The sequence below is a fragment of the Luteibacter sp. SVR4-7G genome (assembly GCF_056755555.1).
Genome location: NZ_JBPGXO010000027.1, coordinates 1 through 57,200, shown reverse-complemented (window position 1 = coordinate 57,200; position 57,200 = coordinate 1). Strand labels below are relative to the sequence as shown.

Annotated in this window: 48 protein-coding genes and 1 riboswitch (1 of these 49 running past the window's edge); of the genes, 24 read left to right on the top strand and 24 right to left on the bottom strand. The window is 64.8% G+C overall.

The features are described from left to right. Nucleotides 1-1,179 carry the 5' portion of a MocR-like pyridoxine biosynthesis transcription factor PdxR gene (gene pdxR / locus ACR9ZH_RS11855; RefSeq protein WP_481290952.1) on the bottom strand. Its footprint begins 246 nt before the window's first position, so 1,179 of the gene's 1,425 nt are visible here — the first part of the coding sequence; it begins with the start codon at nt 1,177-1,179; its stop codon lies off the left edge, out of view. Nucleotides 1,180-1,226: 47 nt separating this feature from the next. Between pdxR and ACR9ZH_RS11850 the strand changes: the two genes are divergently transcribed. Together ACR9ZH_RS11850 and ACR9ZH_RS11845 are read left to right on the top strand one after the other, a co-directional pair. Continuing rightward, a complete protein-coding gene (locus ACR9ZH_RS11850) occupies nt 1,227-1,880 on the top strand; it encodes a pyridoxamine 5'-phosphate oxidase family protein (RefSeq protein WP_481290951.1) in 654 nt (217 codons plus the stop codon). After that, nucleotides 1,877-2,422 carry a hypothetical protein gene (locus ACR9ZH_RS11845; protein WP_481290950.1) on the top strand — a complete coding sequence of 182 codons (546 nt, stop codon included), beginning with the start codon at nt 1,877-1,879 and terminating at the stop codon, nt 2,420-2,422. The genes ACR9ZH_RS11850 and ACR9ZH_RS11845 overlap by 4 nt, the downstream gene beginning before the upstream one ends. Before the next feature lies 1 nt (nt 2,423). On the opposite strand, the gene ACR9ZH_RS11840 is transcribed toward ACR9ZH_RS11845, so the two are convergent. Further along, a complete protein-coding gene (locus tag ACR9ZH_RS11840; RefSeq protein ID WP_481290949.1) occupies nt 2,424-2,858 on the bottom strand; it encodes a DUF6491 family protein in 435 nt (144 codons plus the stop codon). 181 nt (nt 2,859-3,039) lie between these two features. Between ACR9ZH_RS11840 and egtB the strand changes: the two genes are divergently transcribed. Together egtB and egtD are read left to right on the top strand one after the other, a co-directional pair. After that, nucleotides 3,040-4,308 (top strand): ergothioneine biosynthesis protein EgtB, encoded by a 1,269-nt coding sequence (gene egtB / locus ACR9ZH_RS11835; protein WP_481290948.1) that lies wholly within the window; start codon nt 3,040-3,042, stop codon nt 4,306-4,308. Then, the gene (egtD, locus tag ACR9ZH_RS11830; protein WP_481290947.1) at nt 4,305-5,288 is read left to right on the top strand and encodes an L-histidine N(alpha)-methyltransferase; all 984 of its coding nucleotides are present in this window, start codon (nt 4,305-4,307) and stop codon (nt 5,286-5,288) included. Before egtB ends, egtD begins: the two co-directional genes overlap by 4 nt. 9 nt (nt 5,289-5,297) lie before the next feature. Here egtD and mfd read toward each other — a convergent pair whose 3' ends face one another. From mfd to ACR9ZH_RS11805, 5 genes are read right to left on the bottom strand one after another with little or no spacing between them, the layout of a single operon-like run. Next, nucleotides 5,298-8,747, bottom strand: coding sequence for a transcription-repair coupling factor (mfd, locus tag ACR9ZH_RS11825; protein ID WP_481290946.1), 3,450 nt, complete (start codon nt 8,745-8,747; stop codon nt 5,298-5,300). Between the two features lie 49 nt (nt 8,748-8,796). Continuing rightward, nucleotides 8,797-9,705 carry a cation diffusion facilitator family transporter gene (locus ACR9ZH_RS11820; protein WP_481290945.1) on the bottom strand — a complete coding sequence of 303 codons (909 nt, stop codon included), beginning with the start codon at nt 9,703-9,705 and terminating at the stop codon, nt 8,797-8,799. Nucleotides 9,706-9,741: 36 nt separating this feature from the next. Further along, the gene (locus ACR9ZH_RS11815) at nt 9,742-10,248 is read right to left on the bottom strand and encodes a Slp family lipoprotein (protein WP_481290944.1); all 507 of its coding nucleotides are present in this window, start codon (nt 10,246-10,248) and stop codon (nt 9,742-9,744) included. A 28-nt stretch (nt 10,249-10,276) separates the two neighbouring features. Beyond that, nucleotides 10,277-11,179, bottom strand: coding sequence for a 23S rRNA (adenine(2030)-N(6))-methyltransferase RlmJ (locus ACR9ZH_RS11810; protein WP_481290943.1), 903 nt, complete (start codon nt 11,177-11,179; stop codon nt 10,277-10,279). Nucleotides 11,180-11,209: 30 nt separating this feature from the next. Further along, entirely contained in the window at nt 11,210-11,740 is a 531-nt protein-coding gene (locus tag ACR9ZH_RS11805; protein WP_481290942.1) for a DUF6630 family protein, read from the bottom strand. Nucleotides 11,741-11,907: 167 nt separating this feature from the next. Between ACR9ZH_RS11805 and ACR9ZH_RS11800 the strand changes: the two genes are divergently transcribed. The 6 genes from ACR9ZH_RS11800 (at nt 11,908) to ACR9ZH_RS11775 (ending at nt 17,929) form a co-directional block, all read left to right on the top strand. Further along, nucleotides 11,908-12,324, top strand: coding sequence for a hypothetical protein (locus ACR9ZH_RS11800; RefSeq protein ID WP_481290941.1), 417 nt, complete (start codon nt 11,908-11,910; stop codon nt 12,322-12,324). Nucleotides 12,325-12,389: 65 nt separating this feature from the next. Further along, on the top strand, nt 12,390-13,667 hold the full coding sequence (gene tviB, locus ACR9ZH_RS11795; protein WP_481290940.1) for a Vi polysaccharide biosynthesis UDP-N-acetylglucosamine C-6 dehydrogenase TviB: 1,278 nt from the start codon (nt 12,390-12,392) through the stop codon (nt 13,665-13,667). A gap of 10 nt (nt 13,668-13,677) precedes the next feature. Then, nucleotides 13,678-14,688, top strand: coding sequence for an NAD-dependent epimerase (locus tag ACR9ZH_RS11790; RefSeq protein WP_481290939.1), 1,011 nt, complete (start codon nt 13,678-13,680; stop codon nt 14,686-14,688). 236 nt (nt 14,689-14,924) lie between these two features. Next, on the top strand, nt 14,925-15,770 hold the full coding sequence (locus ACR9ZH_RS11785; protein ID WP_481290938.1) for an SAM-dependent methyltransferase: 846 nt from the start codon (nt 14,925-14,927) through the stop codon (nt 15,768-15,770). A gap of 37 nt (nt 15,771-15,807) precedes the next feature. Beyond that, the gene (locus ACR9ZH_RS11780; RefSeq protein WP_481290937.1) at nt 15,808-16,107 is read left to right on the top strand and encodes a hypothetical protein; all 300 of its coding nucleotides are present in this window, start codon (nt 15,808-15,810) and stop codon (nt 16,105-16,107) included. A gap of 34 nt (nt 16,108-16,141) precedes the next feature. Beyond that, entirely contained in the window at nt 16,142-17,929 is a 1,788-nt protein-coding gene (locus ACR9ZH_RS11775) for a tetratricopeptide repeat-containing diguanylate cyclase (protein WP_481290936.1), read from the top strand. Here ACR9ZH_RS11775 and ACR9ZH_RS11770 read toward each other — a convergent pair. From ACR9ZH_RS11770 to ACR9ZH_RS11760, 3 genes are all read right to left on the bottom strand, one after another. After that, nucleotides 17,895-19,733, bottom strand: coding sequence for a glycoside hydrolase family 2 protein (locus ACR9ZH_RS11770; protein WP_481290935.1), 1,839 nt, complete (start codon nt 19,731-19,733; stop codon nt 17,895-17,897). The genes ACR9ZH_RS11775 and ACR9ZH_RS11770 overlap by 35 nt on opposite strands. Nucleotides 19,734-19,736: 3 nt before the next feature. Further along, the gene (locus ACR9ZH_RS11765; protein WP_481290934.1) at nt 19,737-22,103 is read right to left on the bottom strand and encodes a GH92 family glycosyl hydrolase; all 2,367 of its coding nucleotides are present in this window, start codon (nt 22,101-22,103) and stop codon (nt 19,737-19,739) included. Nucleotides 22,104-22,165: 62 nt separating this feature from the next. Further along, complete coding sequence (locus ACR9ZH_RS11760) at nt 22,166-25,345, bottom strand: TonB-dependent receptor (RefSeq protein WP_481290933.1); 3,180 nt, start codon at nt 25,343-25,345, stop codon at nt 22,166-22,168. Between the two features lie 801 nt (nt 25,346-26,146). Between ACR9ZH_RS11760 and ACR9ZH_RS11755 the strand changes: the two genes are divergently transcribed. The 3 genes from ACR9ZH_RS11755 (at nt 26,147) to ACR9ZH_RS11745 (ending at nt 29,176) form a co-directional block, all read left to right on the top strand. After that, nucleotides 26,147-26,818, top strand: coding sequence for a hypothetical protein (locus ACR9ZH_RS11755; protein WP_481290932.1), 672 nt, complete (start codon nt 26,147-26,149; stop codon nt 26,816-26,818). Nucleotides 26,819-27,583: 765 nt separating this feature from the next. After that, on the top strand, nt 27,584-28,156 hold the full coding sequence (locus ACR9ZH_RS11750) for a TetR/AcrR family transcriptional regulator (RefSeq protein WP_481290931.1): 573 nt from the start codon (nt 27,584-27,586) through the stop codon (nt 28,154-28,156). 51 nt (nt 28,157-28,207) lie between these two features. Next, nucleotides 28,208-29,176, top strand: a complete 969-nt coding sequence (locus ACR9ZH_RS11745; RefSeq protein ID WP_481290930.1) for a quinone oxidoreductase family protein — start codon at nt 28,208-28,210, stop codon at nt 29,174-29,176. On the opposite strand, the gene ACR9ZH_RS11740 is transcribed toward ACR9ZH_RS11745, so the two are convergent. Further along, nucleotides 29,162-29,527, bottom strand: coding sequence for a winged helix-turn-helix transcriptional regulator (locus ACR9ZH_RS11740; RefSeq protein ID WP_481290929.1), 366 nt, complete (start codon nt 29,525-29,527; stop codon nt 29,162-29,164). The two genes, ACR9ZH_RS11745 and ACR9ZH_RS11740, sit on opposite strands and share 15 nt — an antisense overlap. Nucleotides 29,528-29,635: 108 nt before the next feature. Between ACR9ZH_RS11740 and ACR9ZH_RS11735 the strand changes: the two genes are divergently transcribed. Both ACR9ZH_RS11735 and ACR9ZH_RS11730 read left to right on the top strand, forming a co-directional pair. Further along, entirely contained in the window at nt 29,636-30,136 is a 501-nt protein-coding gene (locus ACR9ZH_RS11735; RefSeq protein ID WP_481290928.1) for a nuclear transport factor 2 family protein, read from the top strand. 57 nt (nt 30,137-30,193) lie between these two features. Continuing rightward, nucleotides 30,194-30,745, top strand: a complete 552-nt coding sequence (locus ACR9ZH_RS11730; RefSeq protein ID WP_481290927.1) for a cysteine hydrolase family protein — start codon at nt 30,194-30,196, stop codon at nt 30,743-30,745. Nucleotides 30,746-30,855: 110 nt separating this feature from the next. Here ACR9ZH_RS11730 and ACR9ZH_RS11725 read toward each other — a convergent pair whose 3' ends face one another. The 6 genes from ACR9ZH_RS11725 to ACR9ZH_RS11700 are packed head-to-tail and all read right to left on the bottom strand — an operon-like array spanning nt 30,856 to nt 36,758. Beyond that, nucleotides 30,856-31,299, bottom strand: coding sequence for a CoA transferase (locus ACR9ZH_RS11725; protein ID WP_481290926.1), 444 nt, complete (start codon nt 31,297-31,299; stop codon nt 30,856-30,858). Then, complete coding sequence (locus tag ACR9ZH_RS11720; RefSeq protein ID WP_481290925.1) at nt 31,256-32,305, bottom strand: CoA transferase; 1,050 nt, start codon at nt 32,303-32,305, stop codon at nt 31,256-31,258. The genes ACR9ZH_RS11725 and ACR9ZH_RS11720 overlap by 44 nt, the downstream gene beginning before the upstream one ends. Nucleotides 32,306-32,322: 17 nt before the next feature. Then, a complete protein-coding gene (gene poxB, locus ACR9ZH_RS11715; protein WP_481290924.1) occupies nt 32,323-34,044 on the bottom strand; it encodes a ubiquinone-dependent pyruvate dehydrogenase in 1,722 nt (573 codons plus the stop codon). Between the two features lie 11 nt (nt 34,045-34,055). Further along, nucleotides 34,056-35,375: an acetyl-CoA hydrolase/transferase family protein gene (locus ACR9ZH_RS11710; protein WP_481290923.1), complete on the bottom strand. Its 1,320-nt coding sequence runs from the start codon at nt 35,373-35,375 to the stop codon at nt 34,056-34,058. Between the two features lie 10 nt (nt 35,376-35,385). Beyond that, the gene (gene ripB / locus ACR9ZH_RS11705; RefSeq protein WP_481290922.1) at nt 35,386-35,913 is read right to left on the bottom strand and encodes a (R)-specific enoyl-CoA hydratase RipB/Ich; all 528 of its coding nucleotides are present in this window, start codon (nt 35,911-35,913) and stop codon (nt 35,386-35,388) included. A 14-nt stretch (nt 35,914-35,927) separates the two neighbouring features. Next, entirely contained in the window at nt 35,928-36,758 is an 831-nt protein-coding gene (locus tag ACR9ZH_RS11700; RefSeq protein ID WP_481290921.1) for an aldolase/citrate lyase family protein, read from the bottom strand. Between the two features lie 107 nt (nt 36,759-36,865). On the opposite strand from ACR9ZH_RS11700, the gene ACR9ZH_RS11695 reads away from it, so the two are divergent. Further along, nucleotides 36,866-37,747 (top strand): LysR family transcriptional regulator, encoded by an 882-nt coding sequence (locus ACR9ZH_RS11695; RefSeq protein WP_481290920.1) that lies wholly within the window; start codon nt 36,866-36,868, stop codon nt 37,745-37,747. A gap of 4 nt (nt 37,748-37,751) precedes the next feature. On the opposite strand, the gene ACR9ZH_RS11690 is transcribed toward ACR9ZH_RS11695, so the two are convergent. From ACR9ZH_RS11690 to ACR9ZH_RS11680, 3 genes are read right to left on the bottom strand one after another with little or no spacing between them, the layout of a single operon-like run. Next, nucleotides 37,752-38,591, bottom strand: coding sequence for an SDR family NAD(P)-dependent oxidoreductase (locus ACR9ZH_RS11690; RefSeq protein ID WP_481290919.1), 840 nt, complete (start codon nt 38,589-38,591; stop codon nt 37,752-37,754). Nucleotides 38,592-38,646: 55 nt separating this feature from the next. Continuing rightward, nucleotides 38,647-39,210: a helix-turn-helix domain-containing protein gene (locus ACR9ZH_RS11685; RefSeq protein WP_481290918.1), complete on the bottom strand. Its 564-nt coding sequence runs from the start codon at nt 39,208-39,210 to the stop codon at nt 38,647-38,649. A 40-nt stretch (nt 39,211-39,250) separates the two neighbouring features. After that, nucleotides 39,251-40,189: an AraC family transcriptional regulator gene (locus ACR9ZH_RS11680; protein WP_481290917.1), complete on the bottom strand. Its 939-nt coding sequence runs from the start codon at nt 40,187-40,189 to the stop codon at nt 39,251-39,253. Between the two features lie 114 nt (nt 40,190-40,303). Here ACR9ZH_RS11680 and ACR9ZH_RS11675 point away from each other — a divergent pair, with 114 nt between their 5' ends. The 7 genes from ACR9ZH_RS11675 (at nt 40,304) to ACR9ZH_RS11645 (ending at nt 47,579) form a co-directional block, all read left to right on the top strand. Then, complete coding sequence (locus tag ACR9ZH_RS11675) at nt 40,304-41,431, top strand: MDR family NADP-dependent oxidoreductase (RefSeq protein ID WP_481290916.1); 1,128 nt, start codon at nt 40,304-40,306, stop codon at nt 41,429-41,431. Between the two features lie 13 nt (nt 41,432-41,444). Then, on the top strand, nt 41,445-42,524 hold the full coding sequence (locus tag ACR9ZH_RS11670) for a quinone oxidoreductase family protein (RefSeq protein WP_481290915.1): 1,080 nt from the start codon (nt 41,445-41,447) through the stop codon (nt 42,522-42,524). Between the two features lie 3 nt (nt 42,525-42,527). After that, on the top strand, nt 42,528-42,893 hold the full coding sequence (locus ACR9ZH_RS11665) for a VOC family protein (RefSeq protein WP_481290914.1): 366 nt from the start codon (nt 42,528-42,530) through the stop codon (nt 42,891-42,893). A 4-nt stretch (nt 42,894-42,897) separates the two neighbouring features. Then, entirely contained in the window at nt 42,898-43,977 is a 1,080-nt protein-coding gene (locus ACR9ZH_RS11660) for an aldo/keto reductase (protein WP_481290913.1), read from the top strand. Between the two features lie 186 nt (nt 43,978-44,163). Further along, nucleotides 44,164-44,580 carry a heavy metal-responsive transcriptional regulator gene (locus ACR9ZH_RS11655; protein ID WP_481290912.1) on the top strand — a complete coding sequence of 139 codons (417 nt, stop codon included), beginning with the start codon at nt 44,164-44,166 and terminating at the stop codon, nt 44,578-44,580. Then, on the top strand, nt 44,577-46,745 hold the full coding sequence (locus ACR9ZH_RS11650; RefSeq protein WP_481290911.1) for a copper-transporting P-type ATPase: 2,169 nt from the start codon (nt 44,577-44,579) through the stop codon (nt 46,743-46,745). Before ACR9ZH_RS11655 ends, ACR9ZH_RS11650 begins: the two co-directional genes overlap by 4 nt. Nucleotides 46,746-46,811: 66 nt before the next feature. After that, a complete protein-coding gene (locus ACR9ZH_RS11645; protein WP_481290910.1) occupies nt 46,812-47,579 on the top strand; it encodes an FkbM family methyltransferase in 768 nt (255 codons plus the stop codon). 20 nt (nt 47,580-47,599) lie between these two features. Here ACR9ZH_RS11645 and ACR9ZH_RS11640 read toward each other — a convergent pair whose 3' ends face one another. From ACR9ZH_RS11640 to gcvP, 4 genes are all read right to left on the bottom strand, one after another. After that, on the bottom strand, nt 47,600-50,005 hold the full coding sequence (locus ACR9ZH_RS11640) for a GH92 family glycosyl hydrolase (RefSeq protein ID WP_481290909.1): 2,406 nt from the start codon (nt 50,003-50,005) through the stop codon (nt 47,600-47,602). An 85-nt stretch (nt 50,006-50,090) separates the two neighbouring features. Further along, a complete protein-coding gene (locus ACR9ZH_RS11635) occupies nt 50,091-50,966 on the bottom strand; it encodes a bestrophin family protein (protein WP_481290908.1) in 876 nt (291 codons plus the stop codon). Next, complete coding sequence (locus tag ACR9ZH_RS11630) at nt 50,963-51,628, bottom strand: carbonic anhydrase (protein WP_481290907.1); 666 nt, start codon at nt 51,626-51,628, stop codon at nt 50,963-50,965. The genes ACR9ZH_RS11635 and ACR9ZH_RS11630 overlap by 4 nt, the downstream gene beginning before the upstream one ends. A gap of 253 nt (nt 51,629-51,881) precedes the next feature. Further along, entirely contained in the window at nt 51,882-54,746 is a 2,865-nt protein-coding gene (gene gcvP, locus ACR9ZH_RS11625) for an aminomethyl-transferring glycine dehydrogenase (RefSeq protein ID WP_481290906.1), read from the bottom strand. A gap of 43 nt (nt 54,747-54,789) precedes the next feature. Further along, a riboswitch (glycine riboswitch) is annotated at nt 54,790-54,883 on the bottom strand. 382 nt (nt 54,884-55,265) lie between these two features. Here gcvP and ACR9ZH_RS11620 point away from each other — a divergent pair. Then, nucleotides 55,266-57,200, top strand: a 1,935-nt coding sequence (locus ACR9ZH_RS11620; protein WP_481290905.1) for a ricin-type beta-trefoil lectin domain protein, incomplete at its 3' end; no start/stop codon positions are given.

Below are 57,200 nucleotides of genomic sequence, written 5' to 3'. Positions count from 1 at the left end.
TTCAACCGCTTCGACGAGCGTGTTGCGCCGCGCGGCCAGGCTTCGCCGCACGCGGCGGAGGTAGCGCTCGTAGGCACCCGTGCCGATGAACTCGGCGAGCACGCGTTGCTCGAGTCCCGCCGTGTGCCGGTCGGCAAGCCATTTGGCGGTCGCGAAAACATCGACGAGTGATCTGGGCACGATGAGATAGCCCACGCGCAGCGCGGCGAAGATCGTGCGCGAAAACGTCCCCACATAGATCACGCGCCCCGCGTTATCCAGGCCCTGGAGTGACTGCAGGGGTTGGCCGTCGTAGCGGAACTCGCCATCGTAGTCGTCTTCCACGACGACCGCATTGCATCCCTTGGCCCATTCGAGGATCGCCAGCCTTCGTGCGACGGTCAGGATGGATCCGGTCGGGAACTGGTGGGACGGCGTGAGGAAGAGCGCACGGGCAGATGCCGGGAGCCTGCCCGGGTCGAGCCCCGCGTCGTCGACAGGTACAGGATGAAGCCGCGTGCCTGCCATCGCCAGGACCGCGCGCGTCCCCTGGTAATGCGGGTCTTCGATGGCGACCGTGTCGCCTGGATCGACGAGCACGCGGACGATGAGGTCGATCGCCTGTTGGGACCCGTTGACCACGATGATCTGTGAAGGATCGCAAACGACGCCCCTGGACCGCCCGACGTGACTGCAGATGGCTTCGCGCAGCGCGAGGTGCCCGGCGGGACCACCGTAATCCAGGTCGCGAACCGAGGTCTTGCGCGCATGCTTCGCCAGGAGCCGGCGCCAGTGCGCGAAGGGGAAATCGGCGATGTCGCCACGGCCGTACGCGAAGTCATAGCGCCGGGCCGGCGTGGCAGCGGACGGCACGATGGCCTCGCGGGTGGTTTCGGCGATCCGTGCGCCATAGCCGGAAAGGGCCACCGGCTGCTCGCGCCGCTCGCTGGTCCGCGCGTCGATGCCCGCGAGAACGTAGGTCCCGGAACCGTGACGGCTGCCCACATAGCCTTCGGCCAGCAGCTGTTCGAACGCGCCCACGACGACGGTCCGGGAGACGCCGCACTGTTCGGCAAGGTCGCGGGTCGAGGGCAAGCGCTCCCCCGGCCGCAGCCGGCCTGAAAGGATCGCGTCGCGGACGCCCTCGAAGATCTGGCGCCCGAGCGGCCTGCCGACATCAAGTGGTATAGTCAGTTTCATGAAAACTGGATCTTCTGGGAAACCACTATAGCCGCGAGCATGGCGGCATGGAACAGACACGCCGATCCGAGTTGAAACAGATAGCTGGCCGGGGAACGCATGACTGGGAGGCGATCGCCGCCATCCTGGACGCGGGGCTCATGGCGAGCGTGGGGTTCGCCGTCGAGGGGCAGCCCTTTGTCCTGCCCATGCTTTACGGGCGCGCCGAACGATCGCTATACCTGCATGGCGCCATGAGCTCGCGCATCATGACCGTGCTGGGCGGTGCGGTGCCTGTCTGCGTTTCGGTCACCCTCGTGGACGGCGTGGTGCTGGCCCGGTCGGCGTTCAATCATTCGATGAACTACCGGTCGGTGGTCGCCTTCGGCACGGCGAGGCTACTCGACGATCCAAGGAGCAAGCTGCGCGCGCTCCGGACCCTCTCGGATCACCTGGTGGCGGGACGATGGGAGGACGTACGCGGCCCCAACCGTGGCGAGCTCGCCCAGACGGCCGTGTTGGAAGTGCAGATCGAGGAAGCGTCCGCCAAGGTCAGGAAAGGACCGCCGATCGACGACGACGCCGACCTTGCGCGTTCGACCTGGGCGGGCGTGCTGCCTCTCACGACCGTGGTGGCGACGCCTGTCGCCGATCCGCAACTGAGGCAGGGCATCACGCTTCCCCCGTATCTCCAGAAGCCCGGGGAGCTTGCGACGTCATGAACACGTTCCACGCGATCATCGGCATCACGGCCATCGCCGTTTTCACCATGTCGCCCGCGCACGCACGCGACGGCCAGCATGACTTCGACTGGGAACTGGGAAGCTGGACCACCAAGGTCCGCGTATTGCGGAATCCGCTCTCCGGCGAACCACCTCGCTGGGCAGAGTACGAAGGCAAGAGCGTGGTCAAGCCTCTGCTCGAGGGCAGGGCGAACTTCGTCGAATTGTCCGTGGCTGGCGATGCGGGGAAGATCGAAGGCGGCGCGCTGCGTCTTTACAATCCCGCGTCGCGGCAGTGGAGCCTGAACTTCGCGAATCTCCGGAACGGCATGCTGACGGCGCCGGTCTTCGGCGGATTCGACGGACGCGGCACAGGTACGTTCGTGGGATCCGACATGCTCGACGGCAAGGCGATCCTGGTGCGCTTCGTCATAACGAAGGTATCGCCCTCGTCCGCCCGCTTCGAGCAGGCCTATTCGGCGGATGGCGGGGCAACCTGGGAAACGAACTGGATCGCCACCGACACCGCCGGACGACCCTGAGTCAGCGCACCATGCCGCTGGGTCCGGCACCGGAGCCCTTGTGTCGGGCGCCCTTCTCGAGCTGCTGGTACGTCTTCTTGTCGATCGTCTCCACCGAGTTGATCTGGCACGGCGGATCGTCGCGGCGCACGATCTGTTCGTTAATGCTGCCGCAGATGCGCATGGGCGCCACTGCCTTGATGTTCTCGGCGCCACGGAAGCGGACGCCGCCGCCCAGGTCCATGCGTGGACAGTTCACGTCGGTGGTGATCTTGAAGTAGTTGGGGCCGTTCGCCACGACGAGCGTGCGGTCGTCCACCACGGCATAGTTGCTGATGCGGTCGGTGCGCATGCAGTCGGCCACAGGGAGTTCCTTGCGCGCCAAGGGGCGGGCGTCCTGTGCCTGGACGGCGCAGGTGAGGAGCAGCGAAGCAGCGAGCAGGTAGCGGACGTTCATGGCACATCCTCCATGGGTGGTATCCAACGTTAAGCCCGAATGGGCCGGGAGGCGAGAGTGCGCGGGGCCCGGGTGCACTGGTCGTTAAGCTGGTGGCAGGCTCCGCTCACGTTTGTTGAACGTTTCCTAGGGCATCGTCGCGGGTGACCGCCGCCCCCACCGGCCGTACCGGAAGACCCGCATGACCGTCCGCCCGCTCGGCATTCCATCGACCACGCCTGCCAGCGCGGACCTCGCACGACGCTTCCTCCGCATACGCGCCCGTACCGGGGCGTTGGCCGCGCCATTGCGGCCGGAAGACACCGTGGTTCAGTCGATGCCGGACGCCAGTCCCACGAAATGGCACCTGGCCCATACGACGTGGTTCTTCGAGCAGTTCGTGCTGGGGCGCGACCCCGGCTACACGCCGGTTAACCCTGAATGGAATTATCTGTTCAATTCGTACTATCAGTCGGTCGGTCCCATGCACGCGCGGCCGCGCCGTGGCCTGCTCACGCGGCCGACGCTCGACGAAGTGCGCGACTACCGGGCGCGCGTGGATGATGCCGTCGCCGAATGCCTGGCCCGCGGTGACGACGAAGCGGTACCCGCTTTGATCGAGCTTGGCCTGCAACACGAGCAGCAGCATCAAGAGTTGTTGCTGACCGATATCAAGCACGCATTAGCGCAAAATCCGCTGCGGCCGGCGTACCGGGACGACGGTCCGCGCGCACATTCCGTGGCTGCCCTACCGCTCCGCTATGTGCCCTTCGACGAGGGTGTGGTGGAGATCGGGCACGATGGCCGAGGCTTCGCCTTCGATAACGAAGGGCCGCGTCATCGCGCGTACCGCCAGGCGGGATCGATCGCGAATCGTCCCGTGACGAATGCGGAGTACATGGCCTTCGTCAACGACGGCGGCTATCGCGAACCCATGCTGTGGTTTTCGGATGGATGGGCCACGGTGCAGGCGGAAGGATGGGACCGTCCGCTGTACTGGGACGACGCCCTCGAAACCGAATTCACCTTGCAGGGCCCCCGTTCGATCGATCCGCACGCGCCGGTTTGCCATATCAGCTATTACGAAGCCGATGCCTTCGCGCGCTGGGCCGGCGCGCGCCTGCCTACGGAAGTGGAGTGGGAAACGATGGCGGCGGATCTTCCCGTACACGGGAACCTTCAGGACGAGGGCATGCTCCAACCCAGGGCCGCATCGTTCGAGACGGCCCTCGGGCAGATGTACGGCGATGTTTGGGAATGGACGATGAGCCCCTATATCAGTTATCCGGGCTTTCGGCCGCTGGCCGGAGCACTTGGCGAATACAACGGCAAGTTCATGAACGGACAGTGGATCCTCCGCGGTGGATCCTGCGCCACGCCCGCCGACCATATTCGTGCGACCTATCGCAACTTCTTTCCTCCCCATGCCCGTTGGCAGTTTTCGGGGATACGACTGGGAACCGATCGATGAGCGCTCAACCGAAAGACATCCGCGTAGACGACCGTCATCCGGATGTCGAGGACACCCTTGAAATCGTGCGGCGCGGCCTCGCGGCCAGGAACAAGAAGCTTCCCTCACGGCTGTTCTACGACGAACGCGGCTCCGCACTGTTCGAAGCCATCTGCGAGCAGCCCGAGTACTACCTCACGCGCAGCGAGATCGCGATCATGCGCGATCATGCGGCCGACATCGCCGCCTCGCTCGGTCCAGACGTGCGCCTTGTCGAATACGGCAGCGGCAGCGGCATCAAGACGCGCATGCTTCTGGAACACCTCGAGACGCCGGCGGCTTATGTGCCGGTGGAAATATCCCGTGCCGCGCTGATGGAAAGCGTCGCGGAACTGGCAACGCGTTTTCCCGATGTCCCGATGCAGCCGGTATGCGCCGACTTCACCCAGCCGCTGCGCCTGCCGGTCGCCATGCGCCCCCCGCGGCGAACGATCATCTATTTCCCGGGGTCGACGATCGGCAATTTCGAGGCCAAGGAAGCCGGTCGCATCCTGCGCCAGATGCGCGCGGAAATGAGCGATGGCGGCGGCATCCTCATCGGTGTGGACCTGAAGAAGGATCCCGCGGAAATCGAAGCCGCTTACAACGATGCCGCAGGCGTCACGAGTGAGTTCACCCTCAATATGCTCGTGCGCCTGAACAGGGAGCTGGGCGCGGACTTCGACGTCGCGTCCTTTCGTCATCGTGCGCGCTACAACGTGCTGGCGGGTCGCGTCGAGACGGACCTGGTCAGCGCCCGGCGCCAGGATGTCCATGTGGGTGGCGACACCTTCACCTTCCGTGAGGGCGAGGCGATGCACGTGGAATACAGCTGCAAGTACTCGCTGGATGAGTTCGCGCAGATGGCGGGGAAGGCTGGCCTCACAGTCGCCCAAGTCTGGATGGACGACGAACGGCGCTTCAGCGTGCAATACCTGGTACGCGCCACGCCGGCCGGCTGAGGTACACCATCAGGCCGGCCTGGGCGCTCCCAGCGACACGAGAAGATCCTGCGCGGTACGGATGCGCTCGACAGAGCCGGGCAGTTCCAGGATGACGCGTAGCTTGTCCTGCCCGTCCAGCTTGAATACCCGCGGTTGCTGCTGGATGAGCCTGATCAGGGTCGCCGGGTCGATGTCCGGCTTTTCCCGGAAGGTGACGCGCCCACCGTTGGGACCGAAGTCCAGCTTCCGTATGCCCAGCGGCGTGGCCATCAGCTTCAGCTGGGCCACGGCGAACAGGCATTTGGTCTGGTCGGGCAGCAGGCCGAATCGGTCGATCATTTCCACCTGGAGCTCGCGCAGGGCGTCGTCGTTGCGGGCGCTGGCGATACGCTTGTACAGCGTCAGTCGCGTATGCACGTCGGGCAGGTAGTCTTCGGGAATGAGCGCCGGGAGGTGCAGTTCCACCTCCGTCTCGTGTTCCGAGGTCAGATCGAAATCGGGTACCTTGCCGGACTTGAGCGCGCGGACGGCGCGATCCAGCAGCTCGGTATACAGGCCGAAGCCGATTTCCTGGATCTGTCCCGACTGTTCCTCACCCAGCATCTCGCCGGCACCGCGAATTTCGAGGTCGTGCGTGGCCAGCGTGAATCCGGCGCCGAGTTCTTCCAGGGAAGCCAGCGCTTCGAGGCGCTTTTCCGCGTCGGCGGTCATGGCCTTGCGATCGGGCACGATCAGGTAGGCATACGCGCGATGGTGTGAACGTCCCACGCGGCCACGCAGCTGGTGCAACTGGGCGAGGCCGAAGCGGTCGGCACGGTTGACGACGATGGTGTTGGCGGTGGGGATGTCGATGCCGGATTCGATGATCGTGGTCGACACCAGCACGTTGAAGCGCTGGCGGTGGAAGTCCGCCATCACGTCTTCCAGCTCGCGTTCGGGCATCTGCCCGTGCGCGACGCGGATGCGCGCGTCAGGCACCAGCTCGCCCAGTTCGCGCGCCGTGCGCTCGATCGACTGCACTTCGTTGTGCAGGAAGTACACCTGGCCGCCGCGGGCCAGTTCGCGCTGGATGGCCTCGCGGATCAGCGCAGGCTGGTAAGTGGAGATCATCGTGCGCACGGCCGTCCGGTGGGCCGGCGGCGTGGCGATGATGGACAGGTCGCGCAGGCCGCTCATCGCCATGTTCAGCGTGCGCGGGATCGGCGTCGCGGTGAGCGTCAGGAGGTCCACCTCCGCGCGCAGCTTCTTCAGCTGTTCCTTCTGGCGCACGCCGAAACGCTGCTCCTCGTCGACGATGACGAGGCCCAGGTTCTTGAAACGGATATCCGACTGCAGCAGCTTGTGCGTGCCGACCATGACGTCGATCTGGCCCTCGGCCAGACGCTCCAGCGCCGCATCCACCTCTTTCTTCGACTTGAAGCGCGAGAGCACGTCGACGCGCACGGGCCAGTCGGCGAAGCGGTCGGCGAAGTTGCGGTAGTGCTGCTGGGCGAGCAGGGTGGTGGGCACCAGCACGGCCACCTGCTTGCCCGCCGTGGCGGCGGCAAACGCCGCGCGCAGCGCGACTTCGGTCTTGCCGAAGCCCACGTCGCCACAGACGACGCGGTCCATCGCGCGCGGCGCGGCCAGATCGGCGATCACCGCATCGATCGCTGCCTGCTGGTCGGCGGTTTCCTCGAACGGGAAGGTGGCCGCGAATTCCTCGATCATCTGCCGGTCCACGGGCAGCGACTCGCCCTGGCGAGCCTCGCGCTGCGCGTAGATGGCGAGAAGCTCGGCGGCAACGTCGCGAACCTTCTCTGCCGCCTTCTTGCGCGCGCGTTCCCAGGCGTCGCCACCCAGGGAATGCAGCGGCGCCAGTTCCGGCGCCGTGCCCGTGTAGCGGCTGACCAGGCCCAGCTGGGCCACGGGCACGTAGAGCTTGTCGCCCTTGGCATATTCGATCGTCAGGAACTCACCGGGCATGTCGCCGACATCGAGCGAAACGAGGCCCTGGTAACGGCCCACGCCGTGATCGATGTGCACGATCGGGGAACCGATGGACAGCTCGGTGAGATCCTTGATGATGCTTTCAGGATCGCGCGCAGCGCCCGCGCGGCGCCTGCGGTCGGTGCGCACGCGTTCGCCGAACAGTTCCCGCTCGGTGAGTACGGTGAGCGCCGGCTCCCTGAGCGCAAAGCCCTGTTCCAGCGCCGCGGCGGTGATGGCGAGGGCGTCGGCGCGCGCGAGGAAATCCTTCCAGCCGTCGACGTTCACGGGTTTGAGGCCGGCTGCGGCCAGCTGTTCGATCAACGCTTCGCGGCGGCCGGCCGAGTCGGCGGCGATCAGCACGCGGCCCGGGTAGCTCTTGAGGAAGTGGCGGAGGGCCGTGCCTGGCTCTTCGCCCTTGCGGTTCAACGGTACCTCGGGTGCGGGCAGTGTGCCGAGGTCCACCGCGTGCTCATGGCCCTTCGCGACCACGTCCACGCGGACCTGGCGATTCAGCCGCTCGCGCAGCTGTTCCGGCGGCAGGTAGATCTCGGCGGGCGGCAGCACCGGACGCTCGATGTCGTGGGCACGCTGCTCGTAACGCTCGGCGGTCTGCGTCCAGAACTGTTCGGAGGATTCCAGTGCGCCTTCGCCCAGCACGAACAGCGCATCGCCGGCGATGTAGTCGAACAGGGTTTCGGTGGACTTGAAAAAAAGCGGCAGGTAATACTCGATGCCGCCCGGTGTCACGCCTTCCTTCACGTCCTGGTAGAGCGGGCAACGGCGGATGTCGATCGGGAAGCGCTCGCGCAGGCTGGCGCGGAAGTCCTTGGCGGCATCCTCGGTCAGCGGGAATTCGCGGGCGGGGAGGAGGTCCACGCCTTCAACCTGGTGCAGCGATCGCTGGGTCTCCGTGTCGAACGTGCGGATCGATTCGACTTCGTCGTCGAACAATTCAACGCGGTAGGGCTCGTCGGCACCCATGGCATAGATGTCGATCAACGCGCCGCGTACGGCGAAGTCGCCCGGTTCGCTCACTTGCGGCACGTTGCGATAGCCGGCCGCTTCGAGACGGCGCTGCTCCGAAGCGAGGTCGAGCTTCTGCCCCTTGCGCAGGACGAGGCCGGAACCGGTGATGTGCGTGCGCGGCGAGATCCGCTGCATCAGCGTGGCCACCGGCACCACGAGCACGCCGCGCCGCGTGGAGGGCAGGCGATACAACGTGGCGATGCGCTGCGAGACGACCTCCGGATGCGGGCTGAAGACGTCGTAGGGCAGGGTTTCCCAGTCCGGGAAATGCAGCACGGGAAGCTCGCCGGCAAACACCGCCAGTTCGCTTTCGAGGTTGTCGGCACTGCGCGTGTCGCGCACCACGACGACGAGCAGGCCGTCATGGGCCCGGGCCGCCTCGGCGACCTCCAGCGCCCACGACGAACCGTGCGGGGCGGTCCAGTAACGGCGGGTCTTGGCGTTGACGGGAAGCGGTGGGCTCGGGAGCGCTACGGGCATGGAATCGGGGCGGGACCTGCGGACAAGCGGCCGATTGTACTACCCGGGCTCAGTCCGCGTGGTCGGGCTCGAAGAAGCTCCAGCGGATGTCCCTGAATTCGGCCCGCAGGTCGGCCTCGACGATGTTGATCGCTTCGACCATGGCCCGCGCGCTGGGCGTGGGGGCCATCTTCGCCTTGATCGCGACCATCACGTCGGTGCCCATCTGCAGGGTGAGCACGTTGTAGACGAGTTCGATTTCCGGGCGGGCCTCGAGGAAGGCGACCATCGCAGCGCGCTGCTTCGGCTCCACGCCCTGGCCGATCAGCAGTGCCTTCACCTCGCGCGCGACGGCGACGGCCACCAGGATCAGCAACACGCCGATGGCGATGGTGCCGATGGCATCGAAGATGAGGTTGCCGGTGAGCATGGTGAGCAGCACGGCCAGCAGGGCGAGGCACAGGCCGACCAGGGCCGCGAGGTCCTCGCCGAAGATCACCAGCAGTTCGCTGGCGCGGGTCTCCCGGAACCATTGCCAGAGCGGCCGGCCCTCGCGGGCCTTGTTCACTTCCTGCATGCAGCCATGCATCGAAACGCCTTCGGTGACGATCGAGAAGGCCAGCACGCCGACGGCCAGCCAGGCCCAGCGCAGCGGCTCCGGATGGGTCAGTTTGTGCACGCCCTCGTACACCGAGAACATGCCGCCCACGCTGAAGAGCAGGATCGCGACCAGGAAGGACCAGAAATATAGAGCACGCCCCCAACCGAGCGGGTAGTCGGGGGACGGCGGGCGCTTCGCCTGGCGCATGCCCAGCAGGAGCAGGCCCTGGTTGCCGCAATCGGCGAGCGAATGCACGGCCTCGGCAAGCATCGCCCCCGAGCCGGTGAAGACCGCCGCCACCAGCTTGGCGACAAAAATAGCGAAATTGGCGCCGAGCGCGAGGAAGATCGCGCGCTTCGAATCGGCATGTCCCGACATGTAATCCCGTCCTGTGATGAGCCCCTTCGCAGGATCTTACCGGATCACGCCCACACCCACGCCGAAGCTGACGTTTGGATGGCCGCCGGACATTTCCTTGGCCGTCCAGACATGGGACTGGTTTACCGAGACAAGGGGGAAGGTGTACTGCGCCTGGCCCACGTTGCCGGTGCGGGTGCCGTTGAGGCGGCCGGCAATCGTGACCAGCCCGCCCGCGGGAAAATCGAGGCTTTCGACGTAGCCGGGCATGGCCGCGATGAAACGGCCATTGCCGGCGTCGTTCGCCTGCGGCCGCTGCGAGCCGTCGAGCGGATAGGCGAGGACCTCGATTTCGCTGTGGTCGGCGAAGTTGCGCACGTTGACGATGCGGCCGCCCCAGATCACGTCCGCCGTGCGGTAACGCTCGGGCTCGCGTGCGACCTGCGCGGGAGGCACGGCCAGGTTGTTCGCCGTAGGCTTGTAGATGGGCGCGGGTGCGCAGCCAGCGAGCGCTATGGCGAGGAAGGCGGCAGGGACGGCGATACGGGCGATGGATGGGCGCATGGGGCGGCTCCTGGCATGTATGACGACTTTAGCGCCGCCGCACTGAATGGAACGGCTGCGGTTTGTGGGGAGGGGCTTCATCCGGCGTGTCCTCGACCAGCCAGGTCAGCCGGTATTCGGATTCGCCAGGCGTGCCCAGCAGCCTGGGCAGCAGGCGCAGCGAGTCGCGCAATGCTTCATCGAGCTTCCACGGCGCGTTCACGATGGCCACGCCGGTACCGTTGAGGCGCAGGGGGGAGTCGTCCGGGCGCAGCAGGAGTTCCGCGGCGAGCACGCGCTTCGCCCCGCACTTGCTCAGCCAGCGATGGAACGGCTGGACGTGGCTGCGCAGCTTGATCGGGTACCAGATGGCGTAGATGCCGCCCGGCCACTTTTCCAGCGACGCCTTCAGCGCCTTTTCGATCAGGCGGAACTCCGCTTCCTGGGCCTCGAAGGGCGGATCGATCAGTACGAGGCCACGCTTCTCCTTCGGTGGGACGAAAGCCCTCATGGCCTCGTAGCCGTCGCGCTGATGCACGTGCACGCGGCGATCGTGGTGGAACAGCTGGCGCAGTGCCGCGGCCTCTTCGGAGTGCAGTTCGCACAGCTGTGCGGAGTCGCCCTCACGCATCAGGTGCGCCGCGATCCAGGGCGACCCGGGGTAGTGGCGCATGGCCTCGTCGCCCTCGTTGCAGGCGCGGACGGTTTCCAGCCACTTCCAGAGCAAGGGAGGCAGGCCGCTGGCGGTCTTCAGCACGCCGAAGCCTTCGTCGGACTCGGCGGTTTTTCGCGCTTCCGCGCCACGCAGGTCGTAACGGCCGCGGCCGGCATGCGTGTCGATGTAGCAGAACGGCGAGGCCTTCTGTTCCAGAGCATCGATCAGGGCCACGAGCACCATGTGCTTGAGGACATCGGCAAAGTTGCCGGCGTGGTAGGCGTGGCGGTAATTCATGGGACCAGTATAGCGGCCGGGCCCCGGGCTTTACGTGACCTGGCTTCCCAGCCGCAGGTTGATGCCCAGTTCCGTCGCGACCAGGCGCATGGCCTCGTCGTCGTGCGACCGGGTGATCCAGCCCGCATACATATCGTCGTCGGCCTCGCGTGCCCAGAGGGTATAGCCGTGCTCGTTGAGCTGGTCGAAGGCCCGCGAGAAGAGTTCCGGGCCGTCGACCTCCTCGTGGAACTCGTCGTCGTCCGGATCGCCGTCCCAGTCGATGCTGAGGTTGAAGCGCGCCACGAGTTCGTTGATCGCCTCGACCAGGGCACGGGTATCGTCGGCGTCCACCTCGAAACCCGAGCGCCAGTCGGTGACCCTGCCCACGATCCGCACCGGATCGCCGTCGCCTTCCTCCTCCACCGTCTCGCGGTAGGCGCCGAACTGCTGCAGGGCGCCTTCTTCGTCGCCCGGGTTGATGAGCGTCAGCAGGCGCCAGACCTGGGACTCGACCGAATCGTCGCCGTCCTCGTCCGCGTGCTCGCTTTCGTAGTCGAAATCGTCGTCGTAGGAAGCCATGCGCGGGAAACCTTCGTTGGGGCGACAGTATATCTCGCTGATTCGGAAGGGTGTTTGCCCGGACCTGCCGAATTTTCTTATTGACCTGGGGGCGCAAAAACGGTGTGCTTCATTCAGCCGTCCACTCGGCTCGGTCCGCCAGGGGCCGGTATCAAGGGGGAAAACCTATGAACGCGGTCACTTTCGTTCGGGCGACGGGAGTCGCCATCAGCCTGTTACTCGCCACCGGCACCGCCGCGGCCCGTTCCGACGATCCGCCGCCGGACACCATCTGCACGGTATTGGGCACCGCCTCGCGTTACGTGGGCACGACGGTCACGGTCCGTGGCGTCGCCGTCACCGAGGGCAAGGTCACCACGCTCACCGACGCGCAGTGCCAGGGCAGGGTGAACCTCAGCATGGACGATAACGCGGGCCGCAAGCGCGACGTCGCTTCGTTCCGCCGCGCGGTGACGGAGAAGGGTGCCCGCGCCGACGCCACGGTGTTCGGGCGTTTCAAGGCCACCGGCGACGCGCACGTGCCATATGCGATCGACGTCTACAGCGTGCGCGACGTGACCGAGTTGCCGCTCGAAGGGGGCTGATCTCCTACACAAGGCCTGGGCGATCCGCTAGGCTTCACGGCTACCTCCGGCCTGGCGGAAGCCCGATGCAGCAGTTGGACAAGGTAAAGATCGGCGTGATCGGGCTCGGTTACGTGGGCCTTCCGCTGGCCGTCGAATTCGGCAAGAAATTTCCAACCGTCGGGTTCGACATCGATGCCTCGCGCATCGCGGAGCTTCGTGGCGGCACGGATCGCACGCTGGAGGTCGATGCCGCAGCGCTTGGGCAGGCCGGCCAGCTTGCTTATAGCGACCGCCTCGACGAGCTCCGCGACTGCAACGTGTTCATCGTGACGGTGCCCACGCCGATCGACCGTGCGAAGCGCCCCGACCTCTCACCGCTGATGCGGGCCAGTGAGACCCTCGGCAAGGTGCTCAAGCGCGGCGACCTGGTGGTATACGAATCCACCGTCTATCCCGGCTGCACCGAGGAAGTCTGCGTCCCCATCCTCGAACGCGCCTCCGGGCTGGCGTTCAATGAAGACTTCTTCGCGGGCTACAGCCCCGAGCGGATCAATCCGGGCGACAAGCAGCATCGCGTGACCAACATCCGCAAGGTGACTTCCGGCTCGACGGCGGAAGCGGCGGACTTCGTCGATGCGCTGTATGCCAGCATCATCGACGCCGGCACCTACAAGGCGAGCGGGATCAAGGTGGCCGAGGCCGCGAAAGTCATCGAGAACACCCAGCGCGACCTCAACATCGCCCTGGTGAACGATCTTGCCATCCTGTTCAACAAGCTCGGCATCGACACGCTCGAGGTGCTCGAGGCCGCCGGTACGAAGTGGAACTTCCTCCCGTTCCGGCCGGGGCTCGTGGGCGGCCATTGCATCGGCGTGGATCCGTATTACCTCACGCACAAGGCGCAGGAAGTCGGACATCACCCCGATGTGATCCTGGCCGGCCGACGGACCAACGACGGCATGGGGCCGTACATCGCCGGCGAACTGATCCGCCTCATGGTCTGCAAGGGGCTTAACCCGGTCGGTGCGCGCGTGCTCGTGCTCGGCCTGGCGTTCAAGGAAAACTGCCCTGACCTGCGCAATACCCGTGTCGTGGACATCATCGCGTCGCTGAAAACCTATAACGCGACGATCGACGTTTACGATCCATGGGTCGACGCCGCCGAATCGGCCGAGGTCTATGGGCTGCGTCCGGTGGACTGGCCGGAGCCGGGCGCGTACGACGCCATCGTCATCGCCGTGGCGCACCGGCAGTTCCACGAATTGGGCGCCGCGGGCATCCGCGCATTCGGCAAACCGGATGCGGTGATCTACGACGTGAAATATGTACTGCCGCGCGACGCGGTGGATGGACGGCTCTGAGGTAACGGTCATGAAAGTACTTGTCACGGGCACGGCGGGATTCATCGGCTCGCATGTGGCGATGCGGTTGCTCGAACGCGGTGACGAGGTCGTCGGCGTGGACAACCTCAACGACTACTACGACGTGAGCCTGAAGCACGCGCGCCTGGATCGCTTCCGCCATGATCCGCACTACGTGCACGTGCATGCCGACCTTGCCGATCGCGATGCGATGGCTGCGTTGTTCGCCGAGCACAGGCCGCAGCGCGTCGTGCATCTGGCGGCCCAGGCAGGGGTGCGTTACGCCGCGGAAAACCCGCATGTGTACGTATCCAGCAACGTCACGGGTTTCCTGCACGTGCTCGAAGGGTGTCGCGATCATGGCGTGGAACACCTCGTCTTTGCGTCCACGAGTTCCGTGTACGGCGCCAACCGCGCCATGCCGTTCTCCGAGCACAACCCGGCCGAGCACCCGTTGACGCTCTATGCGGCCACCAAGAAGGCCAACGAACAGATGGCGCACAGCTATGCGCACCTGTACGGCATTCCGAGCACGGGGCTGCGTTTCTTCACCGTCTACGGACCGTGGGGCAGGCCGGACATGGCCCTGTTCCTGTTTACCCGGGCGATCCTGCGTGGCGAGCCGATCAAGGTGTTCAACCACGGACGGCACCGGCGCAGCTTCACCTATATCGACGATATCGTCGAAGGTGTGATCCGCTGCCTCGATCACCCTCCCGTGGCCGACCCCACCTGGAGCGCAACCCAGCCGGATCCATCCTTCAGCGGCGTGGCGCCATACCGGCTGTTCAACATCGGCAACGAGCAACCGGTGGAACTGCTGGATTACATCCGCCGCCTCGAGCAGTGCCTCGGTCGCGAAGCGATCATGGAACTCCTGCCACTGCAGGCCGGCGATGTGCCCGATACCGAGGCCGACGTCGGCGAACTGCGCCGCGCCGTCGGTTACGCGCCGCAGGTGTCGGTGGAGGAGGGCGTGGCGCGCTTCGTCAGCTGGTACCGCGAGTTCTATCGGGTCTGACTCCACAAGGGGCGGCCTGAGCGCCGTGATGGCGAGCGAGTGCGGAGCGCCTGGCCGTCGGTTCGGCTGTCTGGCTGGAGCTTTGCTTGCAGTCACCGTGTTTGCAGGTAAACGGCAGGAATTCGCCGGGCCCCGCGAACGGCGGCACGTTGTCCTGCGCCCTCGCCGCAGGCGTAAATGCTTGCCGAGGAAAGGACTCATCCCGGTTGCGTGAGTTGTGTCACATTATGGGGTCTATGACCACATCCGCTCCGACCAGCACCGGACCCCGTCGCGGCAGCATCGCCTGTGTCGGCATGGGCATTACCCTGGGTTCGCACCTGACGCCGCTGGCGCGCAATTGCATCGAGACCGCCGACGTGGTCTTCGCCGCGCTGTCGGACCATGTGGTGGAACTCTGGCTGCGACGCCTGAACCCCGAGGTGCGCAGCCTCCAGCCCTATTACCGGCCAGGCAAGTCGCGGATGAAGACCTATCGCGAGTGGGTCGAGGTGATGATGGCGGAGGTGCGGGCGGGCAGGCGAGTCTGCGCCGCTTTCTACGGACATCCCGGCATTTTCGCGTGGTCGCCGCACAAGGTGGTGGAGTTGGCTCGCGCAGAGGGCTACCAGGCGTACATGGAGCCCGGGGTCTCCGCCGAAGACTGTCTCTACGCCGATCTGGGCATCGACCCCGGCCGTGTCGGCTGCCAGCATCTGGAGGCGAGCCAGCTGCTCTTCTTCGAGCGCAGTCTGGACACGAGCGGCCATGTGATCCTGTGGCAGCTCGGCGTGGTGGGCGACCGCTCGCTCGGGCGTTTCCGTACGCCGGATGCCTATCGCGAGCTCCTGGTGGAGCGCCTGTGCCAGGACTATCCGGCCGATCACGAGGTCATCGTTTATCGCGCGCCCACCTTGCCGGTCGAGAAGCCGCGTATCCAGCGCACGACGCTGCGTGAGTTCCCGATGGCGGAGTTTACCGGGCAGGAAACGCTCGTGCTGCCGCCGGCGCGTGAGCTACAGCCCAACGGCCCCATGCGCGCGCGCCTCGATGCGCTCGACGCGGTTTACGGCAGCGGCAGGGAATCCGTCGTTCCGGCGTAAAAGCCGAAGGACCGTCGACACCAAACAGGGAGAAAACATGCGAGATACCGTTGAGTTGCTCGAAGCCATCGGCCGCGATGCAAGCTTGCGGCACGCGTCGCCGGAGGACCTGGCGCAAGCGCTCGAAGCGGCCGATGCTTCGGTCGGCTTGCGCAAACTGGCAGTCTATGGCGACGACTCGGCCCTGACGAAGGAGCTGGGTCTCCAGAAGATGCAGGTCGAGCACCAGAGCCAGACAGGCGGGCACGAGGGCGAGGAGTACGACGACGAGGACGACGGCAAGTCCGACGAGCCGGACCAGGACCCCGACGACTCCGACGATTCGTCTTCCGGCTGAGGGACACGGCATGGCCCCCGGCTGCTTCGGTCACATGCGATGCTGGCTTCTCGTGGGGCTCTTCGGCTGTGCGCAGGTTCCGTCCATCCATGCCGTGGCGGCACCCTCCGCTTCCACGCGCCTCGAGCAGGCCGATGCTATCCGGACCAAGGACCACGCGCGCTTCGTCGAGATGCTGGGCGAGCTTCATCGTGACGAGGCCGCCTTCGATGCGACCGGGCAGCGTTACCTGCAATTCCTCGACGGCTGGGAAGCGAACTACGAGGGGCGCTATCCGGAAGCGGAGGCTTACCTGCGCAAGGTGATGGCGTCTGCGGAGGACGATCAGCTGGGCACCCGCGCCACCGCCATGTTGATGAACAACCTGAGCGAGCAGGGCAAGTATGCCGAGAGCTATGCGGTGGCCACGCGCGCCGCGGATACGCTGCCGGTCGTGACCGATCGCCTGGCCCGGTTCGTGCTGTTGGCAAACCTCTCGCAGATGCTGACATTCGCAGGCCAGCCCGAGCAGGGGCTGAAATACGCCGAGATGATGCTCGAAGCCACGCCACCTGGCGAATCCCCTTGCCAGGCCATGGTGCAGAAGGTCACGGCGCTCGAAGGCTCTCGCGACCTGACCTCCCGAAGCCCGGACTTGCTGGAGACGATCAAGGTCTGCACGGCGGACAGCCAGCCGGTCTTCGCCAACACGGCATCGCTCATCCTCGTGGACCGGTTGCTGGAGGAGCGCAAGCTGGACGAGGGCCTGGCGACCATCGAGCGCCTCGCACCGGCCATCCAGGCGAGCCGGTATTTTCCCCACCTCGTCAGCCTTTCGGCCCAGCGGGCGCAGTTTTACGAGCAACTGGGGCGGCTGGCGGAAGCGCGGAAAGCCGCATTGGAAACCGTGGCGATGAGCCACCCGGGCGACGTGAACGAGGCACTTCGGTTCGCGTATCGCATCCTGTACTCGATCGAGAAGGCTCAGGGACATGCCGCGAGCGCGCTCGACTACTACGAAAAATACGTGGTCCAGGATCAGGGCTACCTCCGTGATGCCAACGTCAGGAACGCCGCCTACGAGGCTGCCAGCCAGCATTTCCGGGCGGAAAAGCTCGCGACCGAGGGACTCAGCAAGCAAAACCGCATCCTGCGGCTCCAGCAGGCGCTGGATGCGAAGGCCGTGGAGACTAGCCGCCTCTATATCGTGGTGATGTTCCTCGTCCTGCTCTCGATCGTGCTCTGGGCGGTACGTATCAAGCGTTCGCAGCTCCGTTTCCGCTGGCTGTCGTTGTGCGACGGACTGACCGGGATTTTTCACCACCAGCACTTCATGAGTGAAGCCGAACGTGCGCTGCGCGTCCTCGAGAAGCGTGGTGGCGAAGGGTGCCTGGTCTTCCTCGACCTCGATCACTTCAAGCAGGTCAACGATGCGCACGGACACGCCGTGGGCGACGCGGTGCTGAAGCACGCCGTCGCCGTCTTCAAGGGGCAGCTGCGCAAGGCCGATGCGCTCGGTCGCCTCGGCGGCGAGGAGTTCGGCATGCTGCTGATGGATACGCCGCGCTTGCAGGGTTCCGTGATCGCCGAGCGCGTCCGCCTCGCGATCGAGGCCTCGCCGCTGGTCGTCGACGGCACGGTGGTCGCATTCTCGTTGAGCATCGGCCTGGCTTGCACCGACAAGACCGGTTACGACCTGCCGAAGCTGTGTCGCGCGGCGGATGCCGCGCTATACGAGGCCAAGCACAAGGGCCGCAACCGCGTCGTGGTCGATGGCGAAGGCGAAGGCGAAGCGGAAGGTGACGATCCTAGGGCCCGTTTGCGCGTATCGTCGCCTCGTTGATCGCACGCACCCTGGCCTCGTCCACCTTCTCGACCTTGCGGTCATAGGTGTAGAGCCCGTTATGCTCGCCCTCGACATCGGTGATCTGGGTGTAGACGCTTCCCGACACGCCCTTCGCCGGTGCCTTGTCGCGGAGCACGGCGGTGTTGGCGACATAGCCGTCGTTCAGCGCGGCGCGGTCTTTCACGTCGCCGTACGGATTGATCGCCGTGTTGGGCCACATGTGGCCCGGAACACCCAGGGTCAGCCCGCCGTGTTCGCCGTCCATGGACGCCCGCGTGGCATCGGGGCTGGGTAGGCCCGGGCCCTGGTAGTCGTGGATGTCGATGACATCGCCGGCCTGTGGGTCGCCCTTCGTATCGCAGCAGTTCAAGCCGCTGCGTGCATTCACCAGCCGCGATGGATCGAGTTTCTTGATCTGTGCCGCCAGCTCGGCGGCCGCCGGAATGCTCCACTGGCCCCAGCCCTCGTTGAAGGGGATCCAGCCGATGATCGAGGTTTCGCCCTTGAGCTGCTCGACGATGGCCGTGACCTCGGCACGGAAGCCGTTCTTGTCGGCATCGCCGAGTTTCTCGTTATGGCCGTTCGGCAAGGACGGCATGTCCTGCCACACCATCAGGCCCAGGCGGTCGGTCCAGTAGTACCAGCGAGCCGGTTCCACCTTGATGTGCTTGCGGATGGTGTTGAAGCCCAGGTCCCTGGTCTTCTGTATGTCGAACTTGAGCGCCGCGTCCGTGGGCGCCGTGTAGATGCCGTCCGGCCAATAGCCCTGGTCGAGGGTGGCGAGCAGGAAGGTCGGCTTGCCGTTCAGCAGGATGCGATTGTGTCCGCCCGCTTTCCCGATGGCGATGCTCCGCATGCCGGCGTAACTGGTGACCTCGTCGCGCTGCCCGCCCTGCGCGAGGGTGGCCTTGATCGTGTACAGGAAAGGATCCTGCGGACTCCAGAGGCGCGGATGCGCGATGGCCAGGCGCATCGGCTTGCCTGCGGGGCCGCTGGCCTCGCCTACTTGCTTGCCGTCCGCATAGGCGGTGACCTGCAGCGTGGCGTCCGGGTGCTCGCCTTGCAGCGCCGAATTCACCGTGAAGGCGTCGAGGTTGCGTTCCGGCGTGAAGGTCAGCCGAGCCAGGCTGACGTCCGGCACCGGCTCCAGCCACACCGACTGCCAGATGCCCGATGCCGCGGTATAGAAGATGCCCTCCGGTTTCAGGCGCTGCTTGCCGACCATGACGTTCGCACCGTCCACCGGCGCGTGCACCGCAACCACGATCTCCTGCGGGCCCTGCGGGCGAAGCGCGGATGTGATGTCCGCGCTGAAGGACGTGTAGCCGCCCGTGTGTTCCGCGACCTGCCTGCCGTTGACGTAGACCGTGGCGTCCTGCGCCACGGCTCCGAAATTCAGCCGCACATGCTGGCCATGGGCGGTGAAGTCGGCCGGCACGTCCACGGTCCGGCGGTAGAACATGAAGTCCGCGTGCTTCTGCACGCCCGACAGCACCGATTCGATGGGGTAGGGGACCAGCACCTTGTCCCGCAGCGTCTTGCCGAATGGCGGCGCCGCCTTGCCGTCGCCGGCGGCGGCGTACTCCCATAGCCCATTGAGGCTCATCCAGCGTGGATGTTCCAGCGACGGCCGCGCGAGCTGGGGACGGGGATACTCGGGCAACGCATTGCCGGGCGATACCTCGGCCGTCCACGACGTTGCCAGCGGCGCCGCCTTGCCGTTCCAGACGGCCGTCTTGTCGGCCGCCATCGCCGCCGGTACGAAGCCCAGGGCGAGGGCCATGCAGATCCAGTGTCTCATCCGTTATTTCCCGTCCGACATGGAAGCGGGCGCATCGTGCGGATCGCTGCCCCAGGTCTTGTTGGGCTCGGGGCCCATCGTGAGCACGAGCGTGGCGCCGTTGGCGATATCGGCGTGGCTGAACCAGGGTTTGGTCCAGGGCTTGCCGTTGAGCGTCGCGGACTGGATGTACTTGTTCCGTTCCGAATTGCCACGCGCCACGACCTCGAAGACCTTGCCGTTGCCGAGGCGCAGACGGACCCGGTCGAAGATCGGGCTGCCGATGATGTAGTCGGGCGTGGAAGGATCGACCGGGTAGAAGCCCATGGCGCTGAGCACGTACCAGGACGAGGTCGAGCCCTGGTCGTCCATGCCGGGATAACCATAGCCCGTGGCGTCGCTGCCATACAGGTCGGCGAGGATCCGGCGCGTCAGCTCCTGCGTCTTCCACGGCTGGCCGCTCCAGGCGTAGAGGTAAGCTGCCTGCTGGTCCGGCTGGTTACCCTGCACGTACTGCCCGATCAGGCCGGTGCAGTCGCGGCAGATGCCCTTGGCGGTGTATGGCGTGGAGAAGAACGCGTCGAGCTTGGCGTTGAACGCATCGCGGCCGCCGAGCAGGTTCATCAGGCCGTGCACGTCGTGCGGCACCAGCCATAGCGTCGACCAGCCCGAGCCTTCCTTCATCATGAAGTTGTAGTAGGGCTCGCCCGGGTCGAACGGCGAAATCCATTTGCCGTCCTCGGTGCGGCCGCGGAAGAAGCCCACCGACGGGTCGAACACGTTGCGGTAATTCCCCGCGCGGCGCATGAACATCTCGGCATCGTCATTCTTCCCGAGCCGGCGGGCGACATCGGCCAGCGCGTGATCGTCCCAGGCGTACTCGAGCGTGGTGGCCACGCCAGCCTTGCCACCCGCGTAGGGCGGGCTGGGGTTGCCGTCGGGCACGATGTCGGAGATCCAGCCCTGCTTGTCGTACTCGGCGAGATAACCGCGCGGGCCCTTGGGATCGGTCGCGTTCTTGCGCAGGTACTCGTACACCGCGGCGTAGTCGAAATCGATGCCGCGCTGCCAGGCGCCGTCGTAGAGGAACACGGCATGGTCGCCGTGGAACGAGGTGTTCATGTAGCCGCGCTCGCGCGCGCGGTCCAGCTCGGAACGCATGATGTCCTGCACGACCTTCGGCTGGAGCAGCATCAGCAGGGCGATCTGGTTGCGCCCCGTGTCCCAGAACGGCACCGGTCCGTAATGGTCGTAATCGGCGACCTGGTCCTGGCCCTTGGCGTCCGTGTAGTGCTCACCCTTGCGGGCGATCATGCGCGGGCTGGCGAAGGAGTGGTACAGCGTCGAATAGAACAGTGCGCGCTGCTTCGGCGTACCGCCGCTCACTTCCACGCGGTCGAACAGTTCGGCCCATTTCGCGCGGGCCTTCGCATGCACGCGGTCGAAGTCCGCGTCGCTGTCCTGGGCACGGAGCCTCTGGTCGGCTTCCTGGGCGCTGTGGCCATGGGCGATGCGCACCACCACCTGGTCGCCTGCCTTCGTATCGTAGGTGACGTAGGCGCCGGCGTAATCGCCGGAAATCTTCCGGCGGCCCGCCTGGACGTCTTCATGGCCCAGGCCTTCGCCTTTGTTGGTGACTTCGGAATGGAACGTGCCGAAAGTCGTGAACGGCCGCGAGAATTCGGCGATGAAATACGGGCCATCGGTGTCCCGGTCACGGCGGCCTGTGGTGGCGACACCGCGGATCGTGTGGTCGTCCACCACTTCGACGTCGCCGCCGGCACGGCGCAGGTTCAGGACCACGTTCGAGCGATGGCTCTGCGGGAAGGTGAAGCGCATCAGGCTGGTCCACTGCGTGGCCGTCAGTTCGGCCTTCGTGTGGAACGTCGCCAGGTCTACCGCGTAATACCCGGGAGATGCCTTTTCCGTGGCCTTGTCGTAGTACGACGACATGTAATCCGGCGGCACCGTCCAGTCGCCCACCACCGGCATGACGATGGGGGCGCCGCGGGCGCCGTAGGTCGAACCGCCGCCGCTGAAACCGAACATGGCGGGTCGACGGTAGTCGTAGGCCACCGGCACGCCGGTGGCGAAGCCGAGGTCGGCATTGATATTGACCGGCGCGGCCTCGGTGGCGCTCTGCGGCAGGCTGGCGCCTGGCGTGGTCATGCCGGTGTAGGTGGCCTCGCCGGGTGGCGGCGCGTTGCCGAGCAGGGCCTGGTTGTCGAGAGGGGCCGTTCCGACCAGGGGATTGGCGATATCCACGGGGGCCTGGGAAGCGGCCGCGGGCTTCTTGTCCTTCGCCAGTACGGCGGTCGCGGAGACCACGGTGAGCATCGCGAGCGCGACGCCGAGTGCACGGCGGGGAGGGCGTGCCATGGGTACGTTCATGCGGGGTTCCTTCGCTTGCAACGGAAACGGGGCCGGGCAATGTGCCCGGCCCCGTCGATTTTTTACTTGTCGCTTGCACCACCGAACTTGTAGGTCACGCCGAGGTAGTACTGGCGGCCCGGGTACATCAACTGGACCAGACGCGAGCGCGTATCGCCACCAAGGTAAGTGTGCGGCCTCGCCTTGTTGAAGTTGATGATGGACGCGGTGACCATGAAGTGCTTGGTGAACTCGTAGTCGCCGTTCAGATCGATCTGGTGATACGGCTGCGCATAGATGGGCAGGCCGGAGGCCAGACCTTCCATCGTGCGGCCGGTCCAGTTGTCGCTGGCACGCAGGAGCAGACCGTTCTTTTCATAGAACAGCGAGACGTTCGCCGCGTACTTCGCGCTACCGATCAACTCGGCCTTGCCTACCTGGGTGTCGCCCAGGGAGACCGCGGTTTCGTTGGTGTGGTTGAGCGTGTAGTTTGCGATGTAGCCGAAGCCCGAGTCCCAGGTGTGCTGCGCGTAGATTTCAATGCCCTTCGACGTGCCGGAGCGGCCGTTGGCATTGGTGCTGTATTGGCGGAAGTTGGTTTCCGTGCCGCCCACGTTCACGTCGATGTTGTTGACGGTGACCGGGACGACGAAGTTCTTCACCTTCTTCTGGAACAGATCGATACCGACGACGCCGTGCTGCGCGTAGTACCACTCGCCGGCCAGGTCGAACTGGGTGGCCGTGAAGGGCTTCAGGTCGGCGTTGGCACCCGAACCGTACCAGCCCGGCAGCGGTGCGCCGAACTGCTTGCGATCGTTGTAGTACTCCTGGGTGTTGTTGGTCAGCTGGCCGAGCTGCGCCAGGTCGGTGTAGTTGGCGCGGGCCATCGCCTGCGAGCCGGCGGCACGCAGGACGAAGTCGTCCGCGATCGTCCAGGCGATGTTGAAGCTCGGCAGGAACTTGTTGTAGCGCTTGTTGGTCGTCGAGTTGTTGAAGTTCTCGACCACCGCCACTTCGCGCGGCAGGTACTGGAAGTCGCCGGGGGCACATGCACCGCCGCCAGCGTTCACGCCCGAGGCGGGGCAGATCAGGATGTTGCCGGACGCGTCGTGGTAGTACGTCGCATTGTTGGTGGTGACCTGGTTGGCGACGGTGAGGTCCTGCTTCGTGGTGACGAAGCGCACGCCGACGTTACCGCGCAGGGTGCCGGTATCGAAGTTCGCCTGCACATACGCCGCAGCGATCTTCTCGCCGATCGACGACTTGTTCTGCGGCTTGTTGTAGATCACCCGGTCGTAGGTGTCGTTCAGGTGGTTGTAGTACGCCGGGAAGTTGATTGCCGGGAAGATGCTGTCGCCGAAGGCATGGTTCACGCCGTCGAGGTAGTTCGGCAGGAGGAAGCCCGCCGGCAGCTGGCCCGCGTTTGGATCGCAGGTCTGGAACTGCGAGGTCGTGCCCTTGCAGTACCAGCGCACCTCGTTGCTCTGCTGTTCGGCGTTCGCGTCGCTGTATTTCGCGCCGAACTGCAGCGACTGCAGCCATGAGGAATCGAACGCCCAGGTGAAGTCCGCCTGCGCGAAGTTCTGCGAGGTGCGGGTATTCACCATGTTCGAGCCGGTCGAGCCCAGGTCGACCTGGCCGGCGCCGGCCAGCATGTTCGGGAGTACGGACGGATCGGCGGTGATGCCGGGCTTGCCGCTGAGATCCCACGCGGCGCCGGTGCTGCCGTTCACCCACTGGCCATTCACGAAGTTGCGCGGCTTGGCGGCCATGCCCAGTTCGACCGAAGGGCCACCCTTCGCCCAGGTGCGGCCGATGTTGAACGAGCCGCTCAGGTCGCCGCCGTTATCCCATTCGCCTTCGAGGTTGAGGGTCTGCGAGGTAGCCTTCTCGACGGAGTAGTTGCCGTTGAGCCACGGGATCTCCGTGGAACACACGTCCACCGCCTGGCGGGGGGCACCGGTGACAGGGTTGACCGCGGAGTTACAACCGACGCCGGCCGGCGGCAGCACGTAATTCGCGCCTGTGACGATGGTGCCCGACTTGTCGAAGGTCAGGCCGTTGGGCGCAAGCAGGCGGCCGTTCTGGTCGGCGTAGTTGGTGTTGTTCGGCAGGCCCCACTCCGGAATTTCCAGGGTGTTGGTGATCTGCGTCTGCTGGCGTTCGAAGCGGAAATAGTTACCGGTCAGCAGGAAGTGATCGCTCGGCTTGAACTGCATCGTGGCCTGCGCGCCCTTGGTTTTCAGGGTCAGGTCGTTGCGGCTCGTTGCGAACTGCTGCGGCATCCAGAAACCGTTGGAGATGTTGCCGGCCTGGTCGACGACGCCGTTACCCCACAGGTCGATGTTGTTGTTGACCGCGGAGTTGTACGGATTGCCGTGGATGTCCACCGGAGGCTGGGTACAGGTCTCGTGGTCCTTGCAGGCGTCCGACCACCAGTGCCAGCTCGAGCCATCCGCCTGGTACGTGGTCGCCTGGCGCTTCTGGTAGGCGCCGGCGAGGAGGACGCCGAATGTCTCGTCCTTGTTCTTCCACGACCACAGCGCCGCGCCCTGCGGCTCCGTCTTCGCACTGGTATCGGAGCTCGCTGCGGTGCCGGTGACGAAGCCTTCGTTCGCGTCCATCTCGAGCGGGCGGCGGGTGCGCAGGTCGACGTTGCCGCCGATGCCGCCTTCGTCCAGGCGCGCCTCAAGGCTCTTGTAGAGCTTGATGTCCGAGAACATGTTCGCCGGGAACAGCGTGTAGTTGAACGAACGGGTCAGACCCGCCGACGTATCGGCCGAGGCGACATAGTTGCCGTTCAACTCGGTATAGGTGAGCTCGGGCGCGAGGCCGCGGATGCTCACCGTCTTGCCTTCGCCGGATTCACGGCTGATGACCACGCCGGGCACGTGGGCTAGGGCGTCGGCGATGTTCTTGGCCGGGAACTGCGCGATGTTCTGCGCATTGATCACTTCGACGATCGAGTTGGCGTCGCGCTTGTCCAGCACGTTCTGGTCGATGGACTGGCGATAGCTCGTGACGACGACCGTGTCCAGTTTGGTGGCGTTCTTGCTGGTGTTGCCCTGCCGGTCCTTATCCGCCTTGTTGTCCTGAGGCGTTTCGGCTGGAGCGGGCGCCGCTGCCGTCGATGCGGCGGCGGGTGCGGAGTCCTGTGCGAAGGCTGTCGCGGGAATTCCCACGAAGCCGGCGAAGGACAAGGTCGCGGAAGCTATCGCTGCGTACAGCGGCTTGCGCGTGAACATTTGTGGCAAAGAAGTCATTGCTAGGTATTCCCTCAGTGATGCGCGCCCTTATCGAGTCGGCGCGATAACCCCCGTTAAATCACTGCTGCAGAAGCGCGATTTATGACGACACGCGTCCTCCTTAAACTTATCGCTTGAATCGATCCAAACATCTGGCTGCTGACGGGCATCTCGCCCGTCGGCACTGCGGCGCGGGACTACTGCGTAGGGCTGCCGTGAGGCGAACTGAAGCGGGAAGGGCTTCCGCGGCGTTCATTGGCGAGCGACATGGCGAATGCGGACGCGCCTGCGACGTGCTGGCCTGTGGTCATTGAATAACTGGTAGTTCGTGGTGTCATGACGCGGTTCCCCGATTCCCCAACCGTTCCGGAGCGGCCGACATGCAAGGCCCCCTCCCCACCTCGATTCAAGTCAAACCGGACCTGTACAGCCGCGGCGCGGCCTTTGGACGTTTTTGACTTGGATCGATCTAAATCCCCTATGACGAAATTAAGACGCGCGAACCTTGTCTGTCACGCTGCATCGCAAAAAAAGGTTTCATGCCGCAGGGAGGGCAGGGTTGATGTATGTAGCGAGGTCGGGCACCATGCGCGGCTTCGCCCGCAACCCGCGTCAGAGGCCTCTTCCTTGGACAGTCACAGTCGATCTCGGCACGGCTCCTGAGCCGACGGAACGTTGACCCAAGGTCGCACCGTCCGCTCAGGACGGGACCGCATGCGCGAGCCGACGCTCGCTACGCGCCTCGATACCATCGCTGATCCCTCGCTAGGCTCCCAAGAGGGAAGTCTCCGGCGTTTCCGTCATATCCGGAGGCTGCCAATGATCTTCAACCGCGCACTCGTCCCGACGCTGGCGGCGATCCTGTTCCTGTATGCGCCGCACGCACGGGGCGGAGCCAGTCTCTTCGTCGACGATGCGACCCTGACCCCGGCCGGGCGTTGCCAGGTGGAGTCCTGGGCACGTTTTTACCATCCTGGTTACGAGCTGACCGCGGTACCAGCCTGCACGGCTAACGGCACCGAGTGGAGCCTGGGCATCACCGGGGCGGGTAGCCCGTACCGTGGCGCGATCCTCGCCCCAGGGATCAAGCGTGTGTTTCGCGACTTCGATACGCACGACTGGGGTATCGGTGCGTCGATAGGCATGAATTGGGACAGCCGGCGCCACCGACTGGATGGATGGAACGCCAACGTGCCTGCGAGCTTTGCCCTGGATCCGCAGCGCCGTGTCGTTCTGAACGCGAATCTCGGCTGGACGAAGGCGCGCAACTCGCGGGGCTCGCTAAGCGGAGGCGCGGGTGTCGAGGTGGCGCTCGGCGAGCGCTGGGTCGCCCTGGCGGAGGCTTACCGCGAGACCCGCTTCGCAGGGCAACTGGGAATCCGGCGCAATCTGAGCGAGAACGCCAGCCTGGACCTGCTGGCGGGAGGGGAGCGCGGCTCGGAGCGCGGGTCGTGGGTAACGCTGGGGCTGAACGTCCTGCTTCCGGACTGAGCTCCGGCGTCGGGTTTCGTTGCTGGTTACCTCGCGTCAAGCGACCGGAGCGAGGGTTCCTTGACGCCCCACCTACGTCGGTTCAGACTTTTTCCGGCCGCGTCAGGGGACTTGCGGCATCCGTACGGACACGTTCGGCATAGAAGACATGCAGACCATCGGCCGATACCAGCGCTATCGATACCAGCTCCGATGCAAGAACGTCGGCCCACTCGCAATCCAGGCACAGATCCACAGTATTCCCCTTCGCGGTCACGCCGGCCATCCTTGTGCGGTCACGCTAGCCTAGGTTGTAGTAGAGCTCTGCATAGTACTCACCGGCACCCAAAGGCATTTCTCCGAGGCTTTTTTTGACGGCTTCGGGGATCCATTGAAGCATCCGCATGATCTCGTCGCCGCAACCCGCGGCGATCGGCGATGACTCGCTTCCGCGTACTCCTGGCTGCCTGCCACGGCAATGCATATCCGCACACCTTCTCCCGTGGCGTGACGCGCGGCTTGCTGAGCTTGCCCGACGTCACCACCTTGCGGGAGGGCGTACGACCGTCGTGCCGCTGCCAGCGGGAACGCTCAAAAGGAACGTGCTACATTCTCCTGCGTGCTTCACCTCATCGGGTGCGTGCCATCCGTGAATACAAGTACACATGGCAGCCTCACGGGCTAAACCGGACCGTTCGGCAGGCGCCATCGGCCACAGGGTGGCCGCAGAGCGAACATCGAAGAAAGTTTACTTGAATGACCGTTCCGGAATTAGTATAAGGCCTAATGGCCCGCACAAAATCATTCGACCCCGAACACGCCATGCGCTGCGCCGCTCGAACCTTTGCGACGTTTGGTTATGCCGGATCATCAGCCCAGATGCTGACCGAGTCGCTTGGCATCGGGCGACAGAGCCTCTACGACACATTTGGCGACAAGTGGACGCTCTATCTCGGTGCGCTGCGGCAATACACCAAGGAAAGCGTAGACCGACAGATCGCCGTGTTGCGCAGCGAACCCGATCCGCTGATGGCGATCAAGGCGCATTTACAACATTTTTCAGACGAGGCCATCGCGCATCCTGACTGTCTAGGGGTGTCATCTACGGCGGAGTTCGGTAGCGCCAACCGCCAAGTGGCTGACATCAATCACGAGGCGTCGAGCCGGTTAACGTCAGAACTCACGAAGCGTGTGCGCGAAGCTCAGGCGCTAGGGCTCGTCGGCAGCGATCTGCGTCCGCGGGACGCGGCCCAGTTTCTCGTCGCTGCCCTGAGCTCCATAAAGCTAACCGCTCGCGCTGGTGGGAGCGCAGATGCTGTCAAGAACATTGTCACCATGAGCCTCCGCACTCTGCGGTAATTTTTTTACCCATTTATTGAACGATCATTCCATTTTAGAGAGAGGTGCTTCGTGAAGGCTGTACTACTTCGTAACCATGGCGGTCCCGAGGAACTGGTTTGGGACGAGGCGCCGCAACGGACGCCGGGATCCGGAGAGGTGCAAATCCGGGTCACCCACGCAGGCGTGAACTTTATGGACATCGGCGTCAGGCGAGGCCTGCTTTGGCGCGACAAACCATTGCCACTGGTCCCTGGCGTGGAGGGGGCGGGCGTCGTGACGGCCGTTGGCGAAGGCGTCACGCACCTTCGGCCCGGCCAGCTGGTAGCTTGGCCCTATGTGCCGGGAAGTTACGCACAGACCATCGTCGCTACGTCAAACGCAGTGGTAGCCATCCCTGAAAGCATCGATCCCGCTGTCGCCGCTGGCATGATGATGCAAGGTCTGACAGCGATGCACATTGCACTACGCTTCCACGACACGCGTGCGGGCGACGCTGTCCTTATTCACGCAGCGGCGGGTGGCCTTGGCGGGCTCTTGACCCAACTCGTGAAGATGCGAGGTGGCACCGTCATTGGGCGCGTATCAAGCGCTTCGAAGGTCGCAAGTGCACGATTGGCCGGCGCGGACCACGTTATCGTTGATGCAGTGGGCCAGTTTGCCGAACAAGTCAGCGATTTAACGAACGGTCGAGGAGTAAACGCTGTCTTCGACGGATCCGGGGAAGCCACCTTCGCGGATTCCATGGCATCGTTGGCGCCGCTGGGAACCCTCGCCTATTTCGGCCCCGTGCTGGGCGCACCACCACCTGTTCACTTGGCCGCCCTCAAGAAGAGCATCAAACTGGGCTTCCCCATCTATTCCGATTCCATTGCCACTCATGACCAACTGATCGAGCGGACGAGCGAGCTATTCAGCCTTCTTGGCTCTCAAACGCTATACCACCATTCCGTCACTCGCTACCCGATGTCGGACGCGGGGCGGGCCCATGCGGACATCGAAGGCCGTCGGACCGAAGGCAAGCTACTACTCACGCCCTAGATTACTTTGGGTCTCACCGGCGCGTCGCGCCTGGCGTAGCGTCGCCCATGACTGCAGCGCCTGAAGCGCTGGCTTCAGGTGCAAACCAAGGGTCGTCAGTGCATATTCAACACGAGGCGGCGTCTCCGGGTAGACGGTCCGTTCCACGATGCCATCGACCTCAAGCTCCTTCAGATGCTGCGACAGCATCTTTTGCGAAACACCAGAGATCGCGCGCCTCAGTTCGCTAAACCGTAAAACTGGCGAACCGAAGAGATGATAAATGATCAGCATCTTCCAGCGCCCGTCGAGCGCTTGAAGCGCTGCATCGAGATCGTCGACTGAGCATGGCTCGGTTATAGGATCAGACATGTGGTCCACGGTTACGCTCGGGAAACCAGGTGAGATAAAAGTGCCTTCTTGTGCCGCCGCATTGTGATGCCAACATGGGTGGACATCAACGATAAGTGGGAATCGAACGTGAGCAACTCCGAGCATCAGAAGAATGACGGCGCATCGGCGCAGTGGGCCATCGACCGTATTGCGATTCAGGACACCATCTCTCGGTACTCGTACGGCCAGGACAGCCAGCAGGGTCCCCAAGGCGACATCGTCCCAGTGTGGGCCGAAACCTTCACTTCCGAGGGAGCCGTCGACTACAGCGCCGCTGGTGGCCCCGTAGGCACGTGGCGCGAGCTGGCCGGGTGGATGCGAGGTGAGAACGGGAGCATGAGTTCGTACTCTAACTGGCAGCATATGCTAAGCCTGCCTACCGTGTCGTTGCAGGGAGATTTCGCCACCGCCCGCACCGATTTTTTTGCGACCCACCGTAGCCTGCCTGCCACCCGGCCTGCGTTTCACCTGAACGCGGCGGGTGCGTTTCATGACGAGCTTGTCCGGACGTCGCAGGGTTGGCGTATCGCCAAGCGCCGGCTGGAGCTCTACTTTGCCGACCCCGTCTCGGTGCTGGTACCGGCCTAGCATGACGATGCGTGAATTGGTCACTACGGCCCGTCAATCATTCCCAAGATGTAGCGCATGACTGATTACACGGCACCCGATTATCCACGCGCGGCACTCGTCACCATTGATGTGCAATGCGACACCCTTGACGGTCAGCGCCTTGAGATACGGAGTACCAGTGCCGCGTTGCCAGGACTGGTACGTCTCGCGCGTGGGTTTCGAGAGGCAGGGATGCCGATCTTTCACATCGTGAGGATCTACCGGCGCGATGGTGCAAACGTGGACCTGTGCCGGAGGGCCGCGGTGGAGGAAGGTGCCGAAATGCTTCTTGAGGGAAGCTCCGGGTGCGAGATCGCGGACGAGCTACGACCCTACTCATCCGCCAGACTGGACACGCCGTTACTTTTGAGCGGCGCTGTGCAGTCCTGGGGTCCCAACGAGCAGGTTTTGTATAAGCCGCGATGGGGAGCTTTTTTCAACACGCCCCTTCTCGAGGAACTGCACCAACGGAGGGTCACCACGCTCGTCGTCGCCGGTTGTAATTTCCCTAACTGCCCACGCACATCGATCTATCAGGCCAGCGAGCGCGACTTCCGTGTCGTAGTCGCCTCCGACGCGCTCTCATGACTTGACGAGGTGGGCATTCAGCAGTTGGAAGCCATAGGGGTGTCAGTGCGCCCGTCCCAGCACATCCTGGACGCGCTGGCCGCACTTCAGTCGTGAGGCCAGCGCCTACGCTACCACCAGGCCGGTTTGCTCGCGCCATATGGCTCAATGTAAGAGATATCCGGTAGGGCGAGTTTATCGTACTGCAGTGGCTGCGGTAGCCAGGCGATCTCACCGTAAACCGACGGCCGATGCACGAGATGTGCCGGATAGTTATCCGATCTAGGTAGACCGATCAGGTCATCGTCATGGACGAGCCCTAACTCTTGTACCCACATGGCACTGCGCGCCAAGGAAAGCTTCACGTGGTAGGAGCCGCCCTCGATGGCGCGCCTCAGCAGCGCCGCCATCATACCCGCGGCCGCGAGATAGCCCGTAATGAGGTCGGCAAGATAGAACACTGGCGAGAATCTCGGCTGGCCGTCGCCGCCCTCAGCGGCCGCAAATCCGGACGCCACCTGTCCGTTCTGGTCAAAACCGGGTCGGAAGCCAGGGGCCATCGTGACCGTACGCATTGGCAGTCATGTAGACCAGGCCACGAGGATGCCGCTGGCTCAATTGATGTGGCAACAACTCAAATCGTTCATTGACACCATGCCGATAGGTCGTGGTGAAGACGTCGGCCTCGCAAGCGAGCCGATGCATCTGCCGCAAGTCATCGCTCTGACGCAAGTCGAGGTACGCGCAGCGCTTGCCGATGTCCACCCCAAGGTGCTGTGCGAACGTGTCAGGATAAGCGGGCGACGTGATATGGAGCACGTCCGCCCCGTGCTCGGCCAGCGTTCGAGCACTACGGGGGCCCGCCAGCACGTGGGTGAAATCGAGTACGCGAACACCGGTAAGCGGAGCCACTGGGCGCCGGGCGTCGAACGGGACTACTGGACCGTCCGCGATCTTCTCGATCTCGACAACGGGGACGCGGCTCAATGCCTTTCCCTGCGGATGCGCTAGCCATTCGGCGCGGGTAAAAGCGCGGCAGGCCGGCAGGCCCGCGGCGGAGAGGGCCGTCTCCAGCGCTTCGGAATCCCACCGGTGCACCGCGTGGGCGATGGCGTCCACATTGTTCCCGCAGTTGAAGAAATTCAGATAGCCATCCAGCAACTTTGCGTACGGGGGACCCGCTTCGAGCATGACGTAGCGGCCGTCCCTGCAAAGGAAAAGGTTGTTGACCGCCACATGCTCGGCCCCGACGTTGATGGCGCGACCTTGCTGTTGGACGAAGTGCGTGGGATGCAGAAAATGCAGGGCGTCGATGATGTTCATGCCGACGTCCGTTGTGATGCCGGTGCGGTGCCGCCATAGTGCCGAGCCTGCCAGGCCGATGGCCAATTGCGCGGTGGCCGAAGCCTCGCCCAGCTTGTGCGGGGAATAAATGATGGGGTCGGCACCGGTCAGGAAAGCGTCCCCATGGGCGACTGACCCTAAGCCGATGTTCCTGGCAAGGGCAGCAAGGCCTTCCAACTCGCCGGCGGCCAAGGATCGCCTTGCGGGCAGAGGCTGGTGTTTGGATACGGAACTCATTTTGTTCTCCGTCGGCGTTACGCGTGCCAGTTCTGAACGGCCAGGTCGATGATCTCGTTTGCACGTCCGCTCAATACGGCTTTCAGCATGTAAAGGGAGAAGCCCCGGGCCATGGCGCCCGTAATGGCGGGGGGCATGGCCAGCTCAAGCCGCGAGACCACTGCATCGATGAGTACAGGGCCGTCATGAGCGAAGGCCTCCGTGAAGACGGTCTCGACATCCTCGGGCCGCTCAAGGCGCAAGCCACGGATGCCTATCGCATTTGCCATCGCCGCGAAGTCCGGGTTGTCAAGGCGTGTTCCGGTGTCCAGGAAGCCACTCGATTTCTGCTCGAGCTCGATGAACCCCAGCGAGCCGTTGTTGAAGACCACAACCTTTACTGGTAGGTCGAGCTGGCGGAGCGAAAGCAAGTCCCCCATCAGCATGGTGAACCCCCCATCGCCGCACAGGGCCACGACTTGTCTGTTCGGTGACGACGCTTGCGCCCCGATGGCCTGAGCCAGGGCGTTGGCCATCGAACCGTGCCAGAACGATCCTAGAAGCCGTCGGCCGTCACGCATGGAGAGATGGCGGGCTGCCCAGACGGTCGGCAGACCGACGTCGGCAGTGAATACGGCATCGTCCTTCGCCAGTTCACCGGCAACGCGTGCGATGTACTGTGGGCGCAAGACGCCGCCGGGGTTGCCACTGGCGAGGTTATCGAGATCACGACGGGTGGCCTTGTAGTCAGCGAGGGCTTGTTCCAGGTGGCGGCGATCGGCCTTGCGACGAAGCCGGGGAAGCAGTGCCTGGAGGGTCGGGCGCACCTGGGCAATGATGCCCAGTTCGATCGGTGCTCGCCGCCCTATGGCTTCAGGCCGAATATCGACCTGGACGACCCGGGCGTGGGATGGGTAGAACTGGCGGTAGGGAAAGTCCGTGCCCAGCATCAGGAGCACATCGCACTCGTGCATCGCATGGTAGCCTGAGGCCACACCGATCAACCCGGTCATGCCGACGTCAAACGGGTTGTTGGCTTCCAGGTACTCTTTGCCGCGCAGTGCATGTACGACAGGCGCTGCCAAGGTATCCGCAAGCTGCTTCACCAGGTCGGCGGCGCCGACACACCCGCCGCCGCACAGCAGGGTTACCTTCGTGCCGGAGGTAAGGATCTCTACCAAGGCGTCCAGATCCGTGTCGCTGGGCGCGATGATGGGACGGGCAAAGGACAGTGCGCGGGGCGGCGCTGAGGCTACGGCTGGCTTCAGCGCAATGTCGCCAGGGATCACGACCACGCACACGCAGTTCTCCGCGGCGGCCCGTCGGAGCGCCGTATCCAGGGCGCGCGGCATTTGTTCGGCGGTCGAGACCAACTCGCAATAACTGCTGCATTCCCGGAACAACTGCTCCGGGTGGGTCTCCTGGAAATACCCGCTGCCGATCTCGGCCGAGGGGATGTGTGCTGCGATCGCGACGACGGGCACGCGAGAGCGTTGGCAGTCAAACAGTCCATTGATGAGGTGCAGATTGCCGGGGCCACAACTGCCAGCGCATACGGCGACGCGATCATGGATCGCCGCGTCGGCCCCGGCAGCAAAGGCGGCGACCTCCTCGTGCCTGACATGAACCCAGTCGATTTCACCGTGGCGGCGGAGTGCATCAGTGAAGCCATTGAGGCTGTCACCGACAACGCCATAGATACGCCGCACGCCGGCGGCATCCAGCGAAGCGACCATCTGGTCGGCAACGGTACGAGACATGAGGGTTACTCCTAGACCAGGTGGAGTTCACGCGCCGAGGCGAGTAGCGATTCCCGGAACCGTGGCTCGGCCAGCTCGATGAGCGCGAGTGCGCGCTCGGTGGACGACTTTCCCTTGAGGTCCGCCGAACCGTACTCGGTCACCACGATGTGCGTGTCGATACGCGGCGTCGTGACGGGTCCGTCGAGTCGGGGCACGATGCGGGAAATAGTGCCCCTCGCTGCGGTGGCTTGACAGGCGATGATGGATTTCCCGCCCTTGGAAGCGAAGGCGCCTCGCACGAAGTCAAGCTGGCCTCCGGAGGCGCTGTATTGGTGGCCAAGCATATGCTCGGAGTTGCAGGCGCCCGTCAGGTCGATCTGCAGCGTGGAATTGATCGAGACCACGCGGTCATTGCGCGCGATCACTTGCGGATCGTTAACGTAGTCGACGGGATGGCTGTACACCGACGGGTTTTCGTCCAGGAAATCGTACATGGCCTGCTGGCCCATGGCGAAGGTGAAGACCGTCTTACCTGTGTCGATCGCTTTTCGTGCGTTGGTGACGACCCCAGCGCGTATAAGGTCGATCATCCCGGGGCACAGTGCCTCGGTGTGGATGCCCAAGTGCCTGCGGTCCATAAGCTGGCTGCAGACGAAGTTGGGCAGTGCCCCGACACCCATTTGCAGGCATGCCCCATCGGGAACCATGTCTGCCACCAGCTTCCCGATCGTCTCGTCGGCCTCGGTCGCTTCGCGAACAGGTAGTTCGAGCAGCGGGGCATGGTGCTCGACAATGGCGTGTACCTCATTGATGTGCACCTGTGCGCCATTACCCTGGACGCGCGGCATGTGTCGGTTCACCTCGACGATGACCCGCTTCGCGGTCCGCAGCACCCGGGATGTGTAGTCGTTGCCGGTGCCCAGGCTGAAATACCCGTGTTTATCGAGCGGCGAGACTGTGACAATCACCGTGTCGATGCCGATGTGCTCCATCATCAGCCTCGGCGCCTGACTGAACGTGGATGGCACGTAGTTCACGACCTTGCGATTGTCTTGCAGCGCCCGCTTGATCAGCGCGCGCTCCGCGCCAGTGACGAACATGCAATAGGGCGCGATGCGGTCCTGGAGTCCATAGCGCAGGATGGTCTCGCCAAGGATAGGGGTGGACTCGTAGTAATAGGCCCGGATGCCCTCGACCAGCCCAGCTTCTGCCCGGTCGGCCAGAGCGCCCAGGATTGCTGGAGGTTCGCCCATCGCCATGCCGATCGATAGACGGGCTCCATTGGGGATCAGTGCCGCGGCCTCTTGCGCGGTGACCTGAAGGCGACGGTAGAGATAGTCATAGCTCATGGGTGTGTCCTCAGTAGCCGCTGGCTTCTTCTGGGGAATGGCCACGACGATGCACGAGCATCGTCCGTTCGAAGCTCATGACTTCTTCGCCTCGTTGGTTGATCCCGCGCGTGGCGACGGTGACGATGCCCTGGGTCGGGCGGCTACGTGATTCCCGTTTGCGCAAGACCGTGCTTTCCGCGTAGAGGGTGTCGCCCGCGAAGACCGGATGGGTCGCCTTGACCTTGTCCCAGCCCAGGTTTGCAACCACCTTGGCGCTCACGGTGCGCACGCTCATGCCTGTCAGGAGCGCTAGCGTGAAGGTGGAATCCACGAGCTTCTGCTTCCACTCGGTATGGGCGGCATAGGCTGCGTCGAAATGGACCTGCTGGTTATTGAGCGTCAGCAAGGTGAACCACACGTTGTCGGTGTCCAGGACCGTGCGGCCAGGGCGATGTTCGAAGATGTCGCCCGGCTCGAAGTCCTCGTAGTAGAGACCCGAGGTCTCACGAAAGCGGCGGTTACCGACGGCCTTGTAGGCCGGGAGGATGTTATCCATGGGATTGGCTCCAGTCAGGGAGTGGTGGAGAGGCCCGCAGCGCTCAGGGTGCGCCGGGCACGGCGGGCGACGGCCTCGTCGACCATGGCGCCGTCCAGCTGACCGACGCCGGCGTCGTTGATGGCGAGAACGGAGCGCGCGTGTTCGATTTCGGCGGCAGATGGCGTAAAGACCTGGTTGATCTGCGCGATGTGTGCGGGATGAATAGCGGCCTTGCCGGTGAACCCCGTTCGCAGTGATCGATCCAGGTCTGCGGATCGCCCTGCGTCGTTGTGCAGGTCAAACCATGGCGTATCGATCGCTTGAACCGGTGTGTTCGCGACCGCGGCGACTAGTCGCGATCGTGCGTAGTCAAGGTTCGGCGCATCCAGCTCACAGCCGTAATCCCCCGCCAGATCCGCAGCTCCCAGCATCACCGCCGACAGCCGTGGTGTCGCGCGAACCGTCGCGCGCGCACGTTCCACGCCGTCGGCGGTCTCTACCAAGGCGACCAGTCCCGTTGCGGCACCTGCTTGCGTCAGCCATGCGTCAAGCAGTTGAAGGAGTGCGGGCTCCTCACACTTGGGGACAACGAGCAAATCGGGAAAGGTTTGGCTAGAGAACAGCACAGCGAGATCGTCGAAGCCCGCACGCGTTGTCAGCGCGTTAATCCGAACCGCGCGGGTTGGCCCTGCAGAATGGCTGGTCAGTGCCTGCATAACTGAGGCCCGCGCCTGATCCTTGTCCGTCGGCGCGACCGAATCTTCGAGGTCCATGATGAGGACGTCGGCACCCACCTCCGCCGCCCTATGGAACCGGTCACGCCGCGTGCCCGGGGTGAATAACCAGCCTTTTCGCATGCTCATCGCCAGTCTCCTGCGGCCAGAAGGGGCCGTGCAGGAAAAAACTAATGCCGAGCAGGACATATCTCTATACGATGACGGCAGCGAGCCACATATAGGAAACAGATACCTTGGAATTCCGACATGTCCGCTATTTCCTCGCTATCGCGGAGGAGCGAAGCTTCACCCGGGCAGCCGAGCGCGTCGGCATCGGGCAGCCGCCACTCAGCATGCAGATCCGCGACCTCGAGAAAGAGGTGGGCACACGCTTGTTTCATCGCGGCGCGCACGGGGCCGAACTCACCGCCGCCGGCGAGGCGTTCCGCGACGTCGTGAGCGCGCTGCCCGGCCTCTTGGAGAACGCGGTTCATGCCGCGCGCCGCGCAGCGCGTGGCGAGGTGGGCGCCCTTCGCGTGGGATTTACTGCTTCCTCGGGCTTCAATCCCACCGTGGCCGGCGCGGTACGGGCCTTTCGCCGCGCCTACCCGGATGTGGATGTGCAATTGATGGAGGCGAACACTGGCGTGCTGGCGGCGGCGCTGCGCGCAAGCGAGCTCGACGTGGCTTTTCTGCGGCCGGTGGGGCTGCAGGCACAGGATCTGCAACTTCGCGTGATCTCAGAGGAACCTCTGGTTGCCGCACTTCCCGCGAGGCATTCGCTTGCTCGGCGGCCTGCGCTGAAGCTCAAGGACCTTGTAGACGATGAATGGATCACGTTTCCCCGCGCGTACGGATCGGCGATGTATGACACCATCATCCAGGCATGCCGAGACGCGGGCTTCGAACCCAAGCTTGGCCAAGTGGCACCGCAAATGGCGTCGATTATTCATTTCGTGGCGGCCGAGCTCGGCGTCGCGCTGGTGCCGGCGTCCATGCGGGAATTGCAAGTGAAGGGAGTGACCTTCCGCGAGCTTCACGACACGGGTGCGGCGGTCGTGCTCGAACTGGGATGGCGACGAGGCGACCCATCGCCTTTCCTGAAAAATTTCATCGACTGCACGCTGAGCGCGTAGTCGCTCAAAGGGAGGTAGCGATGCCTTCCCGTTCGAGTATCTGCCTGGAGGTCACCCAGAGCCGATCCGCCAGCGCGTCGTCCGCCAGTAGAGGGTTTCCGCGTGCGACCTTGCCGTCGACCCAGTAGCACCCCGTTTGGCCTGCTACCTGCCGACTTCCCGCAAGGAGGGCGAGCGTGGCGGCGCCTTGCTCTGGCGTTTTCATGAACGGGGATACGAGGCGCAGAACAGCGCTCAGCGGAAATCCCAAGGACTTGTTGAAACCGGTGTGCGCTACCGCGCCGGGATGCAGCGAATTGACGGTAATGCCACGAAAGGCAAGCTTCTTTGCAAGCCAGCGAGCAAACAGAGCGTTGGCGAGTTTGGATTGGCCGTAGAAGGTGGAAGGGCGATACCCCTTCTCCCCGGCAAGATTATCGAAATCAATACCACCAGGTGGCGCCTGGCTAACGCTTGCGCTGCTGCTTGTGACCACGATGCGTCCTGATCCGTTCTTCAGCGACGGTGCCAGTCGATCGACCAGCAGAAAGTGGGCGAGATGATTGACGAGAAACTGCAGTTCGACACCGTATCGCACAGTTAGGTGGGGCAGATTCCCGATGCCAGCATTGGCGATGATAACGTCGATCGGCTTTCCACTATCCACGACGGCCGCGGCCGCTCGCTCGACATCGGCGAGGTCTGCGAGGTCGCAACCGATGCCCTGCGCTCCATGGCCGACGGCGTGGGCCGCCGAAGCGGCTGCCTCGGTCGTCCGGGCAAGGATCACCAGTTGCGCCCCGTTCGCTGCCAGCGCCTGTGCGGCAGCGAGGCCAATACCCCCGGCACCGCCGGTGATGACCATACGCTGCCCATCGAGCGTTTCCCCGCTCAAGACCCTTGTCGCAGTGACGGCTCGGCTAGTCATGTTCGACCTCGGTGAGCTCGGTGAGAGGGAGGGCGCGTACCGCGGCCAGAATGTCCGTGTGCATCTCCTTGAGCGAGGCACTGCGGCGCTTGATTTCGTGGCTCGCAAAGAGGAGAAGACGTGCCTGTGCCTTCCGGCGTGATGGCGGCTCGCTGCCCAGTGCTGCCTCGAGCAGTGCAAGAAACGCAGTTTCCAGTTCGGAGACGATGGCGATGGATAGCTGCCGCGTTGCTTCGGTGAGTTCCCCGGCGTCACGGGCGCTGCTGATGGCGTGCGGGCCGAGCCAGGCCGCCAAGGCTGCAGCGACGCGTGTGGCTAGGCTGCCGCGGGCCTTGAGAGCAGCTGCGGCGTCGGCAAGCTGACTTCCCAGCGCGTGAGTTACCGTGGCCTGGAAGAGGCGTTCCTTCGATTCGTATTTCAGGTAAAGCAGTTGCCGCGAGCAGCCGGCAGCTCGCGCCACAGCATCCATCGTGGTCCGGCGATAGCCAAGGCGGGCGAAGGTGGCGGCTGCGGCATTCAGCAGCGTGGTGGTTCCGGAAACGTCGCGATCGATCATGGACAGACTTTACACGATATGTCCACTTTGTAAAGTTCAGTCAGGCTCGTACCTGGATCCGGCTGTCGCTTCGGAAGCGTCCGGGGCTCTGGCCTGTTACGCGCTTGAAGGCAATGCTGAAGGCGGTGTCGGACAGATAGCCGATGCGCTCGGCGATCTCGGCAAGCGTGTCGTCGGAATGTTTCAGCGCCGTACGGGCGACCGCCATACGCCACCGATTGAGGTAATCCATTGGGGCGCTGCCAACGAGTCGGCGAAATTGAGCGGCGAAGGCAGTGCGCGACATGTTCACGGCGTGGGCGAGATCGTCCAATGTCCACCGCTGCCCCGGCTGGCCGTGCATTAGCGTCAAGGCTTGGCCGATGCGGGCATCGGATAGCGCGCCCAGCCAGCCAGCCGGTGCGGGCACGCTATCCAGGTAAGCGCGCAAGGCACTAACCAGAACCAGTGCGGCGAGGCTGCTTCGCGCTACATCGGTGCCCGGCATGGGCTGGCCCGTTTCGCCTTTGAGCAGCGCGAGCAAATGCGTCAGCGATGATGTGCCGCGATCGGACGCCTTCAGATGAATCAGGGGCGGCAGATGGCGAAGAAGGAGCTCGCTAACGTCGTTTTCGAACATGAATCGCCCGCTGGCCAGGCTGACGGTGGCTGCCTCAGCGCCGGGCCCGCGATAACGAACTACCCCGTCCGCATCCCGTATCGCACGGTAAGTGGAGGGGCCATCAATGGGTGAACACGAGGGGTCGCTCGCCGAGCAGAACGGGTGGCCGGTCGTCAGCATGTAGAAGTCCCCTTCTTCAAGCGTCACGACGTCGCTGGATCCCTCGAGCCACAAGTGGAAGCGGCCCGTTAAGACTCCTCCGAACTTGATGTGCTGATAGGTGGGAAAACGGAATGCCCAGCGGCCTTGGCCCTCAAACCGGGAGGACAAGGCCGAACTGACGCGGAGCATTGCCAGCACCTCGGATAAAGCGTCCATAGGTACGATCCATAATAAATGGCGCACTTTAGGTTATACAAAGATAGGACGTTTGGCGAGAGGATATCTCGTCGCCCGTGGTCGGGCGCCCCCGAGCACCACAGGAGCGATCAGATGCAGTCCGTGAGTCCGGAGATTCCAAACTATTTCGATCGATGGGTTGTCGCCCATTCGGTCGACGCGGATACCTTGCGGCCCGAGGACTTCGTGCGCCAGACCCTACCGGTGCCAGAGGTGCCCGACGGTGCGGCCCTGGTACGGGTCAGGCTGGTGAACGTCCATGCCGCGACCCGCCAACGGATCGCGCAGGGGTTGGTGGCGCCGGGTGAAACGGAGCCGCGCAATTACGCTTGCGCAGAGGTCGTCAAGTCGCGCGATCCAGCTTTCTCGGTCGGCGACCTCGTGGCATGCCAAGCGGGCTGGCAGCAGTACCAACTCATCTCGAGCCAGGATCCGCCCATCGGTTTTCCCGAAGCGACCCCATTGGTTCGGGCCCTGAATCACACGCGATCGCCATGGACCTACGTGTTTCGCCCGGTGATGGCGCAGATGTGGTCGCCGGACATCCTCATGGACGTGTTCGGGACCTCTGGCATGGTGGCCTACTTTGGGCTTCGCGAAAACGGGCCACTGGTCCCTCGCGACACCGTGGCCGTCGGCGCAACCTCGGGCTCAGTGGGATCGCTGATCGCCCAGTTGGCCAAGGCTGCCGGCTGCCGCGTCGTAGGCTTCGCCGGAGGTGCTGCGCGATGCGGGGAGCTCGTCAACCTACTGGGGATCGACGCCTGCCTTGATTACCGCTCGCCGAACCTGGACGAGGATTTGCGCCACGCTTTTCCAGAGGGAATCGACGTTTTTGCCGACGGGGTCGGCGGAAAGTTCACTGAGCGCGTGGTGCGGCATGTGAATCGACATGGCCGACTGCTGTCCTACGGTGCAGCCGCAGAGGCGTACGCACCCTCTGCCAAACTGACTGCATCGCGGACCACGCGCGAACACTACGGCATCTCCGCATCCGTGGAGCGTGTGCTTCGCGAGCGGCATATCAAATCGGCGACCTGGACAGTCGATGCGTTTTACCAGGACAGGCTGCAGGCCGAGGACGACCTCAGCCGCGCGCTGATGATGGGCCACTTAAAGCCTCACCACACGCTCGTGCGCGGGTTCGATGCCTTGCCGCGCGCCATCGCCGACATGTATGCCGCACCCCGTGCGGGAAAGTTGCAAATCTCGTTCGACTAACCGGAGTCACCTTATGAAAGCCTGGCAACTGGACGGACTTGGCGGTCCGTTCCAATACATTGACGCACCCGTCCCCGAAGCGCGCCCTGGTAGCGTCGTCGTCCGCATCGAGTCATCGTCGCTAATGTCGTATATGCAGGACTACGTCGAGGGGAAACTGCCGATTTATCAAGCGCCGCGCCGCCCCTTTATCCCCGGAGGCAATGGCGTCGGCACCATCCATGCCGTGGGTGAAGGTGTCTGGCATCTGCAGCGTGGCCAGCGCGTCGTCATCTCCTCGCACATGGTCGCTCAGGAAAATGTCCGAAACCCGGCACAGATTCTCCTGGGTGTCACTGGTCAAGGCCCGATCGCGACGCACATGCAAGACGACTGGGCTGACGGCACGTTGGCCGATTACGCCGTGTTGCCGGCCAGCCTGGTCACGCCGGCCGACGGTGTGGGCGACATCAGCTCGCCGCTGCTTGCGGTCTCGATGCGCTACCTGGTGCCGTATGGCGGCTTGCTGCGGGGTCGCCTGGCAGCCGGAGAGACGGTTGTGATTTCTGGGGCGACCGGCGCCTACGGCTCGGCCGCAGTGTTCGTGGCCTTGGCGATGGGAGCGGGGCACGTTGTCGTACTCGGCCGTGATGCATCCAAACTCGCCGCGCTGACGGTTCTGGCCGGCGACCGCGTCACGCCACTCGTGGTAAGTGGTGACGCAGCCAGGGATGCGATCCGCATCCGTGAGAGTGCCCATGGTGCTGTGGACCTTGCATTTGACATGGTCGGCGGCGCCAACGATCCGAATATGACGCTCGCTGCCATGCGCAGCCTCGCGGACGGCGGCCGCCTGGTCTTGATGGGCAGCATGGCTGTGCCCCTGCCGATTCCCTACACCGAGGTCATGCTGCATAGCTGGGAGATCATCGGCAACTTCATGTACCCCCGCGATGCCTACCGAAAGCTCCTTGACCTCTTCCGTGCGGGCCTGCTCGATCCGGCCGCGATCGAACCCCGCATCTATCCTCTTTCCGAGTTGCACGACGCTATGCGCGCGGCACGTGCCGCAGGCAACCTCGAATGCATCGTCATGGACCACACTGGAGAATAACCGATGAAATTTGTCCATCACGCCTTCCGTCTCTACGTGGACCGTGCGCGCCTTGACGCCACAGTGGATTTCTATGAGCAACTGCAAGGCATCACGTGCGAGCGTCGTATCCCATTTGCAGCTCTGGGCATCGAAGTCGCAGTCGTCGGCGCGTTTGTCGTGCTCGGCGGAAGCGACGAGGCACTCGAGCCATTCCGCTCGGCCACCGCGCTACTCGTGGTTGATGACCTCGACGAGACGCTTGGATGGGCCCTGGCGCGAGGCGCCGAGCTGCTGCATGGCCCCCAGGGCGCCCCGGGTGGTCGTAATGCGACCGTCCGCAACCCCGATGGCCTCGTGGCCGAGTACTACCAGCCGACGGCCGCGTAACGCTATGCAATACACGACGCTTGGCCATACCGGCGCGATCGTCTCCCGGCTTTGTCTGGGGACAATGACCTTTGGTTCCGAGGTCTCGACCGCCCAGCCCATCGGCGGTGTCGACCGGGCTGAGGCGGACAGGATCCTTGGCAGTGCGATGGATGCGGGAATCAACTTCTTAGATACCGCCGATGTCTACGGAGGCGGTGCGTCCGAGTCGCTGCTCGGAGAAATTCTCGGGCAACGCCGCCATCAGCTCGTCCTGGCCACCAAGGTAAACGGCAGAACCGGCCCCGGTATCAACGATGTCGGACAATCGCGGCTGCATATCCACCGCGCACTGGACGCGAGTCTGCGCCGGCTTCGGACGGATTATGTCGACCTCTACCAGGTTCATAATTTCGACCCGATCACTCCTCTGGAAGAAACCCTGCGGGCGCTTGATGATGCGGTCAGGGCAGGAAAGGTTCGCTACGTCGGCTGCTCCAACTACGCGGGGTGGCAGCTGGCCAAGGCGATCGGCTATTCCGAGCGTCTTGGCTTGAGTCGCTTCGCGACGATACAGTCGTTCTATTCTCTCGCGGGCCGCGATGTTGAGAGGGAGCTTCTACCGGCGGCTCTATCCGAGGGTGTTGGCATGCTGTGCTGGAGTCCGCTCGCTGGTGGCCTGTTGTCGGGCCGAATCGACCGCCAATCGGCGCCGGCGTGGGGTACTCGACGAGCTCGCGTCGCCTTCCCGCCCGTTGATGAAGCGAAAGCCTTCGCCGCCATCGATGTGCTCAAGATCATCGCGGCCGAGCGAGCCACCACGGTGCCAGCCGTCGCCGTGGCGTGGCTACTATCGAGACCGGGCGTCACCAGTGTCATCTGCGGGGTATCCAAGCTGGCCCAGTTGGACAGCCATCGCGTCGCGGCGAATCTCGTCTTGGATGAAGATGAAGTCGCTAGGCTCGATGACGCGACGCGATCGCCAGCCACTTATCCGGGTTGGATCCAGACGTACAGGGCTTCGGGACGTGCGCCCGCCGGATATCCCGCAGCGCGCCGTTCGTGGGGGCCGGGCGAGACTCCAGTGGCCCCGTTCCCGTCCTAGACAGCGGCGTCAAGGATGCACTGGGCGATCAGTCCATCCTGAACCCCTGTACACCACATTCGCTAAGGGGCGGGAAACGGTGCAGTGACATGGTTAGGCGCTAGTGCCAAGGTTAGAGGCTTTCGACAAAGGAGCTAAACCATAGGGCTTGACTCTGGACCTTCATCAAGGGTCTAGACTTGACCCATGACTACACACGCCGCCCTCACCATAGGCCGCGTCGCGCAGAGCGCGGGCGTCGCCATCGATACGATCCGGTTCTACGAGCGGGAAGGGCTGCTGCCCGAGCCGAAACGCCGGCCCTCCGGATACCGCGAGTACGACATGGGTACCGTCTCGCGGCTCCGCTTCATTCGCCGCGCAAAGGATCTGGGCTTCACGCTCGAGGAGATCCGCGAGTTGCTGGCGCTCTCGGCCGACCGGCATGGCGGCGTGGAGGGCGTACGTGAGCGGGCCGCCGCGCGGCTGCAGGCCATCGATGAGCGGATCGCCGAGCTCCAGCGCGTGCGCGACGGTCTCTCCGAACTTGTCGAGGCCTGCCCGGGCCATGGCGCGCCGGAGGACTGCCCGATCCTGAAGGCGCTGGCGGAGCCGGGCGCATGAGCCACGCCTGCTGTTCGCACGGCGCGGCCGCGCCGGTCTCGCCCGCGGTGCCCGTGCCCGCCGGCACCGTCTATACCTGCCCGATGCATCCGCAGGTCCGCCAGGAAGGGCCGGGCTCGTGCCCGAAGTGCGGCATGGCCCTCGAGCCGGCGCTGCCTTCGCTGGAGGACGACGACGGCGAAGTCCGAGCGCTAGGCCGGCGACTGGCGGTGCTACTCGTCCTGACCTTGCCGGTGGTGGCTGTCGCGATGGGACCACACCTGTTCGGGTGGATGTGGCCGGAACCGTGGGCGTCCATCGCGCGCTGGGGCGAGGCAATGCTAGCCACCGTGGTGGTGCTGTGGGGCGGGGCGCCGTTCTTCGCGCGCGGCTGGCGCTCGCTCGTTCCCTGGTCGCCGAACATGTACACCCTCATCGCACTCGGAACCGGCGTGGCTTGGCTGTACAGCGCCGTCGCGTTCGCCTTGCCTGCGCTGTTCCCGGCACCGATGCGCGATATGCACGGCCATGTAGCCGTCTATTTCGAATCGGCGGCGGTGATCGTCACCCTCGTGACGCTCGGAGACTTCCTCGAACTGCGCGCGCGCCGCCGTACGGGCGAAGCGCTTCGCGGCTTGCTTGGCCTGGTGCCGAAAACGGCACGGCGGATGGCCGAGGATGGCAGCGAAGAGGACGTACAACTTGAACATGTGCGCGTGGGCGACCGCCTGCGCGTGCGCCCGGGCGAAAAGCTGCCGGCGGACGGCAGGGTCGTGGAAGGCGAAAGCCATGTGGACGAGTCGATGCTCACCGGTGAAGCCATGCCCGTGGCGAAGCGGGCCGGCGACACCCTCACCGGCGGCACGCAGAACCAGCACGGCGCGCTGACGATGCGCGTGGAACACGTGGGTGCCGACACGGTGCTGTCGCGCATCGTGACGATGGTCGCCGAGGCCCAGCGTTCGCGCGCGCCGCTGCAGCGCGTGGCGGACACCGTCGCGGCGTGGTTCGTTCCGGCCGTGGTCGTGGTGGCGGTACTCGCTTTTGCGGCCTGGTGGATGATCGGCCCGGCACCCGCCCTCGCGCATGCGTTGGTGGCCGGCGTCAGCGTGCTGATCGTGGCCTGTCCCTGCGCACTCGGTCTTGCGACGCCGATGTCGATCATGGTGGCGAGTGGCCGCGGCGCGCGCGAAGGCGTGCTGTTCCGTGACGCGGCTGCGATCGAGCGGCTGCGTGAGGTGGACACGCTGGTGTTCGACAAGACGGGCACCCTCACCGAAGGCAAACCCACGCTGGTCGACATGCGGATGTTTGGCTACGGCCGCGGGGATGCGCTGGCGCTCGCCGCCGCCGTGGAACGCCCGAGCGAGCATCCGCTCGCAGCGGCCATCGTTGCCGCGGCCGAAGCGGAAGGGATCGTCATTCCCGCCGTGTCGGGTTTCCAGGCCATCGTCGGCAGCGGCGTGATCGGGAGGGCCGGCGGACACGACGTGGCGTTGGGCAACAGGCGCCTGATGGAGACGGAGCGCGTGGAAGTCGGGGCCGGGGAAGACGCGGCCGAGAGGCCGCGCTCGAAAGGTGCCACCACGATGTATCTCGCCATCGACGGCCGGCTGGCCGCGTTGCTGTCGCTGGCGGATGCGGTGAAACCCTCGACGAAGCCCGCGCTGGATGCGCTGCGTGCGGCCGGCGTGCGCCTGGTGATGGCTACCGGCGACAACGAGGCGACGGCGAAAGCCGTCGCCGCATCGTTGCCCATCGACGAGGTGCACGCCGGGCTCTCGCCCGAGGACAAGGCCAGGCTCGTCGCGGCATTGAAGACGAAGGGCGCGACCGTGGCCATGGCGGGCGACGGCGTGAACGATGCCCCTGCGCTTGCGGCGGCCGATATCGGCATCGGCATGGGCAATGGCAGCGACATCGCCATCCAGAGCGCGTCGGTGACGCTGCTGAAAGGCGACCTTGCAGGCATCGCGAGGGCACGCTCGCTCTCCGGGATGACGGTGAAGAACATCCGCCAGAACCTGTTCTTCGCTTTCGTCTACAACGCGGTGGGTGTGCCCGTTGCAGCCGGTGTGCTGTATCCGTTCTTCGGCATCACGCTGTCGCCCATGATCGCCGCGCTGGCGATGAGCCTCAGTTCCGTATCGGTGGTGGGGAATGCGCTGAGGCTGAGGCAACCTTGACGCCGCACGGGGGCACCCACCGCTTTTCCGGATGCGGAGGGCGATGTGGCGCTGGCGATGAGGGTGATGCGGCGATTGGCCCGGGAGTTCGGGCATGACTTCATCCGGGTCTTCCCGCCGGGCGCCGACAGCATCAGCCTCATGGTGCGGATGCGCGGCAAGATGCGCCTGGCCGGCGATGACGAGTTGCCCTTCCTGCGCTTCTGCCTTGCCCATCTGGCAGACTCCCGTTCGGACCTGTTGCAGGACCTGTTCGTGCTGCACGAAATGGACGGCTTGCGCGGCGGCGTTTTCGTCGAATTCGGCGCGGCCGATGGACTCACGGGAAGCAACAGCCATCTGCTCGAGGCCCGCCATGGATGGCACGGCATCCTGGTCGAGCCGGCGCGGAGCTGGCATGTCGAGCTGGCGAAGACCAGGCGGTGCATCATCGATCATCGCTGCGTGACCGACCGCAGCGGCGATCGCGTGCTCTTTCGCGATTGCGTGGAGCGCCCGTTATCCACCATCGAAAGCTACTGCCACGCGGATCGCTTCGGTGGACAGCGCGCCGCGTCGGCGCGCTACGAAGTGGATACCGTATCGCTCAACGACCTGCTCGATCAGTATCGCTTCGAGGAAATCGACTACCTCTCGATCGACACCGAAGGCTCGGAGCTGATGATCCTCGAAGCCTTCGATTTCGAACGTTTCCGGCCGCGTGTGATCACGGTCGAACACGGCTACGAGGCCAAGCGCCGTGCGGGACTCTTCGATCTGCTGTCCCGCCACGGCTACCGGCGCAAGTACGAGTCCCTGTCACAGATCGACGATTGGTACGTACGAGGCGCCTGAGCCTTCGGGAGAGTTCTTTGTCAGTGCCTTATGTCGAAGGAGGGTGGGACGTCGCTTTCCTTCGTCGCCCAGTTCCTGTTCGGCTTGTCCGACAGGTCGAACGCCAGCTTGCCGCCTTTCAAGGCGAACGACTCCGGCAGCCAGGCGCGCGAGGTGGCCTTGCCATCGACCTTCAGCGCCGTGACGTACGGCTTGCCCGCGCCCGCGTTCGGTGCGTCGATGACGATGTCGCCGCCTTCGCGATGCACCACGGCACGGGTGAAGACCGGGCTGCCCACGACCATCTCGGCACGGCCCGGAATCGAGGGGTAGATGCCGAGCGCCGCGAACACGTACCAGGACGACATCTCACCGAGGTCGTCGTTGCCGGGAATGCCGTTCGGCGCATTGACCCAGAGGGTGTCGAGCACACGGCGGACGAGTTCCTGCGTCTTCCATGGCTGGCCGGCGTAGTTGTAGAGCCATGGCGTACCGATGGAGGGCTCGTTGTCCAGTTCGGCATGCAGCGGGCCGGACTTCGTCACCGCGAAGCTGCCGTCCGGCTGGTAGAAGAATGCGTCCAGGCGCTTGCGGGCCTTTTCGCGACCGCCCATGGCATCGAACAAGCCGCCGACATTGAACGGCACCATCCAGACGTATTGCGCGGCGCTTCCTTCGACGAAACCGTCCTCGGTCGATGGCGTGAAGGCATGCGGCGCTTCCTTCTCGTCGTCCTTCACCAGTGCCCAGCTGCCGTCCGCGTTGCGATTGCGGATGTAGCCGCCCTCGGGCGTGGCTTTAGGGTCGAAGAGGTTGCGCCAGTACTGCGCGCGCTCGAGGAAACGTGCCGAGGTGGGCTTGTCGCCCAGGCGGTCCGCAAGTGAACTGATGCCGAATTCGGCGGCGACGGTTTCCAGCGTATCCGCCGCCGGGCCCCATGCGGGCGCTCCGACGGGGATGTAGTGCAGCTTCAGCCACGCATCCAGGCCGGGGCGCTGGCCGACGCACTCCACTTCGCAACCATCGTGCGAAGTATCCAGCGCCGTGGGGTGGTCGGCCGCATGAACCAGGGAGGCGAGGGCACCCTTCGCGTCGAAGTCGCGGGCACCGAAGGCATACACGCCCGCCAGGGCCGCGGCGGACGGGTCGCCGTTCATCACATGCGTGCCGCCGTTGTTATGGGTCCAGCGGTCCCACACGCCGTTATTCTGCTGAGCCTGGTTGTACAGGCTCTGCGCGATGTCGCTGGCGGTCTTGGGCTCCAGCCACGCCACCAGCGGCAGCTGCGAGCGGTAGACGTCCCAGCCCGAGAAGTTCGCGTACTGCGCTTGCTGATTTCCGCCGACACGATGGACCTTTCCGTCGAAGCCGCGGTATTCGCCGTTGACGTCGCTGAAGACATTGGGGTGCATCAGCGCGTGGTAAAGCGCGGTGTAGAACACAGTGCGCTGGTCGGACGTGCCGCCCGCCACGTCGATGTGCGAAAGGCGCGCGTTCCATGCGGCGACGGCCTTGTCGCGCAGGGATTCGAACGTCGTGCCCTTTGGATTTTCGGCATCGAGGTTGGCTTGTGCGTTCGCAGCGCTCACGTAGGAGATGCCGACGCGCAGGTTGACGGTGCGCGTGCCCTTCGCGAAGCCCACCCATGCGCCCGAACCCTTGCCTGCCTCGGGGAAGCCCTTGGGGCCGTATCCGGTGCCGCCTTCGGCCTGTGTGCCGTCTTTGTTCACGGTGGTGTCCTGCCAGGAACCCGCGGACGCGAAAGGCTGGTCGAACTCGGCGACGAAGTAGAGCGTGTAGTAGCTGTGCCGGTCGGCTTCGTTGATGTAGCCGCAGAAGTTGCCGCTGGTAACCTCGCCGTAAACCCGTCCATGCGCCTTGTCCACCGTGACCTTCGCGCTTTCGGATCCCGCCTCGGAATCGGAGGCGCGTACCAGCACGTTCGCCGGCTTGCCCGCGGGGAAGGCGAAACGGGCCGCGCCACTGCGCAGCGCGGCGGTGAGGTCGACGGCCACGCCGTTGTCCAGCGTCACGCGGTAGTGCCCGGCCCTGGCGGATTCGTTGGCATGTGAGAATTTCGAGGCGTATGCGTGGCGGAAGTCCGTGGACGGCGACGCGGTCACGTCTTCCGTGATGGGCATGATCGGCACGTCGCCCGAGCCGCCCGCGCAACCCCAGCCCTCGACATTCGTGAGGCTGAAGCCGCGGATGGCATCGGCCCGGTATTCGTAGCCACCCGGTGCGGCAATAGGCGACTTCTTGCCGGGCAACGGCGACGCTTCCGGGCTGAACTGGAGCATGCCGAACGGCACCACGGCGCCAGGGAAGACATTGCCGCCGTTGGTGGTCCCGATCATCGGGTTGACGAGGTCGGCAGGACCCGAAGCCGCGGCCGCGAGGGCGGGAATCAGGGCGGCAGCGAGGACGAGCGGATGCAGGGCGCGCAAGGTGGACCTCCGTGGAACCGGGATTTATCTCGATTGAAATCCCTTATATGCCATTTGTCCCATGCCAACGGTCATGGGTCCGCCCTTACCAGAGGATGCCGTCGACCGGCTGCAGCGGCTGGAGCCCGTGCGCTTCGCCGAGCGTATCGCGCAGGTCGATCTCGATGCCGCGCGTGAGGGTAGTGAGCGGCACGTCGTCTTCCCGGTTCTCGAAAGGGTTCTGCATGTCGTTGCCGATCTGCAGAAGCGCAAGGAACAGGAAGCCCGCCACCGTGGAGCCCAGCGGCGTGTAGAGGCCCAGGGTTTCCACGAGGCCCAGCGGCAGCAGCACGCAGAAGCCGTGCGTGAAGAGGGTGGGGTAGGCGGCGTACTGCTGGGGCAGCGGAGTGTTCTTGATGCGTTCCATGCCGCCTTGCGCGTTCGAGATGTCGCTCATCGTGCGGGCGAAGGTCGCCAGCAGGATCGGGTCCGGCCGCGTGGCGGAAATCATGGCGGCCGTGCGCGAATGGATGGCATTGGGTACGTTCGCGACGGTGCGCAGCCGCTCCACTTCGTCGAACGGGAGGCGGCTGGCGAGCTCGTCCCAGGGCGCCTGGCGGCGCAGGTGCAGGCGCAGGGCGTGCACGTAAGCGATCTGGCGATGGGCGACGCCGGTGGCGGCGTCGCGGTTCGCCAGCAGGGTGAGGGCGTCGCGGGCGAGGGTACGCGACGCATTCACCATCGCGCCCCATAGCGTGCGCGCCTCCCACCAGCGGGCATAGGCGGTGGTGTTGCGGAAGCTGAGGTACACCGCCACCGCGGAACCCAGCAGCGTGACCGGCAGGGCGGGGAATTCCATCCAGTCGGGATCCACCAGGTACCAGAACACGGTGACCGCGATGTCCCAGGCGAGCAGCCAGATCAGCGGCTTGCCGACGTAATGCAGGATGTGCCCGAGGTGGGCCCTTCCCGGAAGGATCACACGCCGTTCTCTCGCTGGATGGCTTCGGACAGGGGGATGAACCGGTCGCTGTTTTCGTCCAGGACCGAGACCTTGCCGTCGCCGATGTCGTACACCCAGCCCTGCAGGGTAATGGCGTCGTTGGCTCGCGCCGCGGCCACCGCGGGGTGCGTGCGCAGGTGCGCCAACTGGAGGCGCACGTTCTCCTCGATCAGGGCAATCATGGCGGCCGTGCCTTCGAGCTTGCGCGCGAACACGGCGCTCTTGGCAGCCTGCGCATTGCGCAGCCAGGCCTCGACGGTAGGCAGGTCCTTCGTGGACTCCGGATTGAGCAGCCCCTTCATGGCGCCGCAGTCGGTATGGCCGCAGACCACGACATGGCGCACGCGGAGCACCATCACGGCGAATTCCACCACGGCGGACACGCCGCCCAGCATCTCGCCGTAACCCGGCACGATGTTGCCGATGTTGCGGCAGACGAACAGCTCGCCGGGCTGGGTCTGGGTAATCATCTCCGGCACCACGCGGGAGTCGGCACAGGTGATGAACAGGGTATGCGGGCTCTGGCCCTCGGCCAGTTCGCTGAACAGCTGCTCCCGTTCGGGGAAGACCCGGTGGCTGAAGTCCTCGACGCCCTTGAGCAGGCCGAGCAGGCTGTCGTTGCGTGGGGTTTCCTGAGTCATGCGTTCACCTCGGAAGATCAGGCCGCGACGGGGCGCGGCAACCTGGGAAGTTTATGACAAAGCGGGTTAAGGCGGATTCGCAGGAGTATGGGGGAGTATCTGTAGGAGCGCGCCTTGCGCGCGACATGTTTTCGCGCCAGTCCCCACGCTGGCGCGCCAGCTCCGGGTCACGGCCTCAAAAGATCAGCGCGCGCAAGGCGCGCTCCTACAAAAAGGCCGCCCGGCGTGAGCGGGGCGGCCTGGACACGGAGGCTTACGCCTCCACGTCTTCCTTATACGCATCGATCGGGATGCAGGCACACATCACGTTCTTGTCGCCGTACACGTTGTCCACGCGGGACACCGGCGGCCAGTACTTCGACAGCTTCAGCGAGGGCAGCGGGAAGGCGGCGAGTTCGCGCGGATAAGCGTGGGTCCACTCGCTGCCCGTGACCATGGTGGCCGTGTGCGGGGCGTTGCGCAGCGGATTGTCTTCGCGGTCCAGGCGGCCGTCTTCCACCGCGCGGATCTCGTCGCGGATCTGGATCATGGCATCGATGAAGCGGTCCAGCTCGTGCAGCGATTCGCTTTCGGTCGGTTCGACCATCAGCGTGCCGGCGACCGGGAAGGACAGCGTCGGCGCATGGAAGCCGAAGTCGATGAGGCGCTTGGCGACGTCCTCCGCGCCCACGCCGGTGGCGTCCTTGAGCGGGCGCAGGTCGAGGATGCACTCGTGAGCCACCAGGCCGTTGCGGCCCGTGTAGAGCGTCTTGAAGTGCGGGGCGAGGCGCTTGGCGATGTAGTTGGCGTTGAGCAACGCGACCTGGGTGGCCTTGCGCAGGCCTTCCGTGCCCATCAGCGTGATGTACATCCACGAGATCGGCAGGATCGAGGCGGAGCCGAAGGTGGCCGCACTGACCATGCCCACGTCACCCTCGCCGCCGAAGGCACGCGGCAGGAACGGCGCGAGGTGCGACTTGACCGCGCATGGGCCCACACCCGGGCCGCCGCCGCCGTGCGGGATGCAGAAGGTCTTGTGCAGGTTGAGGTGGGAGACGTCCGAGCCCCACTTGCCGGGCTTCGCCACGCCGACCAGCGCGTTCATGTTCGCGCCGTCGGTGTACACCTGGCCGCCGTGCTTGTGCACGGCTTCGCAGATGGCGACCACGTCTTCCTCGAACACGCCGTGCGTGGAGGGGTAGGTGATCATGATGGCGGCGAGGCGGTCGGCGTACTTCTCGGCCTTTTCGCGGATGTCGTCCACGTCGACGTTGCCGTTCGCGTCGCAACGCGTCACCACCACGGTCATGCCGCACATCTGCGCGGAGGCCGGGTTGGTGCCGTGGGCGGATTCGGGAATCAGGCAGATGTCGCGATGGCCTTCACCGCGCGAGCGGTGGTAGGCGCGGATGGCGAGCAGGCCGGCGTATTCGCCCTGCGCGCCCGAGTTCGGCTGCAGGCTCACGGCGTCGTAGCCGGTGCACTCCACAAGCATGGCTTCCAGCTCGTCGATCAGCTGCTTGTAGCCCTGCGCCTGGCCGGCCGGCGCCAGCGGATGGATGTTGGCGAACTCGGGCCAGGTCACCGGGATCATCTCCGCGGTGGCGTTGAGCTTCATGGTGCACGAGCCCAGCGGGATCATGGTGCGGTCCAGCGCCAGGTCCTTGTCGGCGAGGCCGCGCAGGTAACGCAGCAGTTCGTGCTCGCTGTGGTGCGTGTTGAAGACCGGGTGCTGGAGGAAGTCCATCCCGCGCAGCAGCTGCCGCGGCAGCGCGTCGTGCACTTCCGCATCGAGCGCGTCGATGTCGTCGACGCTGCCGCCGAAGATGCCGGCGAGCGCGATGACATCGGCGCGGGTGGTCGTCTCGTCGAGGCTGATGCCGACGCTGCCAGCGTCGATGGCGCGCAGGTTGATCTGTGCGGCGGCGGCCTTCGCATGGATCGCCTTCGCATCGATGCCGGTGACGTGCAGCGTGTCGAAGAAATCGCCGCCGACGGCGACGCCGGCCCGGCGCAGCGCCACGGCGAGGATCGTCGCGAGGCGGTGCGTGCGCCGCGCGATGCGCACCAGGCCTTCCGGACCGTGGTACACGGCGTACATGCTGGCCATCACGGCCAGCAGCACCTGCGCGGTGCAGATGTTCGACGTCGCCTTCTCCCGGCGGATGTGCTGCTCGCGGGTCTGCAGGGTAAGACGGTAGGCCGGCTTGCCTTCGGTATCGACGGAAACGCCGATGAGGCGGCCCGGCATCGAGCGCTTGTACGCGTCGCGACAGGCGAGGTAGGCGGCATGCGGGCCGCCGAAACCGTAGGGCACGCCGAAGCGCTGCGTGTTGCCCACGACGATGTCGGCGCCCCAGCTGCCCGGCGCGGCGATCAGCGTGAGCGCGAGCAGGTCGGTGGCGACGCAGACGACGCCGCCGCGGGCATGCGTGGCATCGGCGAGGCTCTTGTAGTCGTTGATGCGGCCGAACGTGTTCGGATACTGCAGCAGCACGCCGAAGCTGTCGACGCCAGCGGCTTCGCCGTCTTCGCCTATGTGCAGCTCGATGCCGATGCCGTCGGCACGCGTGCGCAGCACTTCCAGCGTCTGGGGGTGCACGTCCTTCGAAACGAAGAAAACGTTCGACTTCGACTTCGCGGAGCGCTTGGCCAGCGCCATGGCCTCGGCCGCCGCGGTGGCCTCGTCGAGCAGCGACGCGTTGGAGATGTCCATGCCGGTGAGGTCGGCGACCATGGTCTGGAAGTTGATCAGCGCTTCCATGCGGCCCTGCGAGATTTCCGCCTGGTAGGGCGTATAGGCCGTGTACCAGGCCGGATTCTCGAGCACGTTGCGCAGGATGACATTCGGCGTCAGCGTGCCGTAGTAACCCTGGCCGATGAAGCTGCGGAACACCGTGTTGCGGTCGGCGATGGCACGGATCTTCGCCAGCGCTTCCTCTTCGGTCACCGCGCGGGGCAGGGCGAGCGGGGCGGGCGACTTGATCGAGCCAGGGACGATGGCGTCGGTCAGGGCGTCGAGCGAGGCGTGGCCGACCACGCGCAGCATCTCGGCGATCTCGGTGTCGTTCGGGCCGATGTGGCGCTCGATGAAGGCGCCGTGGTTTTCGAGGTCGCGCAGCGAAGTTTTCTGGCTCATGGGCTTTGGAGGCATCCGCAGGAACGTGCCGTGCCGGCACGTGGGGCGCCCCTCTGTCCTTTTGCCTGAGAGTTTGGAGGCGGGAGCCTCTTGCACCTTCGGCGCCGGATCGAACCGGTCTCTCCAGAGTGATGACCGCGCGGTGGTATGGGGGCCTGAGCGATTACGGGCGTTGCGCCTTCGGCAGCGGGTCCGTCCGCTTCTCCCACCGAGCTTTACCGGATCGATTATACAGGGGCGCGGGCGGGGATGTCGGCTTGAACGCGTTCCGGTCAGGGGAATGCCCGGACCTGTCGTAGGACAGCTACCCGGCCGCGTCCCGGCGATCGCCGTCGTCTGTGGGTTGGATGAACCGGGCCGGGCGTAAGGCGGGGGCCATCGTCGGGGATCGCGCAGCGAACGGTCGGAAAACAAATGCATCTGACGTAAGTGCCCGTCGTGGCTGGTGAGAACTCTCTCACTTGGTCTGCGGGGTGGGCGGATAGCGTCGAAACCTCCCCGCCACAAGGAGGTCCCCCCATGAGTTTCCCCACTCTGGCCATCCGTACCCTTACGTGCGCCATCGGCATTGGCCTGGTCCATCCGGCCTTGTCCTTTGCTCCACCATCGCCCCCGCCCTATGCCGATTCGCCGTCCCCGGACGCCGCCCAGGTCACCCTCGTCACCTTCGGTGCCGATGGGCGCTCGGGTAAGACACGGGAGGGCGCCGAGGGCGCCGCCACCGTCGCTGCAGGTGGGCTGTCCGATGAGGACATCGTCCGCCTGGCGTCGGCACCCCCGGGGAGCGTCCTGGCCGCCATCTCGTCCAGCGAGCTGCCGCTTCCGGCGGCCGAGTTTGTTGCCCTGTCCCGTCTGTATGAGCGGGGAGTGCCCTTCCTTCTGCACATGGACAGCCTGGAGCCGGACGATCTAAGGCGCACCTCTGCGATTTTCGGTATGGCGCCCACCTCGGGTGACGTCATCCTGCTGCGTGACCCGCAGGGCCGCACGCAGGTGTTCTCGAGCGGTGGCAGCACGGCGACAACGGCCGCCCTCATGTCGGCGGTGGCGTCCGAAATGGAGATGGTCCGTCCGCGGCCGGAACGGCGCGCGAGAAGCAGGCGCAGCATCGGCTCGATGTCCGCGGCCAGCGAGCAACCCGCATTGCCCACCAAGCGGTTCAGCCTGAATCTCGTTGACGACAAGGGCGAGGTCGGCGGCGTCACCCTGGTCGATGTGGTGCGGAGCCGCACCAATAGCGCCGATGCGAAAGTCGTCATGATCACGTCCAGGGTGACCGTGACGACGGAGCGCAACGGCATCACCGAAGGGAACCACACGGGACAGAACCTGTGGGCGGCCTATCTTCCGTTCGAGTACCGGCTTGAACATACCTTGACCGCCGACGGCGTACAGCCTGGCTACCGCAGCCATTTTCCCGAAACGGATCCGCGTACCGAATACAACGAAACCAAGACGGAGAGCCGGGGCTTCAGCATCGGCGGTTCCACCGGATCCGAACTCAGCGGGTCCGGAAAGCCAGACGATAAGCTTGCTGCAAAGCTGCCGCTCAATCTTTCGCTGGGTTTCGACCATCGGTGGGAAGAGAGCATAGCCAGGACGTTCAAGGACTATTCCCTCCTGGCTGCCGTGAAGGGTCCCAGTGCCGTTCGATGGACCGCCCTGATTGCGCCAAGCCTCAAGGGCGTGCTGGTAAGGCGCTTTACCGCCGGCCTGCCCGAGCTGACCGACAAGGGCATGACCGCGATGATGCGCTCCGCGTCGCTCAATACCGTGTCCGAATGGGTGCTGCCAGGCGCCTATGAAGGCTTGGCGGAGGTGGCTGTTACGGCGGGCTACGATCTCCGGCGCGACGAATGGTGGTGGAAGCGGGCCGAGCTACAGTATCTGGGCGGCAACGACAGGCGCGATGTTCCATTCAAGTTTGTCGTGGACATGTCCGACCCTTATCTCACCTCCGACATCACGGTGCTCATCCGCACGGCCACTGGCACCGGGGCCTGCCTGCAGGACGAAGGCGATGTGACGTTGGGAGAGTGCAATCCTTCGGATCGCCGGCAGATGTGGGGAATGGATGCGTCCAGTCGCTACGTCAATCGGGGGTCCGGCCGCTGCCTGACTGCCGACGTGCAAAGCAGGAAGGTCGTCACGAAGCCATGCGCCGTGTCGTTCGAGCAGCAATGGCAGTGGCGCGAGGACCGACTGCATGCGTTGATCGATCAGTCTCAGTATCGGCTATATGTGGACGGCGACCAGGTGCGGTACCACGCGTTCGAAGGGCAGTTCCAGGATTTTCCCGTCAATCCGTATGGGGCGCCCATCGAGCCGTGGACGAACTATCCCAATGCACCGCGCCCCGGCATCGACATGCAACCTGCGAAGGGCAGTTCCAGGATTTTCCCGTCAATCCGTATGGGGCGCCCATCGAGCCGTGGACGAACTATCCCAATGCAC

Bases quoted from the DNA above. Each gene is read 5' to 3' on its own strand.
- ACR9ZH_RS11850 (WP_481290951.1), top strand. From the start codon at position 1,227: ATGGAACAGACACGCCGATCCGAGTTGAAACAGATAGCTGGCCGGGGA.
- ACR9ZH_RS11845 (WP_481290950.1), top strand. From the start codon at position 1,877: ATGAACACGTTCCACGCGATCATCGGCATCACGGCCATCGCCGTTTTC.
- ACR9ZH_RS11840 (WP_481290949.1), bottom strand. From the start codon at position 2,858: ATGAACGTCCGCTACCTGCTCGCTGCTTCGCTGCTCCTCACCTGCGCC.
- egtB (WP_481290948.1), top strand. From the start codon at position 3,040: ATGACCGTCCGCCCGCTCGGCATTCCATCGACCACGCCTGCCAGCGCG.
- egtD (WP_481290947.1), top strand. From the start codon at position 4,305: ATGAGCGCTCAACCGAAAGACATCCGCGTAGACGACCGTCATCCGGAT.
- mfd (WP_481290946.1), bottom strand. From the start codon at position 8,747: ATGCCCGTAGCGCTCCCGAGCCCACCGCTTCCCGTCAACGCCAAGACC.
- ACR9ZH_RS11820 (WP_481290945.1), bottom strand. From the start codon at position 9,705: ATGTCGGGACATGCCGATTCGAAGCGCGCGATCTTCCTCGCGCTCGGC.
- ACR9ZH_RS11815 (WP_481290944.1), bottom strand. From the start codon at position 10,248: ATGCGCCCATCCATCGCCCGTATCGCCGTCCCTGCCGCCTTCCTCGCC.
- ACR9ZH_RS11810 (WP_481290943.1), bottom strand. From the start codon at position 11,179: ATGAATTACCGCCACGCCTACCACGCCGGCAACTTTGCCGATGTCCTC.
- ACR9ZH_RS11805 (WP_481290942.1), bottom strand. From the start codon at position 11,740: ATGGCTTCCTACGACGACGATTTCGACTACGAAAGCGAGCACGCGGAC.
- ACR9ZH_RS11800 (WP_481290941.1), top strand. From the start codon at position 11,908: ATGAACGCGGTCACTTTCGTTCGGGCGACGGGAGTCGCCATCAGCCTG.
- tviB (WP_481290940.1), top strand. From the start codon at position 12,390: ATGCAGCAGTTGGACAAGGTAAAGATCGGCGTGATCGGGCTCGGTTAC.
- ACR9ZH_RS11790 (WP_481290939.1), top strand. From the start codon at position 13,678: ATGAAAGTACTTGTCACGGGCACGGCGGGATTCATCGGCTCGCATGTG.
- ACR9ZH_RS11785 (WP_481290938.1), top strand. From the start codon at position 14,925: ATGACCACATCCGCTCCGACCAGCACCGGACCCCGTCGCGGCAGCATC.
- ACR9ZH_RS11780 (WP_481290937.1), top strand. From the start codon at position 15,808: ATGCGAGATACCGTTGAGTTGCTCGAAGCCATCGGCCGCGATGCAAGC.
- ACR9ZH_RS11775 (WP_481290936.1), top strand. From the start codon at position 16,142: ATGCGATGCTGGCTTCTCGTGGGGCTCTTCGGCTGTGCGCAGGTTCCG.
- ACR9ZH_RS11770 (WP_481290935.1), bottom strand. From the start codon at position 19,733: ATGAGACACTGGATCTGCATGGCCCTCGCCCTGGGCTTCGTACCGGCG.
- ACR9ZH_RS11765 (WP_481290934.1), bottom strand. From the start codon at position 22,103: ATGAACGTACCCATGGCACGCCCTCCCCGCCGTGCACTCGGCGTCGCG.
- ACR9ZH_RS11760 (WP_481290933.1), bottom strand. From the start codon at position 25,345: ATGACTTCTTTGCCACAAATGTTCACGCGCAAGCCGCTGTACGCAGCG.
- ACR9ZH_RS11755 (WP_481290932.1), top strand. From the start codon at position 26,147: ATGATCTTCAACCGCGCACTCGTCCCGACGCTGGCGGCGATCCTGTTC.
- ACR9ZH_RS11750 (WP_481290931.1), top strand. From the start codon at position 27,584: ATGGCCCGCACAAAATCATTCGACCCCGAACACGCCATGCGCTGCGCC.
- ACR9ZH_RS11740 (WP_481290929.1), bottom strand. From the start codon at position 29,527: ATGTCTGATCCTATAACCGAGCCATGCTCAGTCGACGATCTCGATGCA.
- ACR9ZH_RS11730 (WP_481290927.1), top strand. From the start codon at position 30,194: ATGACTGATTACACGGCACCCGATTATCCACGCGCGGCACTCGTCACC.
- ACR9ZH_RS11725 (WP_481290926.1), bottom strand. From the start codon at position 31,299: ATGCGTACGGTCACGATGGCCCCTGGCTTCCGACCCGGTTTTGACCAG.
- ACR9ZH_RS11720 (WP_481290925.1), bottom strand. From the start codon at position 32,305: ATGAGTTCCGTATCCAAACACCAGCCTCTGCCCGCAAGGCGATCCTTG.
- poxB (WP_481290924.1), bottom strand. From the start codon at position 34,044: ATGTCTCGTACCGTTGCCGACCAGATGGTCGCTTCGCTGGATGCCGCC.
- ACR9ZH_RS11710 (WP_481290923.1), bottom strand. From the start codon at position 35,375: ATGAGCTATGACTATCTCTACCGTCGCCTTCAGGTCACCGCGCAAGAG.
- ripB (WP_481290922.1), bottom strand. From the start codon at position 35,913: ATGGATAACATCCTCCCGGCCTACAAGGCCGTCGGTAACCGCCGCTTT.
- ACR9ZH_RS11700 (WP_481290921.1), bottom strand. From the start codon at position 36,758: ATGAGCATGCGAAAAGGCTGGTTATTCACCCCGGGCACGCGGCGTGAC.
- ACR9ZH_RS11690 (WP_481290919.1), bottom strand. From the start codon at position 38,591: ATGGTCATCACCGGCGGTGCCGGGGGTATTGGCCTCGCTGCCGCACAG.
- ACR9ZH_RS11685 (WP_481290918.1), bottom strand. From the start codon at position 39,210: ATGATCGATCGCGACGTTTCCGGAACCACCACGCTGCTGAATGCCGCA.
- ACR9ZH_RS11680 (WP_481290917.1), bottom strand. From the start codon at position 40,189: ATGGACGCTTTATCCGAGGTGCTGGCAATGCTCCGCGTCAGTTCGGCC.
- ACR9ZH_RS11675 (WP_481290916.1), top strand. From the start codon at position 40,304: ATGCAGTCCGTGAGTCCGGAGATTCCAAACTATTTCGATCGATGGGTT.
- ACR9ZH_RS11670 (WP_481290915.1), top strand. From the start codon at position 41,445: ATGAAAGCCTGGCAACTGGACGGACTTGGCGGTCCGTTCCAATACATT.
- ACR9ZH_RS11665 (WP_481290914.1), top strand. From the start codon at position 42,528: ATGAAATTTGTCCATCACGCCTTCCGTCTCTACGTGGACCGTGCGCGC.
- ACR9ZH_RS11660 (WP_481290913.1), top strand. From the start codon at position 42,898: ATGCAATACACGACGCTTGGCCATACCGGCGCGATCGTCTCCCGGCTT.
- ACR9ZH_RS11655 (WP_481290912.1), top strand. From the start codon at position 44,164: ATGACTACACACGCCGCCCTCACCATAGGCCGCGTCGCGCAGAGCGCG.
- ACR9ZH_RS11650 (WP_481290911.1), top strand. From the start codon at position 44,577: ATGAGCCACGCCTGCTGTTCGCACGGCGCGGCCGCGCCGGTCTCGCCC.
- ACR9ZH_RS11645 (WP_481290910.1), top strand. From the start codon at position 46,812: ATGCGGCGATTGGCCCGGGAGTTCGGGCATGACTTCATCCGGGTCTTC.
- ACR9ZH_RS11630 (WP_481290907.1), bottom strand. From the start codon at position 51,628: ATGACTCAGGAAACCCCACGCAACGACAGCCTGCTCGGCCTGCTCAAG.
- gcvP (WP_481290906.1), bottom strand. From the start codon at position 54,746: ATGAGCCAGAAAACTTCGCTGCGCGACCTCGAAAACCACGGCGCCTTC.